Source organism: Lysinibacillus sp. FSL R7-0073 (assembly GCF_038009065.1).
GTDB lineage: Bacteria > Bacillota > Bacilli > Bacillales_A > Planococcaceae > Lysinibacillus > Lysinibacillus fusiformis.
The window spans coordinates 2,134,818-2,190,610 of sequence record NZ_JBBPAS010000001.1; the positions used below are offsets into that span (position 1 = coordinate 2,134,818).

Below are 55,793 nucleotides of genomic sequence, written 5' to 3' on the forward strand. Positions count from 1 at the left end.
CTTTAGAAGTGCGGTTAATGTCGTTACTGTTTTGGTTGTTTTGTTTTTGTTGTGTGAGACCATGTTTATAAGATCGACGAGTCATTAAATATTGCATAGTTGATGAGTTTCTTGATGTTATCATAAAAAGTTTCCACCTTCCTAATTTTTTAGTATTTACCATACATATCCTATTATCGTCCAAAACTCTCTTTACATTAGCTTCAAAATTAAATTATGGAGAAGATAAACATGAAAATTAACTTAGCACAGATGAATTTAAAAACTTTACCTGATTTTGAGGAATCCCAAATAAAGGGAATAAAGAATTTAAATCTATTTGATAACGATTTGAGGGAAATACCTACAGAAATCTTTGAAATGACGAATATAGAAATACTGAATATTTCAGTCAATAAAATTAACAAATTGCCAGCAGAAATCACGAACTTAAAAAAACTGAGAATGTTAGATGCAGGGCATAATAATATTGACCTCATTCCCCCTGAAATTGGTCATTTAGTGAATATGGAGGACTATTTATACTTTCATAATAATCAATTGCAATCGATTCCTCCAGAAATTGGTCAGCTTACAAAAGTAAGATATTTAAACTTAAGTGATAATCTGTTGAGTGAACTACCAGAGGAAATTGGGAATCTAAATAAACTGGTAGAACTGCGAATAATGAATAATCGTTTAACGGAGTTGCCAGAAAGTTTGAGTAGATTAACGAATTTAAGAGAATTACATTTGAAAAAAAATAGCATGACCTTTTTGCCTGAAAAAATCGGAGAACTAGCATTATTACGGGTATTGGAGTTAGAAGAAAATCAATTACAGGAAGTACCTGATTCAATACATAAATGTATAAAATTAAGACGCTTAAATGTAAGACAAAATAAATTGAAAACATTGCCAGCATCGATTGGTCATTTGAAAAATCTATTAGAATTAGATCTACGAAGTAATGATTTAACGGAATTACCTGAATCACTATTAGCAATGGAAAGCTTAGAACGACTAGATTTAAGGTGGAATCATGAATTAAAAATCCCGAACTGGTTAGACGAATTAGAGGCAAGAGGCTGTATCGTATATTTGTAGAATTAGAATAGTTGAACTTGCGTCTATCATATAAGTAAAATTCGAAAGCACAGCAAAGTCTATTGGTGAATAGTTCTAGCTAATCGTTTTTATCGTAAATAAAAAGGGTTTTATTTGCCTTCCACAATCAAAGGTGGAGGGCTATTATTGCTAGTTGGGCTAAGTTTCATAACCGATTGGAAAGGGATTATGCTTTCGGTAGTAGGATTATTTATCATGATGCAGCCTTTCCAAAAGTTGCTGCCGGAGTGTACCTTAAGTGCCAGAAGAGGTTTGCCTGCTACGATTGCCTCAAGAGCGAAAGAAAGTTATGTTGTATTGACTTTGACAGAAGTGAAAATGCTTCCTGCAGATTTGGCTGGATTAATTGTGGCCGCAGGTGCATTAAGTTGGTCAACTGCGGTTTGGCTACAGTCAAAACTTGATGCTAAAGACAATGGAAATGGGCGAAAGAAACGGGTATCGGTGGGACTAGGGATTATGATTACTGGAGTTATTATGGTAATACTGGCTGTTAATCTTTCACAGGGAGGAATCATTTTTGCAGTAATCTCACAGCTATTTACTGGATTTGGTATCAGTTTAGCACATCCTGCCACTGGAGCGATTGCGTTGCAACACGCTAAATCAGGTGAAGAGGGAGAAATATCCACCAGTCTCCTGTTTACTGATGCATTTATTCCGGGTTTGAGCATCGGGATTGGCGGAGCTCTCATCGGTGTTAGTCAATCGCTGAATTTGGGGTTGTTGACGGGGATTCTTTTGGCATTGTTTCTTCAATAACTTCTCATAAAGGGCCAAATTTTTGAATAACATTCTTTAACGAAAGGTTCTAAAACGATGATATGGAAATTTTTCATTGACAAAATTTTCAGTATTTAATATGATTTAAATCAATATATAAGTCAATGATTGGAAGTAGTAGGGAACAATTATTGTATAGAGAGCTGTTGGATGGTGCAAAACAGTCAATAAATTTCTGAACTCGTCCATGAGTATTTATGCTGAACTAAAGTAAGTATAAACGGCAGCTACCGTTATAGCTTAAGTGGATTAATGTTTAATTAATCAATTAGAGTGGTACCGCGAATGTAACTTCGTCTCTTTTTTGAGGCGGAGTTTTTTTATTTTTAGGTGGGTGAGCCATGAAACTATTGTGAGAGAAGTTAAAAAAAGTGACCGAAGATTTCGAATGTAATAGGTTATTACAATAATATTTACAGCTATAAATATTAACTTTCAATGTGTTAACCGAAAGGGGAGAAATTTTATGAATGATTGTTTTATTTGTAATAAACACGCTGGAAATATTCATACCGCAGGGGTAATGATTTACGAGGACGAATATGTTTTTGTTGGACATATTGATAGAAATGGTAATCCAAACTATCTTGGGCATATTATGATTGATTTAAAAAGACACGCTCCCACACTTGCCGATATGACAATGGAAGAAGCAAAAGCGTTTGGAGTTATTATGGCTCGAATTAGTAAAGCTCTAACAGAGTCAGAAAATGCTGAACACATTTACTCGTTTGTTTCAGGAAATTCAGTCCCACATCTTCATATGCATCTAGTAGCTCGTTATCCAAACACGCCAAAAGAATACTGGGGACCATCTGAAGTTTACGATTGGAAAGATGCTCCAATGGGCGATAATAATGCTATTATAGCGCTTTGTAATCGTCTTAAAACATATTTAGATGGTAATCCATATGAATAATAATAGTAACGATTTTAGTTGGATCGGTAGCCAAGAAAACTTCGTAGACAACCCAAATATTCTTCAACTAAATCATATTCTAGTTAGTCGTTACGGTGGTAATTCTAATGCAGGGCAATATAAGAATGAAGATGGTTGCTTAGTTTGGCATAACATTAAAGAAAATTGGGAGTTCGTGATTCTCCTTGATGCACATAATACAGCAGAGAGCGCTAAAATTATTTTAGAGCAGTTCAATAAAGAAAAATGTGCCATCAAAAATTTATTGTCCTCACCTGTAAATATACAATTTTTCAATATGATAGAAAGTAAGATTTTAAGTATGTTTCAATCGGCGTATTTCCTATCTAGTTGTCGAAAAATTAAGGGAGAAACAGCTTGCTTAATTGTAGTCAGGAAAGATAAATATGTATGGTGGTTTTCGGTTGGAGATTGTATTCTTTGTTTGTTTCATCCACAATTAGCTGCATTAGGCCAATATCAATTGAATCAAAGGCAATTTTATGAATGGATAGGACAGGTTAATACTTTTGAACAAGAAGTTCCTTGCTATACAGTTGGAAGAAGAGAATTAAGAAAAGGAGAAAATCATTTATTCCTTACAACCGATGGAATAATGGAATGCCCGAATGAACCCTATGCAAACGTGATAGATATTTATAATGCAGTTAATAACCTAGATGATGAGCGTAGTATTTGGAAAATGTTACGAGACATCCGAGAAAATAATGTTAGAGACAGTACCACAATTATTTCATGGAAGATAAGTATTTCGAAGACTGCCACAATCCCTAGTAATCAGTAAATATATTATTAGTATGCAAAATAAATCTAAATAACGTTCCCAAATCAAAGTTTGGAAAGAAACCGAAATCCAAGAAATGCTGTTAAACCAACATTTGTTGGAATTTCGTTTGAATATTGTATACAGCTTTTTATGTAAATATAGAAACATGTCTACTAAAGTACTTTTCAAAATTATTAAGAGTTAGCTGAATAAAAACCAGTAAATTTTACGCTTTAAACCTGTAATATTTAATCGTTTCTATACTTCAATTACAGGGGCTTTAGTTGAAAACAATCTTCAACAATCGGGCGCTTTTCTATAATGACGAGCGTCTTTCTTCATGAATAGGTCCATTTCATGGAATAATATCAGAATGAATTGGATATTTATGCTAAAATTTTAAAAGGGTTACCTGAGATATTATCTTGCAGCTTTCATGCTTTTAACCTCAGCAATCGGATGCTTTAGAAAAAATTAATAGGTGGTTAAAAATGATGAATGGAAAAGAGATTTTAACTATATTTGGATTTGAAGTTAGTGAAGAGCCTAAAAGCATTTATCCATATTCACCAGTATATCGAGTAAAATATGGTGATAAGGATGTTGTTGTAAAACGTACGCAAAGAAGAGCAAAGAATGTTATGTCTTATATTACTATGCTAAAAGATAAAGGGATAAATGTTGTAACACCAGTTAAGTTACAAGTAAATAACCCACAAAAGTATGAGGATACAAATTTTGTTGTTTATCCATTTATAGAAGGCAAGAAATACTCAGGCAAAGAAAAAGAAATCTATGAAGCTGGAAAGCTGTTAGGACAAATTCATAGTTTTTCACCTTCTTCAAATGCCTATAATCTACTTGACTACGATGTTTTTGATTTTAATGAACTAGAAGTAGAAGAGAGTATGGAAGCAATTATACAACATGCTGACAAGGCTGGAGTTGAAATTGATACAGGGTTAAAAACAAAATTACTAGAAAGTGTTGCAAGTCAACAGGAACTCTACCATGCAGGATTACCACATGTTTCTACGCCGCATGATTTTAAAGCGAATAATTTGGTTTTAATCCCTGAACCATATCTAATTGATCCGGATAACGCTGCTTGGATACCAAGGATCTTTGACCTAGCTTTGGCATTACTACTTTTTCATAATGAACATGAAGAAGCACCAGACCAGATTTTTACAATAGATGAATGGGCATTATTTTTAAAAGGCTATAAAGAATATATTGTTTTAACTGATCATGAAAAAGGTTATTGGGACAAGGCGAAACAGCACGTCTTTCTCGATGAAGTAATGTGGTTAATGGCTGAATATGAAGAGGATTGGCAAAATTCTTCTCAACAAAAATTGTTCAATAGTTTAATTCGTGTTGTGATGGATAGTGCTGCCTATAAACTAATATAAGAAGTGCGAAAAGAAACCTAACTATTTATCCCGTTTCTTCAACAATTGGGCGGGATTTTGAGCAACACAGATGGAAAATAATCCAACTTTTTTATAAAACCTAACTTAAAACTCTAGATAAGAATCCCTTTTGATCAATCTTTTTTCAAAAGGGATTCTTTTTATTTAACATAAAATAAGGGTTTGGAGCTTTTTGCTCTAACTTTATTTCAAAGCAACAATATTATTTAATTTAGCTTGTTATTGTAACAACAATAGTGTACGATACATAGTATAAATTGTACACTGTATGTCATATAGTATATAAAATTGAGGTGGGTGAATGAGTACACTACTGAATTCATTATCGACAGAACTTAGGAGAGGAACGCTGACATTAGCCGTTTTAAGTCAATTACGAACACCCCAGTATGGGTATTCCCTTGTTCAGTTATTGGAAGATTCGGGCATTAACATTGATCAAAGCACCCTATATCCATTGCTTCGCCGATTAGAAAAACAGGATTTAGTGACGAGCAGCTGGGATACATCTGAGAGTAGACCACGAAAGTACTATGTATTAAGTGAATATGGATTAGAAATCTTTTTGCAATTAAAAAGTGAATGGATTCATAATTCAAAACAACTCTATGAGTTATTAAAAGGGGATGAGGATAAAGATGAATCTGATTGATATTTATATTCAAGAGGTTACACGGAGGTTGCCCGAAAAAAATCGTGAGGATATCGCACTGGAGTTACGCTCAACAATTAGCGATATGTTGTCTGATGATTACAGGGATGATGATGTAAAGGATGTTCTTGAAAAATTAGGGAATCCAGCAGAATTAGCGAGTGGTTATCGAGATCAACCTATGCATTTAATTGGCCCACGCTACTTTGATGTATATTTATCATTATTAAAAATGATCTTACCAATTGCCGCTGTCATTGCGTTAATCTCGATGGTAGCTGAATATTTTATTGGTTTTGGTGGAGAAGAAGAGGTTATCAATGCTGTCCTCAAACTTTTAGGTGAAGGAATATTTAGAATCATCGAAGTAGGAATCCACGTCTTTTTTTGGCTAACGCTTGTATTTGTTATTGTTGAACGAACGGATAAAGAAAAAGACCAGCATCCATTGTCAACGAGTCTTAAAAAATGGACCCCTGAAGATTTGAAAAACGTCATTTATATTCCTAAGAAAAAGGCGATTACGAAGCTTGAAGTATTTGGCTATTTAATGTGGACGGCGATTTGGGCAACTCTTTATTTTAATGCCAATCACCTTTTAGGAATCTATGAAGGCGGGAGAAATGGACTTGAATTCGTAACCCCAGCATTTAATCAGGAGGTATTCCTTCGTTATTGGCCAATTATAGTAGTTGTGATCGCACTTGAAATTGGGTTAGCACTCTACAAATTATTCAAAAGACAATGGACGAAAAAAATAGCCATCTTTAATGCTATTCTTGAGCTTTTATCAACGGTTGTCTTTATTGTGATAATAAGTAATCCGAATGTCATGAACCAAGAATTTATAACTCACATGAGTAAATTATTTACCACAACAACGAAGCAATTTGAAATTTGGGTAGTTAGCGGAGGAATCATCATATTTATTTTATCTGTAGCCATCAATATATTCGATGGATTCCGTAAGGCTCGAATCCGTTAATTCTTTTTGTATCTTCCATTACTACATCTAACTTAAATGATTTTAGCTATTCCAAAAAAAGAACGCATTTCCGAATATGAACGTTGAATAAGATAGCTTCCATCTGTTTTTTTGTGTGCCAGCTCATGTTATAATGAGGAGCTTAAGTTAATTAAGACCTTGAACGGATGCCAAGAAAAGCCTCCGCAGAACGAGAAAGTATGGAGGTGTAAGAAAATGAATAAACGTTGGACGATTGGTAAAATTAAAGAATTTGTTGAGAACAATTCGGAAAGTAAGTTGCTATCGACGGAATATCACGGGTTTTCTCAAAAGTTACTCTTTAAATGTGCATGTGGTAGTAACTTTGAAAAAACATTTACTAAATTTAAAAATAAACATCAAAGAAAATGTGATGTATGCCAGCCACCAAAAGAGTCACGCTAAACGTAGTGCCGATATGTAATAAAGCTTTATGTGACCTATAGCATAATAATTTTATATGAGTTTGATGTAAATCACCTTCCTCCTATAGCTTCTTTATAGAGGAGGTGATTTTTTGTGTCTGCTGCTGAAGTTTTTCCAAGCAGGATGCGGGAGGGGAATAGTGTCATTTTTCCTTCAAGCTATGCCACTACAATAGTCAAATTGCGCTAGCCATTAAAAAGGCAGAAATGTTGCCTACACAACATTTCTGCCTTGTTTCGTTTATTTTTGGGTTATTCGTTGGAAAAATTCGCGTGTTCTATTCATATCTGATACATGCTCGTTACATGTTTGGCTATTTGCACAAATATAATTACTATGGTTGGTAAATGTACCAACTACTTGCCCTTTAATGGAAGTGGTAAATAAGCCAACATCTGAATGACGATTACAGATGGCGCAAATACCGCGAACAGTATTGTTGGAAAATACACCTTTAATCCCTTGTAGTTTATCGTCTTGTTCGAGGACAACGTATTTTCGATGTGTCCCAACATCATCCCATGCTAGGTAACAAATTTGTTGAAAATCAAGTTCATCTAAATTAGGTAGCTTCAGCTTTTTCTCCTTTTTAAACAATGATTTGAGCGTGCTAGCTGTTACTGGCTTAAACGGTATGACATAAGGCTTTAACTGCTCTAACAAGGCATCGCCCTGCGCACGATCTGTGACGGTGAAAAGCTGTTCAACAAGCTGTGTTTCCTCAGTGGATAACTCTAATTTGGAAGTAATTTCCGTTTCGACAAGACCTCTTACTGCAAGAATGACACTTTTGTCCTTTGTTGTGGTAAGGGCATGTAAAATTTTACTCAATTGCTGTTCCAGTAAGTGATAGTTTGCGACCGTTAAGAACGGCTGAATTGTTTGTTTTTCCATTTGAAATCTCTCCTGTTTTATAGGCTAATTTTAAAAGCATTTGGCCTAAGAGATCATTCAATTTCTGTTATGGTTATAACTTAATTTAGACCTCTTTGACCTCAGAAGCCGTTCTAGAGCATGCATTACAAGTGAATGCGGACATTTCGATCCCTCCCTTAAGGATTGTTGATTTATATAAGTTTTTTATTTTTAGTCTAAAAAGTGAATTATCTTGATTTTTTAATTTTATCAAATGTTACGCTTGATTTTCAATAGTCAAATGACCAGTGAAGTAGTGATAAGTATTTAAACATGCATATGACCCAATGCCTTTGAAACTTACTTCATTAACTATGGCATATGGAGCGAAGTTATGTCTAACATGTAAATTTATATAGTTGAGATCGTTTATACCTTAAATAATTGATAGTGCGCGATTTTTTATTTTTTGGAAGACTGAATGAAAATGTTTTAGTTTTCACATCAAAGTGCAATTGTTTATTAATGTAAATTTTATTATGCTCATAATCTATATAACAGCCCGTTGGTCTTGAAATCTAGAACTTCTTAAGAGAAATTTAGGATTGTTTACTTATTTTTAATAAACTAATTATTTTTCTACCATAAAAAAGAATATAGTAAATAAGAGTAACATCTATAAAGAAATAAAGTATATTAAATTGAATTGAAGTAATACCATTTTTGGTAAATAAAGAAAATACAGATGATAACTCATTCTCACATATGTAACTTATAAATTGAAAAGGGGCTCCAAATTTATTGGTACCATAAGATACAAAGAAAATGGACAATAAAGTCATGATAATGCTAATCCATAATAACCCCTTTTTATTTGTAACTTGCATTAAGCCATCTCCTTTTTATATTTTAACTACTCAATATAATTATTATTTCATAAAAAATGGAATATAGGAATATTTCGGTAATTAATATTTCAGTATTTAACTTTTGCATCCGCACAGAGTGTTAATGCGCATGAGCCAGTAGCACAGGAAGAAGTATCTACAGCTGAACAAGAGCTTAGAGAAATTCAACAAAAGTATAATATTTGCTAATTGCCCTATATATTTTCTGAATTGTTCGATAGATAAAAGATTGCTATAATTGAATGAATTGGTTAATAAAGGAGGAATTGTGATGATACAGAAAATGAATAGTCAACGAAACAATGCTTGGAGAATTTATTCAATTTAGGAGGTACTATGCTATTAAATCAACAAGGTTTTGATCTATGGGCGGATGGCTATGACCAAACCGTTCAACTTAGTGAAGAAAATCAGCAATACCCATTTGCGGGCTATAAAGACATTTTAAATAAAATTTTTAATGAGGTCATGCAAGTTCCGGCATCGACTGTATTAGATATTGGCTTTGGGACAGGTGTTTTAACAGCTAAACTTTATGAGCATGGGCACAAGATCGATGGCTTTGATTTTTCTTCGAAGATGATGGCTATTGCACAGGCAAAAATGCCACAGGCTAACTTACTCGAATGGGATTTATCGAATGGTCTACCTGCAACACTGATGAACAAACAATATGATGCGATTGTTAGTACGTATGCCCTACATCATTTTACTGATGAGCAGAAGGTTACGTATATCACGCAATTATTACAGCAACTAACACCCAATGGAAAAATTTTAATAGGCGATGTTGCCTTTCAAACAAGAGAGCAGCTAGAACAATGCCGTCAGGATAGCAAAGGCTATTGGGATGATGATGAGTTTTATTTTGTCCATGAGGAGCTAAAAACTAGCTTGCAGGATCGTTGTCAGCTACAATTTTATCCAATCTCGCATTGTGGTGGTGTTTTTGTCATATCGAACTATACAGAGGTAGAGAGATAAATGCTCATTAAAGACGCTTTATATGGAGAATTCGAAATAGATGGTGTGCTAGAGGAACTTATCCAGTCAGCGCCTGTTCAACGATTAAAAGGAATTCATCAAGCAGGAGCTGGCTATTTGGTGAATCGTCAATGGGACATTACGAGATATGAGCATTCATTAGGTGTTATGCTGCTGATTAGACGATATGGAGGATCATTGGAGGAACAAATTGCGGGGTTATTACATGATGTTTCTCATACCGCATTTTCGCATGTAGTAGATGTGGTCCTTAAAAATACAGAGGAAGATTATCATGATACGATATTGCTAGACGTTATCCATCCTTCTGCAATTCCTGGAATTCTTAGCAAATACGGTTATGACATGGAGAAAATTTTATTTGATATAACGAGATGGTCTTTGCTGGAGCAGCCAGCACCAGAACTATGTGCAGATCGAGTAGATTATACATTAAGAGATATGTTTCACTATGGAGAAGCCTCATTCGAAGAAATTCAACTATTTCTAGAGGATGTCTTCGTTTATCGAGGGAAGCTATGTGTGAAAACGATCGATAGTGCAGAATGGTTTGTGAAAACGTATTATCAAGAAGTGATAGATTTTTTCATGGAACCAATCAATATTTACGCAACGAATAAGCTAGCACATGTCCTACGGCTCGCCGTAGCAAAAGGAATTCTATCCATGGTCGATTTTCAGAAAGATGATGAAGCGGTATGGGAACAGATAAAAGCATCAAATGATGAGGAAATTCAACGTTTATTACAGCAGCTTCATGAAAAGGTAGAAGTGATTGAGGATGTAGAGAACTTTGATATTCATAGTCGACAAAAAGTACGTTTGATTGATCCGAGCGTGTATCATCACCGGCAATTGTATAAGGCGAGCGATTTATCAGACTATGTAAAAGAAATAAATACCCGTGCGATTAAAAAGTTTGAGAAGGGTGTTTATGTGAGAATCATCAAAAGCTAGTCTATGACAGATAGGGCTAAGGTAAATAATGCAAAATGGGCTGTCAAAAGATAGCCCTTTTGCTTGTTAGGCGAACATCGACAAAAAGTATTTGCCAGAAAACATAATAGCATAGACAACTAGCGCACTCATTAACGAAATTTTCATATTTTTCATTTGCATGCCCATGTTAATCAATGTCAAAATCAGCAGAGCTGTAATGATACCTGGTTGGATTGGCTTTGTCACAGTGCTAACACCATGATAGTGCCGTCTACTAAAATACAGAAAGTATAACATAGAATGCCCTCAGTTAAATTCAGAATAGAGTAATAATAATGTCGAACATCCATGTCAACAAGTAGCAATAGATGTGCAAAAAATTAGATTTTTATAAAATGAAATAGCGTATTTTTGTTAACTTGAATCATCATAAATTTCTAAGTTGGGTATTCTCAAAGACTTCATTTGTCATTTTTGCTCTAGTAAATTATCTGAAAATATAAACTTTATGGGGAGTACTTTTAATATATCGGCGTTTACGATATAATCGTATTCAACGACATATAGAAGGGATACCAACATGATTACAAATATAAATGAGTATTTTACTACGATCTTTTATCATCTACATACAACACATGAAGATGTGATTTCTCACCAAAGCGTGCGGATTTTACAGATGATCCAAAAGGAAGAAGAGGTAACAGTACGCGATATTGCAGGGTTACTAAATATCTCTCCTAATACAGCGTCAGAGCATGTGAAAAAATTAGAGCGACATGCCTGGGTGTCAAAAGAACGTGCGAGCGACGATCAACGTAAGGTTATTCTTCATTTGACAGTAGAAGGCTTACAAGTACTGAAGAAAAACTCAGAATTAGATGAAGAGAAGCTCGAGCATGCGCTTAATCAGCTAACAGAACAGGAACAACAGGCCATCCTACAGGCATTCCGACGTCTAAGTGAGGTGGCGAAATAGTGTATACATTGTTTAAAATTCTTAGCTCTGCAGCAATTATTGGTGTGGTCACAGAAGTGGCCCGAAGATTTCCTTCCTATGGCGGGGTCATTGCGGCATTACCTTTAGTGAGTATTTTAAGTATCATTTGGCTGACGGTTCAAAGTGAATCGAGTGAACATATTCAACGCTTTACAGTTGGTGTCATTGTTGGTTTACCGGCAACCATGTGCATGCTGTTGGTTATTTACATGGCTATGAAATCCTCTGTTCATATTGTCTTCGCTATTGGTCTAGGTATTCTTTCCTGGGCGGTTTTCTTAGGCATTCAAAAGGCCATTGCAGGTGTTTTTCATCTATCCATTTAACGAGGAGTTCAGACATGACGATCATTGAAATTCAACAATTACCGCAACAAAATGTGCTTTATTTTTTTAAGGAGCATTGGGGAACTACTGAAATGGTCATTTCAAGTGGGATCTATGACTGTAGTCAATTAGAGGGCTTTGCTTTTGTCAATGACCGTCAAGAGATGATAGGGCTTGTTACTTACATAATTCATAAGCAAGACTGTGAAATCATTTCTCTCGATAGTCTTGAAGAAGGTAAAGGTATCGGATCAGCGCTTGTACAAGCAGTAGAACAAATTGCTGTGGATCACGGTTGTACAAGCATTACACTTATTACAACGAACGATAATTTACATGCCTTAAAATTCTATCAAAAACGGGGGTATTACATCATCGAAATATTGACTAAAGCGGTGGAAAAGGCAAGAGCCTATAAGCCTTCCATCCCACTTATCGGCAATGATGGCATTGTGATACGAGATGAGTTACGACTACAAAAACAACTTGACTTCTAAAAAGTCAGGTTGTTTTTTGTTATACTGGGAAAGTGGAAAGAGAGGGAACATATGAAAAAAATAGTATTTACATTATTACTAAGTGTGCTTGTGGTGGGCGCCGCATTTATGATTTATCTTAAGAGTAATCCACCGCTTGTCATTCAAAGTTACACAAGTAAACAGGGCAATGAAGCGGTAAAGATCATTGCGATTGAAAATAAAGGATTACGTGAAATTAAGCTTAAGCAACTACTTGTCAATGAAAAACTTCCTGACAGTGCTGAGCTTGTCATTAGTAAGTCTGAACCATTTGAGGTCGAAACAAAACTAGAGGGAAATACCAATATGTCATTTCATAAATTAACGCAAGTTAAAGTTTTACCTCGTTCATACATAGATCAACAAGCAATTGGTAAACAGCCACAGCATTACGCGGTTCAAGTCAATGCAGCCGACATCAAAAAGGTGAAGATTCAATACGAATATTTACGAATACCTTTTACCCTAACGGCAGAACTTCAACAAGGTCAATAGACAGACGAGACGCTAATTTTGTCTTATCATTTATGCCTGTGTCATTTCCTAAGATTGTTTGCTGAAAAGCACTAATTCCTCCTAAATCATGGTAATATTATAGTAACAGCAATCGTGATACTAGGAGGGACCTAATGGCAATTATCATCATGGGTATAGTACTATTTATCTGTGTTATCACTGTGGCTTTAGTGTTAATGAAAAAATTTTCGAAGAATGAAATTATGCTTGAAGTAACAGCCACCTCAGAAGGAAAAAATGAATTAGATCAAGCCATAATGAAAATATATTTTACGTATTCTATCGGCAAACTTGCTAGTAGGAAACGTCAAATCCTTGGCAGTGTTGAATGGTCTGATGGGTGGATGCCTGTTAGCTATAATCTAAAGGAGAATGGTGTGTATCGTGAGGAGAGACTACTTTATGCAACAAAAAATCAGTCCTACTCAACCTTTGAGATTCATGCACCCAATGCAATTGATGATAAAGGGCGAGGTGAAGGCTATGCTGTTCTAGTATTGGAAAATCCTGATATTTCCCATAGATCATCTAGAGCAGGTGTCATCCTTGCCGTCACAGCCAATATGATTACATATCAATTATCAGATTCCACTAGCTGGCACAATGAGGTTGTCATTAATTAACTTGAAAAAAGCTATCCAAATTGGGTAGCTTTTTTTATTAGTGCTAAAAAGTAAAATTAGGCTGATTATGGAACTAAATGATGGGAATAACGTATAGAAAGAAGAGGGATTTGTAGGATGGAGGAGGATGTAGATGAACGAAATGCCAAGCACACACCAAAAACGATTGGCAATAGATGAGCAAATATGTGCGCTCTTATTTCAACGGAAAGAGCTCTCTGCTCATACAAAAGATAGCCCAACAGATGAAATGATGAAGGAATGGGCGCAAAAATATGGCCTCGATGACACATATTTAGCCATGATTTTCAGTGTGATCAAATCAGAAAAACACTATCAATCACGTGTCGAGCCAGTCGGATTTCGTCAATATATTCCGGTATTACAATCACAGGAAGTGGGAGATCGAATCTATACGATTTCCTATGTTCGCCAATACGAAAATGCAAGTGTCTTACAGCTTTTGATTGACTGGGATTATGAGGAAGATTCCTATCAAGATATTCGTCAAAGATTAAACCGTAATTATTTAGGGTTATTTATAGACCATCATTACAAATGCCAACATGAGGGAGCAAGTGGCTCAGATGGGCATGTAAGTAATAGATATGTAGTGACACCGCCATTACCGAATGACATACAAGGATTCAGCTTTATCTTTACAGAATACAAAGATGTGTTTGAAGAAAAACCAACAGGATTGACTGTCACCATGCATTGTTAGGGGGAATAAAGAATGAAGAAATGGATAGTGCCAATGATTTTACTACTTCTGTTAACAGCTTGTCAGAGCGATGAGCAGGAAGTGCATTATATCGCCAAAAGTGAACATTGGAAAGCAATCTACCATAGTAATTCTGATCAAGGATTACGCTTATATTATCTTGATGAGAAGGGTGATTTAGGACCATTACAAATCACCATTGAAGGGGAAAAGGAATCTCACAATATAATGGATGTGCAATTAAATAAAGAGGGGTATTATTCCTTTACGAAAAAAGAAAGTGAGAAGTTTTTTAAACGGAATGCTAAGCCAATTATTCATATGCAATGGCTATCCGAAAATGAGACTTTAGAAATAAAAAATAATTAACGAATGATAATAATTCGATATTGGATTTTTGGTCTCATTGTTCCATTTGTTATAGGGATATCGTGTATGAGGCGCTGTAATGTAAGTTGAAAAAATGTAAGCGTTATGAAACTCGGCCAGAACAACTGTGGTCATTTAAATGGACCATTTTTTTATTTCAATGTTTGACAAAAAAAACAGGATTCGTTATAGTAATTAACAATTTCATACAAAAATGAAATGAGCAATGATAAGGACAAGAGATTCGATCAACCATTTTCAGAGAGGGAGGCATTCGCTGCAAGCTTCCTAATGTTGTGATCCCTTCTTACTACCTTGGAGCTGTGCTTGGAAACTTGCACCGTCTTTTGCAACGTTACAGCAAAATCAATGAGCCACTAGTCAATTTACTAGTGGGAATTTGGGTGGAACCACGGGTAATGAACACATACTCGTCCCTATGTAGGGGCGGAGATGTGTTTTTTTATTTTGATCCCCATTCTAAAGCTGAATGAGGTTCATGTCTCTGACAGGGCCATAGATTTTCGAATTGTATGCATAATCAGGATTTCTATGACACCAGAGCAAAATTGAAAAAAATTAAAGGAGTCGAGAACATGTCAAATCAAGTTATTCACATTCAATTTCCAGATGGTCAACAGCAAGCATTTACAAAAGGCGTGACACTAACCGAAATTGCCCAAGCGATTCGTCCTGAACTTCGCAAAAAGGCAGTAGCGGGGAGTGTCAATGGAACCATCTTTGATTTGACGCGCCCGATTATGGAAGATGCTCAAATTACATTGTATGATGCAAGCTCTAAGGAAGGGATTGAGGTTATTCGTCATTCAACGGCCCATTTGTTAGCACAGGCTGTCAAACGGCTATACCCCCATGCACAGTTTGGGGTAGGACCCGTGATTGAAAACGGCTTTTATTATGATATAGACATTGCTGATACACTGACACCAAGTGATTTACAACAAATTGAAAAAACGATGAAACAAATTGTGCGGGAAAATGTACAGATTAAGCGACGAGAGGTTTCACGGAATGAAGCCAAGGAGCTTTTTGCTCATGATGCGTTAAAGCTGGAACTGTTGGAGTCTATTCCCGCTGATGAAACCGTGACGATTTATAAGCAGGGGGAATTTTATGATTTATGTCGAGGTTCCCATGTTCCGTCTACGGGGAAATTACAACATTTCCGATTAATGCATGTATCGGGTGCGTATTGGAGAGGCGATAGCGACAATCAGATGCTACAACGTATTTATGGGGTTGCCTTCGCAACAAAAGAAGAACTTCACCAATACTTCGTGTTTTTAGACGAAGCAGAAAAGCGAAATCATCGTAAACTAGGCAAAGAACTGTCGTTGTTTATGTTTTCAGAGGAAGCGCCGGGAATGCCCTTTTATTTAGCAAATGGTCAAATTTTACGGAATGAGCTGGAATCCTATTTGCGAAATTTACAAGCAAAATATGACTATCGAGAAGTACGGACACCTCTAATGATGAATCAGCGTTTATGGGAACAGTCAGGTCATTGGGATCACTATAAAGACAATATGTACTTTACGCAGGTGGATGATCAAAGCTTTGCCTTAAAGCCGATGAACTGTCCAGGACATATGCTCATCTTCAAAAATAACCTACATTCTTACAGAGATTTACCGATACGAATGGCGGAATTCGGGCAAGTGCATCGCCATGAATTTAGCGGTGCGTTGAATGGGTTGTTACGGGTTAGGTCATTTTGTCAGGATGATGCACATATTTTTGCGACACCGCAGCAAATTGAGGATGAAATTGCTTTGGCTCTAAAAATAATAGATGAGGTGTACAACGTATTTGGTTTCCGATATACGGTAGAATTATCGACACGTCCAGATGACTATATGGGAGAATTATCGTTATGGGATCAGGCAGAAGAGGCGCTTGAAAATGTTCTGACTAATTTAGGCATCGACTATACGATTAATGAGGGGGATGGGGCTTTTTACGGACCGAAAATCGACATTCATATTAAAGATGCCATTCAACGAAGTCATCAGTGTGCCACAGTACAACTCGATTTCCAGCTACCTGAGAAATTCGATTTAACATATATTAATGAACACAATGAAAAAGTTCGACCGGTTGTCATCCATCGGGCGGTGTTTGGTTCCATTGATCGTTTCCTAGGTATTCTCATTGAGCATTTTGGAGGGGTGTTCCCCATTTGGCTTGCACCACAACAAGTGCAAGTCATAGCAGTAGCTGATGCACATCGAGACTATGCCAAGCAAGTAGTAAAAGCCCTACAACATGAACAAATTCGGGTGCAAATTGATGATCGTCAGGAAAAGCTCGGTAAAAAGATTCGGGAGGCACAATTGCATAAAATACCGTATATCCTTGTTATCGGTGATCGTGAGGCTACCAATCAAAATGTATCTGTCCGTAGACATGGACAACAAGCCACTGTTGAATATTCAGTGCCCCAATTAATAGAGGAAATGACAGAAGCCATCAAACAAAAGAGCATATAAAAGAAAGCTTGCTTTGAATAGATCTACTATTCAAGGCAAGCTTTTAAAAAAATTTTTCTATTTTTTTGAAATGACTACTAGAATCTAGATGCGATGCATACAATGAATTAAAGGTCCTTGGTCTTCTCTTGAAATTGGGATTGACCAAGTAATACTGTTTGTGTTTCAGCGTCGATGACTAGAAATTTTCGATAGGTCTCATCGGTATTGTGCTGAAAGGATGCTAAAAAATAAACTTGTCGATTGGGATGAACAAAAGTATGTTGAGAGAGGTCTATTGTTTCTTGTTTACTATTGGTTTGTAAAAAAAAATTTTCTGTTGCCTCTGCTATATCTCTAAAGGCCATTTTCTGCCGAATATTCCATGAAGCATGGGGATATTCCTCGTAAATTGTACGATTAAGTTGCTGATAAAATTCGTCCTCATCACGAAACGATTGAAATTGGTTGTTTGGATATTGATATAGTGTATTTATTTCAGTTGGTGTGCAAAGTGTGGGTGCCGTATGGTCTACTGAATGTTGGGGTGGCAATAATATTTTGGAAACAACCATAAAAGTTAAGATGAATACATGCATTATTCAACCTCCAGATGTCTTCTTATCAAAAACATCGCCTACTTTTTTGGGATCTATACATGTAGAGGTTGGCTAGCCGAATGCAAAGATAAAACCAGCCAGAATTCAGGTCTGGCTTTACCCATATCTATACTTTCTTCTATTATATGCCTCGTTATGATTAGGAAGCTTGTGCTTGTTTTAAATATCTATTTAGTAGGACGTCCAATTCTTGACTGTAATCTACCACAGCAGGATGAGTGAAACCAAGATCCTTTGCTTTTTTATACATAATTCTACGTTTGATCTCAATTTCCGCCTTCAAGAATTGTTTAAGCAATAAGTTTACCAAGATATTTTCCTCCTAATTTTTTATCCTTATTCATAAAATTAATTTCTAATGACCTCGATTCAACTTTTTCATTGTATATCACTTATATTAAAAAAAATGTCATATTGTGTATCGTAAATCAAATTCGTAATTTAGTCACAGATAGGGACCTTCATCCTGTTATGTGAAAAACAAACTATTTTTTCTTAGTGGTTATAAAGTCATAGTTAAAATACCAATTAATGATTAAAAAATAAGTAAAATAACCCTTACAATTGAGTTGTTGGGGTTGTTTTTGTGTTTGGATTTAGAAAAAATTAAGTGAGAAAAAGAAATTGCATAAACCATTTATACTATGAAAAAAGTTGTTGTTTGAAATTGAATTTTCTAACAATTCATGGCGCTATACGTATCTTGTCACATTTTATCAAATTAGCTTTGATGTTGTTTAGAAATGGGGACATTTCATTGAGTGTGGAGAATTATTGAGAATTTTTGAAATTAATGGAATAATGGAAGGGGGATGAAAAGGTAACTTTGTGTCATTCGTTAGTTTTCCAAAAAACTAGCAGGAGGTGACCTCGCCTCACAGGAGCCATCTATTGGAATTACCTTTATTAAAATAAGAAACGTATCATCTTTTCTTAAATTGGTAATATGGCTTAGTTGGCAAATACTTGAGCATATGCTGTCTCGTTTGGATGCATTATATGCAATTACATATAGCAATCATGAATACAATAAAAGAATTGTTTGAGCAGCAACAACTTGAAGTGGATTGGCTTGTTGGATGTAATGACGAATAGCAATGAAACGTGCACATCTGAAATGTATGTTTATTTGGAAATTTCTGTGGATAGCTAAGGATCTTATTTCATTTATCCTGATTCAGCAAGTGATGAGTAGAGGAGACAAGAATGACAGAATTATATTTTGTGAGACATGCACATGCCGATTATTCAGAGGATGAATATCATCGTCCGCTCTCATTAAAAGGGGTGAGGGATGTAGAGCGAGTGACATCTTTTTTCAACGATCACCGCATTGATGCAATATATTCGAGTCCTTATAAAAGAGCCATTCAAACAGTACAGGGTATTGCTAGGTATCATGATGTACCAATCCAAACAATGGATGCACTAAAAGAACGACAGCTTGCCAATGGAGCGATGGGAAATTTTCAGGAAGCGCTACAACGAGTTTGGCAAGAGCCGAGTTTTGCGTGGTCTGGTGGGGAATCCAATCAGCAGGCAATGACACGGGCTGTACAGAGCTTACAATCTATCATTCTTTCTCACCCCCATGACAGCATTGTTATTGGCACACATGGCAATATTATGGTGCTTATGATGCAATCCTTTGATTCACAATATGATTATGCTTTTTGGCAAAAGCTGTCTATGCCTGATGTCTACCGATTATCTTTCCAAGAGCTGACTTTAGTAGAGGTAGAACGAGTATGGCAATCGGGCTGACAGATAACTAGTGACGGTCTTATGGGAGGGTCTATGTAAATGGGCTATTATTGAGGCAGTTGGATAGAGCAACGTGGATGGATTCGTTAAATCCAGTCTGAGTTGATGTAAAGAAAGAAACCCCAAAGAAGACACGATTTATGTATCTCCCTTGGGGACATCTATTATTTGACTAGGGTCCATTCCGAACGTAATAAGCCAAATACTATTATGTCATGGAAGGTGCCGAAGCGGAATATTTCATTTCGTAAATGGCCTTCCTTCGTGAAGCCGCATTTTTCATAGGAGCGAATAGCTGCCGTATTAAAGCTGAATACTTGCAGTTTGATTTTTTGAATAGCCATGTATTGGAAAATGAATTCAATGAGTGTTTTCATAGCATCCGTGCCAAAGCCCTTTCCTTGCCATTGCTGTCCAATTGAAATGCCCACAGAGCAAGTGCTATTTTGCCAGTTAACGGCAAAAACACCACAGGAACCAATCAGTTGCTGAGTCGCTTTTTCATAGATACCAAAGAAGAATTCATCTTTTTTTCCACTGATAGAACGAAAGAACGTGGAATGGTCCTCCATAGTTTGGGGGAAGGGAATTTCATCATTAGCTAGGAGTAAGGTTTTTGTCTCACTTTCAATGGCTACAAATGATTCTAAGTCAGCGGGGGCCATTTGCTGTAAAGTAATGGATTGACCCGCTAAAAATGTTTTTAAATAATTATCCATGTATTATTCTCCCTTTAATAAGGGCTGCAAGTATCGTTACAACCCCTAGATTGATAGCAAAACCTTAACGTCTACTACAATTTTCGCACTCATAGGCACAACTCCTTTAGTTTGAATGCTTAAATTGTACCATGACTACCAATTTCGGGGAATATTTTTCAGAGAGGAAGGAATGGCCGTGCATACAGCCTATTTTAAAAAGTTACTACAATATTTACCGCAAGAGGAGCAACAACAATTACAGAAAGCACATGGTGCCACAGACGCACAAATTGAAAGCTTACTAGATATATTTCCAAATAGTCCGCAATCCTTAATAGAACTATTAAAGGATGTCAATGGCACTTATCATTGTAAGCATGGACAAGAAACTATTAGTGTGCTTGTACTAGGTTCTGATTTGGGAGAATATCCGTATTATTTAAAGTCAGTTGAGCAAATCCTAGCAGATGTTCAAAATCAGCGTGAAACGATTTTTGAGCGTTATCAGGACTTTTTAGAGTATGTGGACATAGATAAAAAGATAAATATCCATGTACCGTTAAATGAACGACTATGCTTTGCAGATTGCATGAATAATGGAGGAACATCTAGTTTGTATCTTGATTTTTCGCCAACTGAAGAGGGCCAAATGGGGCAGGTGATTCGATATGTCCATGATCCCGATAGCTTTGAGGTCATTGCCTCTTCGTTTGATGAATATTTACAACAGCTTGTTGAGGGGGATTATGAGTTTACACCTCTTTACGAGGAGGAGTTTTGATGGCTTTGACATTGAAGTTTTATGAGGACATGGCTCATTCATTAGTAGAGCAATATACCATTACAGAAGAGCAGCTTCGCTATACAAAGTCACCAAAGGATAGCATTGAGCTTGCTAAGGAAGATGACAGTAGACATGCTGTTCTAGCTTTAGATGGGGACAAGCTAGTAACCTTTTTTGTGTTACATGAAAAAGAAGGCGTGAAACCTTATTCATCGAATGAACAGGCATTACTAATTCGCTCATTTTCCACCGATTATCATGAGCAGGGCAAAGGCTATGCAAAAGCAGTTCTTCAATTGTTACCAGACTTTGTTCGTCAGCATTTTCCATTGATTAATGAGCTAGTACTTGGCGTAAATATCCCAAATGTAACGGCACAGGCACTCTATATAAAATGTGGGTTTGTAGATAAGGGTAAACAGGCGACTGGCTTTGGCGAAGAGCTCAAGATAATGAGTTATTATATGAAGGATGTGGAGATTTGAGCGATATAAAAGTGGCAGGGTTGGAGCATTTGCAGGCACTATGTGCAATCGATCAAGAGGTGATTGGGAACTCATCCAGAAGTGATGAAATTCAGCAAGCTATCGAGGAGAAACGTTGTCTGCTTCACCATTTTGCTGATGATATTACAGGATTCTTAATTTCTACTGGGGACTTTTTTGGCTATGACTTCATTTCCTTAGTCATTGTTAAGCCATCAGCGCGAAGAAAGGGTATCGCCTCTGCCTTAATAAATGCATATGTAAAAACAACTAAATCGTTGAAGGTTTTTTCCTCTACGAATCAATCTAACACAAATATGCAACATGTATTTCATGCCTTAGGGTTTGTTAAAAGCGGCGTTATTGATAATCTTGATGACGGTGACCCAGAAATTATTTATGTAAAAATAGCCTCACCACAGCAATAGGGTGAGGCTTGCCTTTATTTTTTGGCTTTTACAAATAAAAAGGATGGTCGGCGAAGTTCCTTTTCAATAGAAGGAAGCTGTTGAATAGCTTCCTCGCTTGGATGAGGTTCAACAATTTTGTCAATCGATAAGCCATGGTCGATTAATGTATTGATGATCGTAGCGATAGTGCGATGATATTTGACCACTCCGTCCACCAGCCATGTTTGCTGTCGTATGCCTTCCGCTTGGTAATCATCCATTGCATAATGTAGCTGTTTACCTTGTTCATCATAAATCCAATTATCCTCCGTCGTGCGGCGAGCAGTAGCAATCGGATGCTCCACGGAGAAAATAAAAACGCCGTCTGGACGTAGCATTTGGGCTATTTGTCCAATGACTGCCTCAAAATTTTTAACATAATGAAGCGAAAGTGAGCTTGTTATACAATCAAAACGATTGGCGGATGCTTCATAATCCTCAATGGCTTGTAGCTGATAATCAATTTGTGGATGCGCATTTTCAGACTGAGCAATGGACAGCATATTACTTGAAACGTCCAAAGCAGTCACATGCTTGGCGTGGTGTTGGATACAGTATTGGGCGAAGTCTCCCATGCCACAGCCAATATCGAGTATTTCTAAATTCGTTAAAGATGGCAGTAATGATTTCATGGTAGGCTGCTCTAATAAGCGGTTATAATTAGTTGGTCTTTGACGTAATGCCTTGTATTGATGGAAAAATTCAGGGTTGTCATAAATATTTTGTTTCATTTTAACCTCCAGCTTGTGAAACATAACGTTATGTCAATTGTGCGCACTATTATTTTCCCATGCGAGATGAAAAAGAAATAGACTTATAATACAATTTTTTGTAAGATGTAGATAGAGGCATGCCATCATTCAATAGCGATGAAATTCCATATATTAACAAATGTGTGGTTTGTTTTTTGAGGAGGAAACTAATGAAAAATTATGTTCTACTCATGACGATGTTTTGTATATATAGCCTCACATTTTTGACGCATTATTTTCTGGATTTCCTAGAAAATGGTAGAGCATTTCTTGGCGTTAGCATGATTATCCCATTGCTATCGGTGATTATTGTTCAAAAGATTTTCACCCAGCTACCCATTTTATCAACGTTTTCCTTCACAAAGCCTAAATGGTCATGGCTCCTAGCCAGTATTTTCATACCTTTTTCGTTAGCTCTCCTAGTACATAGCTATTTTTACTTGGCGTATCATCAATCCTTTCTCATCATCACCCCATCTCAATTGAGTATGTTATTACTAATTGGGCTCACCATTAGTACAGGCTCGGCTTTACTAGAAGAAATCATCTGGCGAGGCTATTTCCATGTTTATTTGCGGCAAAGCTATAGCTTTTGGTCGACCGCTAGCCTTATCGGAGTAGGGTGGTCCTTATGGCATTTACCTATAGCTGTACTATATAAGCCCTATATTATGCCGGCTGTTGGAATACCTGCGTATTTGTTGCTCCTTTTTGGGTTATCCATCGTGCTTTCAATCATTCGAGAATTAGGTCAATCCATTGTGCCTGTTGCTATTTTCCATGGAATGATGAATGTCTTTTACTTAGGGGATGGACAGAGTATGACCGTTTCTCCAGATAATCAAGAGATCGTCAAATGTCTTGCGATCATCGTATTCCTCTTCCTTTTTTGCCATAAAAATGTAACAATTTTAAAAAATTAAAAAATTTAAAAGGAAAATATGGCACTTCTTGTCATCTTTAGCGTTCTTATTATTTGGAAGCAAATTCCGTATTAAAAGACGTTGGAGGGATTTAGTTGAATCAAGAAACCTTATTATCCATTAGTAGCAATGCCTTATTCATGGCCTTCATTCTACTACTGATTGCGATTGTGCCATTAGGGCTTGCTGTCAAATCGAAAGGGAAGATGTTTGGCAAGCTGGGTATACTCCTTACTTATGCTGCCTTTGTCCTACAACTCGTTTATTTTGTAGTTAGGTGGGTAGCCGTGGATCATGCACCCGTCAGCAATATGTATGAATTTATGACGTTCTTTGGCATCATGCTTACAGGGAGTTATCTCATCATCCATTTTTTATACAAGCAACTTGTTGTGGGCTTATTTACGATTCCTGTGTCCTTAATCATTCTTGGCTATGGAAGCGTTTTCGCAAAAGAAGTGTCACCACTTGTACCTTCCTTGCAGAGTCACTGGTTAACGATACATGTGATGACCGTCGCTTTTTCCAGTGCGATTTTATCAGTGTCCTTTGCCACTGGATTAATATTTTTATTAAGAACATTGGATGTTTCTAAAAAATCCATCAGTACATATTCGTTAGAATTCGTCTTGTATTGCTTGGTTGTCGTAATTGGATTTATTGGCATTTCGACTTTTTTCAGCCTAACAGCGGATGACATACAAGTACAATTCGAGAATGCTCAAGGTCAATCAGAAAAAGCAGTCTATTCCATGAAACCATTAATCGTGAATAAAGGAGCGGTCACAGAAAATGGTGATGCAGTGGGATTATTCGAAATGACAAATAAAATAGATGCTAAAAAGTTAAATTCGATTGTCTGGGCATTTATGATTGGTACGGTCTTATATACTGCTATTCGTCTCGTTACAAGGAAATCGGTGAGTGTCATATTAAAGCCATGGACGAGTCGCGTTCAACCACTAATGGATGAAATCTCCTATCGAGCAGTTGTCATTGGCTTCCCATTATTTGCATTAGGTGGTCTATTGTTTGCCATGATTTGGGCGCAAATAGCTTGGAGTCGTTACTGGGGATGGGACCCTAAAGAAGTTTGGGCACTGATTACTTTTTTATTCTACGCAGCCTTTCTCCATTTCCGTTTATCCAAAGGCTGGGAAGGGGAGAAAACAGCCTGGCTTGCCATCATTGGCTTCGGTATCATCGTGTTTAACCAGGTGTTTGTTAATTTAGTGATTGCAGGCTTGCATTCTTATGCGTAGGGACCCTTTGCTCGTTTGCCATATGATGACGATCCTAAGTAAACATAGGAGCAGCTCATTTAGATAGAAAGTACGTTATTCGACCTATTCAAATCAAGCCATAACATGAAAGGAAAATATATTGACTATGTCCTTTTTTCTAAAATTGAATATTGCTAGTCTGCTGTATGGTTTGATTTTCTTTCTATCTATGGCATTACAACTCAACTATTATCGGCTACTACGACTTACTGGCTGGTCTGCGGACAATTTGGATCTTTTCTTGCTAATTGTTCAATTAGTGGGGTTTATTGTAGCGACGATATTTATGTATAAACTCGCAGGTACATGGCTAGGGCATCGCCGCTCGGTTTATGCAACAATGATTCTATGGTTACCATATACTGTGATCTTCACAATGGTCTTTGCCTATTTGTTTCCTATTTCCGATCAGGGAGATATGCCAGTACCTGTACAAGGGCTTATTTTGTTGGTCATGCTTGGTGGATATCCGTTGTATATTGCTATCATAAGTCTTGCTGCGAGGACATGAAAAAAGAGACATCCTTAAATGGGATGTCTCTTTTCATTTGCTCGTCTATGTTGGGTGAATATTATAGTTTCACTACATTCGTTGCTTGAGGTCCACGGTTGCCTTCTTCTACGCCGAATTCAACTTTTTGGCCCTCTTCTAAAGTTTTGAAGCCATCTGTTTGGATAGCTGAGAAATGTACGAATACATCATTGCCACCTTCAACTGCGATGAAGCCAAAACCTTTTTCTGCGTTAAACCATTTTACTGTCCCTTGTGTCATGTAAACACCCTCCCAAAAAAATTCAACAATCAATTTCTTCAATACATATAAAAAGCCGTATTCCCTTTGAATACCAGTTTTTAATCGTAGCAATGAAGTAATGTAATTATTAGCTTTATTATAGTACAGAATTGTTTGTATATCCAGTAAATTCCGTTTTTAGTAAGAAAAAATTTACAATTGTAATCTATTAGTAATGAAACGGTCTTCTAGCATTACTCAATCCATGCTTTTTCCTTTGCTACAATCACTGCCTCTGCACGAGATTCAACGTTTAATTTTACGAATAGTTTTGATAAATAATTTTCTACGGTTCTTTGGGTAACACCGATAGCAGACGCAATGGCTTTATTCGTACAGCCTTGAGCTACAAGCTGTAAAATTTCCTGTTCTTTATCACTGAGTAATACTTCCTGCTGGGTATTCGGCAAATTGGATCGTTGCTGGACAAAATCTAAGAAGTCAGCTGCAAGTAATATTTCGCCACGTAGGGCAGCTTGAATCGTTTGGATGACTTGCTCTTTTGTTGCTAGTTTTGATAATAAGCCATCGATCTTTTTCTCAATTAATAGCTCATAATAATCGGAAAGCTCGTAGCCTGTATATAGAATAATGAGGGCCTCTGGTTGTTTTTTCTTGATCATTTCTGCTAGTTGGATACCGTTGATCGGTTTCATATTAATATCAATGAGAAATAACTGAAAGGCTTCTGTATCCATTCTTAGTAAAACTGCTGCACTATCCTGCTCTGTTTCAATCTGGACATTGACTAAATCCTGTAACAATGTTTTTGTACCATCTAAAACGACAGGATGGTCATCTATAATAAGTATGTTCATCATATGAATCCCCGTCCTCTTGTATTTGAATATAAATATGCATGCCTTTATTGTGGCTAGATTGGATGGTGATGTCTCCATTAAAGGCACGGACACGCTCACGAATTCCATTAATGCCCATGGAAGCTGAGGACTGAATTAAATCCTCAATATCACAGCCTACCCCATTATCATCATATTGTAGAATAAAGCCTTTAGGTATCGCTTGTAGAGTTAGTGAAACTTCTGTAGCATTAGCGTGTTTAATCGCATTATTTAACAGCTCCTGTACTAGGCGATAGACGACTAGGTGGAGTGTGACATCCTGAAATTCTACTCGTTCAATTTGCGAGCTTACTAAAAAGTCAGCCCGGATTTTTACCTTTTGAATTAATTTTTTTAAGGCTATTTGTAAGCCAAAGGTATCCAGTAATGGTGGGCTTAAATTCTCACAATACTCTCGTAGATCCTTTGTGGCATTCAGTAGCTGTTCACGAATATCCAAGATGGTGTCCTTTTGAATAATAGGGGTGCCAGCGAGGACATCGAGTTCTCTTGCTAAATGTAGCTGCTCCTGCAAAATCGTATCGTGTAGTTCCTGTGCTAAAATACTCTTTTCCTTCTCAATAATATTCCATAATAGTTTATCAAGCCAAGGAAGCGGCGTATCACTGGTATTTTTCATATGTTGAACTTCGAGTACTAAATCTTCAATTTGCTGTAAATTATTAATAGACATTGAAACATATAGTGCAAGTAGCTCTAGCCACAGTAGTTCTTCCTTTTGTAAAGTATGCTTTATTTCTAGCATTATTTTTTCATCACCTGCATCATGTAGTAGCAATTTTGTGTAGTGGCTTCCAAGCAGGGGAGCTGGTGTATCTTCTGTGACCGTACTTATAAGAAAGGCTGTCGTTCCTAACTTTTCAGTGATTTCATACTTAAAGCGTTCCAATAATTCTTGTTGATTTTTAGCCTTACCCATACGTTGAACGGCGGCATATAAATTATGTACATAATTCCCAGTAGAGGAAAAAATAATTTTTCGATACTTAAAATCAATACGTTCTTTAATATAAAAACTAGCCATCATCACCATGAAAACTAGTAAAAAAATACTTGTAACATGGACAATAGATAATTGAACCATAATCAAAAGGGCGATGCCAGTTGTCAGTAGAAGCGCACTGAAAAATGCTAGAGTCGAATAATAACGTAATCTTGATAACTGGTATTCAATATCAAATAATCGTTCATTCACTTGGATGAACAGAAATGAAAAAGGGATAAATAATAAAAATAACGAGGCAATATCAGCATGTAATAATGGCTTATGGTCTAAAATTTCAGGTATCACGAAAAAGATCAGGAATGGTAAAAATGGAATGATAAAGGCAATGGCAATCAACCGAATTTTAGCTAGTTTTGTCCGTAAATAACTGGTTAATAAAATGTAAATAGCATAAAGCACGAGTATTGCGAATATACCTAAGTTCAGGAGAGGGGTAATCTCTCTGAATGATGGTTTAAAACCTTCCAGTAAGTAACAAAATGGGATGATTAATGATGATAAATAAAGCCATTTGCTGTCAATATAAGCCCATTGGATTTGAAGGTAACGGAAAAAGTGCTGTAAAAAATGAATGAAAAGTACCATGCACAAAATAATACATATGCCAATAACAATCTGGCCAATAAGATTGCCCCTTGCCGATGCCCCAGTACTAATATAGGCCAACGAACAGGTTAACAAAAATAAAGTCAATAAAAATGTCGGAGGGTTATCCTTATTGCGTCGCCATAAATAAATGGCCACACCGAAAGCTAAAAGAAAATAGAAGATCGGGAATAGAATTTGCAAATATAATTCTTCTGGCATATCTATATGCTTCACATCAATTGTTTGAATTGTCCCATCAGACTTTTGGATAGTTAATTGTTTAGCACTTCTAATCAATGAGAACAGTCGCACAGAGCGATTTTCCCAGGCTGGTTGCCCATCAATAGCCAGAACAATATCACCCTGTTCAATATTTTTTTGATGAGCCCATGAAGTGTAGTAGCTATCCATAATAGCTGCTTGCCCATTTGTTGTATCAAGGGTAAGACTAATAAACGGTGTTTTTATGGCAATCGCTAATACGTAAATGCCGAGAATTAAATAGGTAAGAAAAATACAATATGTCCATTTTTTCATTTTGAAACCTCTGTTTGCTAGATGATAATAAACTCCTATATATTATCGCTAATTATTGATAAATTTGGAATACCGAAATATAGGCTTTCGGAAAACCACTATTGCGTTTTCGGAATGACGAAATAGTTTTTTCGGACATGGCTATGATAGTGTAAGTTTAATAATCATGACGAAAAGGGGGACTATGACGTGAAAAAAGGCGTTTTAACACTAATTCTTTTTTTCTTAATCGCTTTGATTACGATCCCGTTGACCACGAAGGCAAAGATGGTTAATGAAGATAAAGTCGAGGTTGAAATTTGTCTAATCGGTAGTGATAACCATTTTGTTTATAAAATTCCAAAGAGATTACATAAAGATATACCATATTCGGAGATGAGAAATGGCATTCAAGCATCTTTAGCCAGTCATTGGGAAATTGAAGAAGCACGTTACGATACGAATAAATCGGATGTTTCCTATACTTTTTACATTCAGGATTTATTCCAAGAAAAGCAAGATGGGCAGCTAAAAGTAGCAATTCCATATAGTATCTTGGTAGGGATGTTTGGAGAGCAAGATCCGATTCAATTGAAAATTTTAGCGAGTAAGTTATCGAATTGGACGGTCAATACGAAGGATTGGACAGCGCTCGGTTTCATGGAGCCTTTTACTTTTTTAAGTGAACGTCAATATGTTTATGAAGGAGCCGTTAATGATTTATTGAACCAAAGAGTAGGTCATTTTGATGGTACGATTCAGAAACGTCCATTTATCCTTTACGCGGTCATCTATTTTAGTTTTATGGTGGTCCAATTGCTTGCTTGTTTTATTTTATCGAGACGATTAAAAAAGAAAGTCATCAACAATCCAGCCAATTTACATCAGTTCCGTAAACTAAATTACATGTACCAATCATTGCCAATCATGATTATTGTTGCGCAAATTATTTTCCTTGTACTTTCGGGGTTGATTACGGCATTCGGTCTTTATTTCAGTCCAGGCATCGATTTATTAGTTATTGTTGGACCTGTTTTATTAAATATCATCTTGCTTCCTACCTTTTTTGTCACAACAGAGAGTGAAATTTCGAGAGAGCTGAAGAACACCTCCTCTCATTCTGGCTTATAATGAAATAATTTCTTCATACGAAAATACGTGATGAAATGGTATAATGGTCAACAGCAAACTGGAAGGAGCTGTTGAAGAAAAATGACGCATCCAGAAATGGCGTACTTAAATTTACTACAACATATATTAGAAAATGGCACGAAAAAAGAGGATCGAACTGGGACGGGTACATATAGCGTCTTTGGTTATCAAATGCGTTTTGATTTAAGTAAAGGATTTCCTCTTTTAACGACAAAGCGCGTACCTTTTAAGCTTGTCGCGAGCGAATTATTATGGTTCATCAAAGGGGATACGAATATTCGTTATCTATTGCAACATAATAATCATATTTGGGATGAATGGGCATTTAAAAAATGGGTTGAATCAGATGACTATAAAGGACCAGATATGACGGATTTTGGTCGACGTTGTTTAGTCGATGACGCATTTAATACATTGTACCAGCAAGAGTTAACATCATTTTGTGAGCGTGTCTTAGCAGATGATGACTTTGCTCAAAAATACGGAGAGCTTGGCAATGTCTATGGTAAACAATGGCGTCATTGGACAGCATCTACTGGTGAAAGTATCGACCAGTTGCAGGATGTCATTCATCAAATAAAGCATAATCCAGATTCACGCCGTATTATTGTCAATGCGTGGAACCCGGAGGATGTTATCAATGCAGGTGCGAAGGGCAGTAAAGCCGCATTGCCACCATGTCACGTCATGTTTCAATTTTATGTATCTAATGGTAAATTAAGCTGTCAGCTTATGCAAAGAAGCTTGGACACTTTATTAGGCTGTCCTTTTAATATAGCTTCTTACGCATTGTTAACACATTTGATTGCACATGAGTGTGGATTAGAGGTGGGCGAATTTATTCATAGCATTGGGGATGCTCATATTTATGCGAACCATGTGGAACAAGTAAAAGAACAGCTAGCTCGGGAGCCAAAGGAACTACCGACGCTACACATCAATCCAAATAAAACATCGATTTTTGATATCGAGCTTGAGGATTTATCAATTGAGGGGTATGATCCACATCCGGCTATTAAAGCGCCGATTGCCGTCTAACAAAAGCAGCAGCCATTTTGGTTGCTGTTTTTTTGCCACTATAAGTGGGTCAAAATATATGTTTTGCTAAATAGGCTAGTAGTTGGATGACTGATAGCTAGGAAGTTGATTATAGTAATTGTGGGATTGTTAGCATTATTTGGTATGGAAGGTCGGTCAAATTTATGGTAGAGGTGAAAGTTGTGAAGAAAACAATGGTCCAAGTAGAAGAAAATGAGCAACAGTCCGATCATCTAAAACGAAAAAAGGTTTCCGAGCAACAAGTGCAGGACGCTAACACCTCCAATTTATCCCGGCAACAACTTTTCGACATGATGCAAGTGATTGAAGAAATCCGTATTAAAGGCTATAAAGAAAGACTATAAATGTAAGCGCCTTCTAAGCTATAATGGCTGAGGAGGTGTTTTTTATGAACGTAATCTTTGTAGATTCAATCACGGGCGATGAATTATTACACATGGTATCACACGATGTGGCAGGTATACTTGCGGCAGCACAGGGGGAAAGTGTGACTTTTCCAGTGGGTCATTTTAAATATGAATTTCATAATTTAGATTTTTATGAGGACAATGGGCAAATACGACAGGAACTATTGATTTATGTAAATAAAATCTAAATGTATGTATAGATAAGTAAAGAAACGGAAAAATAAAGACAGGTAGCAAAAGCAAAGTGCTTGCTTTTTTATCTACCTGTAACTATAATAGTTACAACAGGTGGTGATACATATGGTGAACAGTCGATTTTCGGTGGCGATCCATATTCTTTCGCTAATTGCTACAACATCTGATAAAAGCTTACTTACGTCCGATTTTATCGCTGGAAGTGTAAATACAAATCCAGTGGTTGTAAGACGTATGATTGGTGTTCTGAAAAAGGCAGGCTTACTTTTATCACATTCAGGGGTTGCGGGGTATGAGCTTTTAGTGGAGCCAAAGAATTTAACACTTTTAGCAATTTATCAAGCAATCGATGGGCCAGAACAGCTTTTTGCGATTCATGATGAGCCAAATCCAGCGTGTGCAGTGGGGCGAGAAATCCAACATACTTTGGAAGATGTGTACACATCTATTTGGCAGGCAATGGAAGCGCAGCTACAGGCACAGACTTTGCAGGATGTGCTAGATCAGCTTCGTACTTAAGCGAAGATGGTCTTTCTGTATCTAACCTGTAACTAAAATGGTTACAACTATAAATAAGGAGGAACATACAATGAAAATTGCTGTCATTGGTGCAACAGGTAAAGCAGGACAAAAAATAGTAGAGGAAGCGGTGCAACGTGGTCATGAAGTAACAGCTATCGTTCGTTCTGCAGCAAAAGTAACAACAGCTATCCCCGTAATAGAAAAAGACGTGTTTCATTTAACACAAGACGAAATGAAAGACTTCGATGTTGTAGTGAATGCGTTTGGCGCACCAGCTGGTCAGGAAGATTTACATGTGAAAGCGGGTCGTCATTTAATCGGAATTTTCGAAGGCATTGATACAAAATTATTTGTTGTAGGAGGGGCAGGTAGTCTTTTTGTAGACCCAGAAAAACAAATCCGTGTAATGGAAACACCTGATTTCCCAGCTATGTTCCTAGCAACTGCGCAAAATCAAGGACAAAATCTACAGGACCTACAACAATCGGCTATCCAATGGACATTTTTAAGTCCGTCTGCATTTTTTGATCCAGAAGGTCCACGTACTGGTCACTATACAACAGGGGTAGATCATTTATTAGTAAATGAAGCTGGTGATAGTTATGTAAGTTACGCAGATTATGCAGTGGCAGTATTGGATGAGCTTGAAAATCCTCAACATCAAAATAGCCGTTTTACTGTAACATCGAATAAATAATAGAAGAATGAACAAACCAATAGAATGAACCTTGTCGGTTATTCTATTGGTTTTTTTTGAATAATTGCTTAACGAGGACAGTATCTGTTTTAACGCTATTTCAAACAGTTGCCTAATTAATTTGTATCTAACCTTTATCGGCTAATAATGCTAGGGCATTATTAAAATGTGCTCGGTTTTTAGCGATTTCTTTGCTTTTTTGAAGGATTTTTTTCGTTTGCAGAAAAATGACTGTTTACAATACGACTTTTATTAGCTACTATCAAGTGTGAGTATTACATAAAAGGAGACGACAATGATGTCAACACAACGTATAGAAAAAGATTTTTTAGGTGAGCGCGTATTACCAGCAGAGGCTTATTACGGAATTCAAACACTACGTGCAACGGAAAACTTCCCAATTACAGGCTACACAATTCACTCTTCACTTATTAAGGCGATGGGGATTGTGAAGAAAGCAGCTGCTTTAAGTAATATGGAAGTACACCTATTATCAAAAGAAATTGGTGAGGCAATTGTCGAAGCAGCACAAGAAGTAATTGATGGCAAATGGGATGCAGAATTCCTTGTAGACCCAATCCAAGGTGGAGCAGGTACATCCATCAATATGAATGCAAACGAAGTCATCGCCAACCGTGCCCTAGAAATTTTAGGGAAAGAAAAGGGTGACTATCATACAGTTAGTCCAAACAGTCATGTCAATATGTCACAATCAACAAATGATGCTTTCCCAACAGCCATTCATATCGCTGTGTTAAATTTAATAGATGAATTATTAGAAACAATGGATTATATGCAATCCGTTTTCCATCAAAAAGCAGAGCAATTTGCACATGTCATTAAAATGGGACGTACGCATTTACAGGACGCTGTGCCAATTCGCTTAGGACAAGAGTTCGAAGCTTATTGCCGTGTCATCAACCGTGATATTGTACGTATTCGTCAAACACGTCCAAACTTATATGATGTAAATATGGGTGCAACTGCAGTAGGTACAGGCTTAAATGCTTTCCCAGATTATATTAAATCTGTCGATGAGCATCTTGCAGAAATCTCTGGTTTACCATTAAAGGGTGCGACACATTTAGTTGATGCTACACAAAATACAGATGCTTATACAGAAGTATCTGGTGCGTTAAAAATTTGTATGATTAATATGTCGAAAATTGCTAATGACTTACGCTTAATGGCTTCTGGTCCACGTGCCGGTTTAGGGGAAATCCTTTTACCAGCTCGTCAACCAGGTTCTTCAATCATGCCAGGTAAAGTGAACCCTGTTATGCCAGAAGTACTGAACCAAGTGGCGTTCCAAGTAATTGGTAACGACCATACAATTTCATTAGCTTCTGAAGCTGGTCAATTAGAGTTAAATGTGATGGAGCCTGTATTAGTATTTAACCTTATCCAATCTATCAGCATTATGAATAATGTTTTCCGTGCGTTTACAGAAAACTGCTTAAAAGATATCGAAGCAAATGAAGAACGTATGAAAGAATATGTAGAGAAAAGTGTAGGGGTATTAACTGCTGTGAACCCTCATATTGGCTATGAAGTTGCTGCTCGTCTTGCACGTGAAGCGATTCTAACAGGTCGTTCAATCCGTGAGCTTTGTATTGAAGCGGGTGTTTTAACAAAAGAACAACTAGACCTAATTTTAGATCCATATGAAATGACACATCCAGGTATCGCTGGCTCAAGCATCATGAACTTAAAATAATAGTATGGACTGTAGATATGCCTTTGTGGCTGTCTACAGTCTTTTTTTATGAGTTTTCAGAACTTTACTCATGTAAAAAGGGGCTTTTTCTTATGTTTTTTAGGAATATTCAACTATAATACTGGTATGGAAGTAATATTTTAGTTGGAGGAATTTGTTATGAGTTTACGAAATAAGAGTTTACTTGGCTTTTCAGCTTTAAATGTATTAATGATTATTATTTTATTTTTAGATTTAGCCAATGTAACAACATTAGAATGGCTTGCAACCGTTTTAACTATCTTGGGAATTGCCATTACACTTTCGTATACGGTCTATGTTCATTTTAAAGTGATACAGCCCATCAAACAGTTAACGGAGGCTGCACAAGGGATTACCACAGGCAAATTGGATACAGTTGTCATCGAGGTACATGATAATGGGGAAATCTCTCAGCTAGCACAATCTTTTTTAGATATGAAAAATCAATTACGAACAATGACACAAAAAATTGCGAATAGCTCTACGGATTTATCGACAAGTATTGAAGAACTATCAGCAAGTACAAGTGAAATTACGCTTGCTGTGGAAGAAGTAGATCAGCAGATAGAGAAAACATCAGATGGCTTGAAGCAAGCTGCACAATCCGCTAGTGATAGTGCCCATGCCATGCAAGAAACTGTCGATGGAATTGAACGTATTACCGTTGCCACACAGGATGTTTTTAGTCATGCCAAAGAGGCCAATGAAATTGCCGGGAACGGGGTAGCCATTTTACATGTAGCAAAAGAACAGATGCAATTTATTTCATCGTCTACTGACAAAACAAGTGGACTTATGCAGCAACTATCGACTAAAATGTCAGATATTAAATCGATGACAGATATGATTACAACAATTACCGATCAAACAAACCTATTAGCTTTAAATGCTGCCATTGAAGCTGCACGTGCGGGAGAACATGGTAAAGGATTTGCAGTAGTAGCAGAAGAAGTCCGCCAATTAGCTGAGCAATCGAAGCATTCTGCTACGCAAATTGTTGACTTAGTAGTAGGCATTGAACATGATACAAAACAAGTCGCTTCATCGGTGGAGGAGGATTTGAAAAATGTTCAGCAAGGTGTTTATGTCATTGATGAGGCGACAAAATCATTTGGGACGATCACACAGCATGTAAGTCGCATGAATAACCAGCTTGAAGACATTTCCGCAACAGCCGAACAGCTTTCCAGTAGCGCTAATGAAGTGGCATCAACGGTCATAACTATTGCGGATGGAATGGGCCGATTATCGAATTACACAGAGGCTGTTTTGCAGTCAATGGATGAGCAAACTGCCTCCATGCAAGCTGTCAATCACGTCACACAGAATTTAAGTGTGCAAGCTGATAGTTTACAAAAGTTAACAAATCAATTCGGGGTTTAAGAGGTAGGTGGGAAATTTCAAGGGTTTATAGCCCTGAAATAATGATCCTAAACAAATAAATTTACAAGTTTTTTAGTATAATTTTATTTTCACTTTACTCAACTTGATAAGAGGCTTTTTTACAGTTGATCAATTTCCTGTAAAATAAGCCTCTTTTTTTATGAATTATTAATAAAACTTGTAAATTCACAGATAAATAAAAATGTTGAATTTTTTAATTTAGTTTCTTATAATGGACTAGCTGTTACCTCTATTACTCACTTCAACTATTGCAACCCGCGTTCGCCGGGTCAACAAGTCATTTCTATTTCTCTTCGCATATCCCTTGCGAAATCATAATTTGTAAGACAACAATTAAATGCAAAAAAACTAAATGGTATTAAAAAGCTCATGTAATTGAAAGGAAGTATGCTTCGAAAAACATTATTGAAAGATAATTCTGAATATAGGAAGAGAGAGATTCATTTGAAGCTATCACCAGTAGAACAAGAAAAACTACTCCTCCATGTGGCAGGAGAACTTGCGCTGAAAAGAAAAGCTCGCGGCTTAAAGCTAAATTATCCAGAAGCTGTTGCCCTTATTAGTAGTTTCATCATGGAGGGTGCTAGAGATGGAAAAACTGTTGCACAGCTAATGAGTGAAGCTAAGCATGTTCTGACAGCAGAGGACGTAATGGAAGGTGTCGGTGACATGATTTCAGATGTACAGGTAGAATGTACCTTCCCAGATGGGACAAAACTTGTCACAGTTCACCGTCCAATTCAGTAAAGGAGTGTTGGCAGATGATTCCTGGAGAAATCCGACCAAAAAATGGTGTGATTGAAATCAATGTTGGCAGGGCAACAAAAAAGGTTCTAGTAGCCAATACAGGTGACCGCCCGATTCAAGTAGGTTCACATTTCCATTTTATCGAAGTGAATAGATTTCTAGAATTTAATCGTGAAGATGCAATCGGTATGCATTTAAATATTCCATCAGGGACGGCAGTTCGCTTTGAACCCGGAGAAGAAAAAGAAGTAGAGCTTGTCGAATTTGGTGGGAAACAGCATGTCTTTGGCTTAAATAAACTAACAGAAGGGTCAACTCACCATAAAGATGAAATTTTAGACAAGGCAATTGAAGGTGGCTTTAAAGGAGCGGAAGAAAAATGAAGGTAACATATGAAGCTTACGCGAAAATGTTCGGTCCTACAGTCGGCGACAAAGTGCGTTTAGCCGATACGGATTTGTGGATCGAAATTGAGAAGGACTATACATCCTATGGAGATGAAGGTGTCTTTGGTGGTGGTAAATCATTGCGTGTTTCAATGGGGCAAAACGGTAAAAATACACGCAATGAAGGTGTGCTAGATACAGTCATTACTAACGTCATCATTATCGATTATACGGGTATTGTGAAAGCTGATATAGGTATTAAAGATGGCCGAATTATTGGCATCGGCAAAGCAGGCAATCCGAATAGTATGGATGGTGTCGATCAGGACATGATTATCGGCGTAGGGACAGAGGTTTATGCAGGGGAAGGGCTCATAGCAACAGCTGGCGCAATTGATACACATATCCACTTCATTAGTCCCGATCAAGTAGAAACGGCCCTATTAGCAGGGACAACAACTTTTATTGGTGGCGGAACAGGACCAGCGGCAGGTTCAAAGGCGACAAGCTTAACTGCTGGTGAATGGCATCTACATCGTATGTTACAGGCTGTGGAAGGCTTTCCAATCAATGTTGGATTACTTGGAAAAGGTAGTGCTTCAGACCCAGCACCAATTATCGAGCAAGTTCGTGCTGGTGCCATTGGATTGAAGATTCATGAGGACTGGGGGGCAACACCTTCTGCACTTGACCAAAGCTTAACCGTTGCAGACGAATACGATATTCAAGTAGCCCTGCACTCCGATACATTAAATGAAGCGGGATTTGTGGAAGATACAATCAATGCCATCGATGGCCGTGTTATTCATATTTTCCATACAGAAGGTGCTGGTGGTGGACACGCGCCAGACCAGTTAGTAATGGCATCTTTACCAAATATTTTGCCAGCCTCGACGAACCCTACGAAACCATTTACGACGAATACGATTGATGAGCATTTAGATATGCTGATGGTGTGCCATCACTTAAAGCACGATGTGCCTGAAGATGTCGCATTCGCAGATTCACGTATCCGACCTGAAACGATTGCAGCAGAAGATATTATGCAGGACTTAGGAATATTGAGCATCATGTCTTCGGATTCACAGGCGATGGGTCGTGTGGGAGAGGTGACAATACGGACGTTCCAAACAGCAGACAAAATGAAAAAGCAACGTGGACCTTTACCACAGGATGAGGACAAGGAACACGATAATTATCGCGTCAAGCGCTATATGGCGAAGCTAAATATTAACCCAGCGATCGCACATGGTATTAGCCATGAAGTTGGTTCACTGGAAGAAGGGAAATTAGCTGATATTGTCCTATGGGAACCAGCGTTCTTTGGCGTAAAGGCAGAAGTGGTCATCAAGGCTGGTATTGCCGTTTATGGCATTACAGGTGATCCAAATGCATCTATTCCAACACCACAGCCAATGAAAGGCCGTCAGACTTATGGCTTCTATGGGCAAGGTCCTCAAAATTGTGGCATGACATTTTTACCGAAAATTGCAGTCGAAGAAGGACTGCCAGAAAAATTAGGCTTAAAACGAATGATTGGGACGGTTTCGAATTGCCGAAATATTCGTAAATCTGATATGAAGCTAAATAACGAGACGCCAGAAATTGATGTGAACCCAGAAACATATGAAGTAAAAATTGATGGTGAATTAGCAACATGTGAGCCGGTAGATATACTACCAATGGCTCAACGATATTTCTTATTCTAAGCAATTAAAGTGAGAGTAACAGCCAATAAAAAAACAATGAGGTGCTAAACGTATGTTAATTGACAAAATCATTGGGAATATTGCCCATGAAGAGGAACATCAACAAAAGACAACAGAATGGATTGAGCTAGAGTGGGAGGAATTAAGCAAACGAATTCTTCGCACAGAAACAGATCAAGGTACAGACATTGCTTTACGTTTAGAAGGTGAGGAACCATTAAAATATGGCGATTTATTATTTGAGGATGATCACCGTCGTATAGCAATTCGTACAAAATTAGAGCCTGTCATTGTCATTACACCAAAAGACATGCTTGAAATGGGAAAATCAGCTTTCGAATTAGGGAATCGTCATACACCTTGCCTAATTGAAAACTATGAAATCATCGTACGAGCAGATCATACGATTAATCCATTATTAGATGAAATAGGGGTGCACTATGAAACAACAGAAAGACGTTTCAAGCAGCCATTCAAATACCGTGGACACTCTCACTAATTTATCGATACTGCAACTATTGCAAATTCATGATTCGGCATTTCCAATAGGTTCATATACACATTCCTATGGTATGGAAACGTATATTCAGGAAGATCTCATTCGCACAAAGGAACAATTAATCGAATTTTGTCAGGGCTATTTATTTCATAATTTAGTGCACGGTGATGCGATTCTTATTCAAGAAGCGTTCTATGCAGCAAAAGACAGAGATATTGCTCGTCTTACAGAGCTGGATGAACTTTGTGGAGCTATGAAGCTTGCCAAGGAATCTAAAGAGGCGAGTGTCAATGTAGGGAAGCAATTTGTGCGAACAGTGACACCGCTTATGGAATGCCCTTTTTTATCGCAATGGAAGGAAAAAATCGAGCGTGAAGAAGTGAAGGGACATTACGCCGTGCTTTATGGAATCTATTGCGAGGCGCTAGGTATCAATGTCTTTCACGCTGTGATGACCTTTATGTATGCTTCAATTAGCGGCTTAGTACAAAATGCTGTACGTGCAGTACCGTTTGGTCAAAATACAGGTGTCCAAGCTTTGAATGAGCTATTGATTTCGGTAGAAGAAGCAGCGCAAACAGTGATGTCATTAACGATGGATGATTTAACGAATAATGCGTTAGGGATTGAATTGGCTTCCATGAAACACGAGTTTTTATATTCCAGATTATTTATTTCATAGAAAGAGAGAGGATAAGAATGAAACCAATACGTATTGGTATCGGCGGCCCAGTTGGGTCAGGAAAAACATCATTAGTAGATCAATTAACGCGTGTGATGCATGAGCATTATCATGTAGCGGTTATTACAAATGATATTTATACAAGGGAAGATGCTCAATATTTAATAACGAATGGTGTTTTAGAGGAAGATCGTATTATTGGGGTGGAAACAGGTGGTTGTCCTCATACAGCTATTCGTGAGGATGCATCGATGAATTTTGCAGCGATTGATGATTTAAATAAACGCTTCAAAGATTTAGATATTATTTTCATTGAAAGTGGTGGCGATAATTTATCTGCAACATTTAGTCCTGAGCTAGTGCATGGCTATATTTATGTAATTGACGTGGCAGAAGGACAGGATATCCCACGTAAAGGTGGTCCAGCGCTAACACGTTCAGACTTACTGCTAATCAATAAAACATCATTGGCGCCTCATGTTGGGGTGGATCTAGAAATAATGGATCAGGATGTGAAAAAAATGCGTGGTGGTCGTCCATATATTTTTGCAGATGTTCGTTCACAAACGAATGTAGATAAGGTGGTTGAATGGATTCAGCACCATATGCTACTTGAAGGTGCCGAAGCCATTGACAACCATGCTTAATCAACAAAAAATAAATCATTTCGGCAAATTAGAAATGGCCTTTGAGCCTAGGAGGGGCTATACACGACTAGTTCATGTGTACCAGCAGCCTCCCTTAAAGGCTAGCCGCGAATTATATGAAGGTAGTGATCCAACTGCTACAGTATTTTTAATGGAATCCTCTGGTGGGATGGTAGCGGGAGACCGCAATGAAATCAACGTCAAACTGGCGCCAGAAAGCCGAGTAAGGCTGAAGCAACAATCGGCATTGAAAATCTATCCTTCGCATACAGGCGATCATTGTACCCAGGCTATTACAGTTGAGATTGCTGATGAGGCACGGTTAGAATGGCTTCCTGAAGTGACCATTCCATTTGAACGAGCCAAGTTTCAAGCGGATACAACCATTCGCATGAAGGAGAGCTCGACATTAATTTGGGGTGAAATTATTGCACCAGGTCGAGAAATGCGAGGGGAGGTCTTTGATTATCAAGCCTACCAATCTAAATATAAGGTGTATGTAGAGAATAAACTAATTGCGTTTGATTCTATCCATTTTAAGCCACAGGAAATGAATTTTGCAGCGCTTGGCTTGCTAGAAAAGGCCCTCTATATCGGTTCTCTATGGATTGTGTCACCACTAGTAAAAAATCTTAATATAAGAGATTTGCAGGATTTGATTCAACAGGAGCAGTCTCTACAGGCAAGCGTAACAAAGCTAACAGATCAGGCGATTCATTGTAGATGGCTCGCCAAAGAGCAACGAACACTTCACAAGGAAATAAACCGTATGTTTGAACAAATGACAGCATTACTGTAATTTCTGTTGTGATAAAGGAGATAGTGAATTGAAAAAGTTTACAGTATGGATACTTCTAATGATCCTTTGTCTTGCAGGCTGTACGAAAGAGTCCAGTCAAGGCGAAGAGAAACAGTCATCTGCTTCGTCATCTTCTCAGGCAAATGAGCTTGTTTTTGCTTCAGAGTCTGAGTTTGCAGGTTTAAATCCTCTTTTAGAGGAAACGAATTTGGATGCCTTTTTATTTAGAGGTTTGATGCGTTTCGATGAACAAAATGTACCTATATTTGACATTGCTAAAAGTATTAATATATCAGATGACCAGATGACATATACAATTGTGATTAATGATAATGTGACATTTCATGATGGACAGGCTTTAACAGTCGACGATATTATTTTCACCATTGATAGTATTCTTGACGATGCGAACGGCTCCTATTTAAAATCAGATTTTATCCATGTGACGAGCATGAAAAAAATCGACGACACGACAATGACCATCCAATTAGATGAACCATTTACGCCGATGCTAGACAAATTAACTGTACCTATTTTACCAAAGCATGCCTTCAAAGGACAGGATATGAGAACCGCGCCATTTAATCAACAACCAATCGGTGCCGGCCCTTATATGTTTGAACAATGGGATAAAGGGACAAGTCTGACACTCAAAGCATTTCCTACTTTTTATGGTACAAAAGCTTCAATTGAACAAGTTATTTTTAAATTTATCCCTGATAGCAATGTGCGTGCCTTACAGCTAAAATCTGGTGAGGTTGATATTGCGTTACTTGATCCCAATCAGGTAGAGGAACTGTCAAAAGTAGAACATTTAAAAATGTACGAGGTTGAATCCGCTGATTATCGCGGTGTTTTATTCAATATGAAGTATCCTATTTGGAAGGATGTTTCATTAAGAAAAGCGATTAGTTATGCAACGGATCGTGCTGGCATTGTAAAAGGTATTTTACATGGCTACGGCACAGAAGCTTATTCGCCTCTACAAAAACATAATTTTGTGAATGAAAATATCGAACATTATACTTACGATGTACAAAAAGCAAATGAGCTGCTCGAGCAGGCAGACTGGCAATTAGCCGATGATGGTTTCCGCTATAAGGATGGCCAAAAATTAACTTTTACCATTACCGCGCCAATTACTGATACTGTGCGTGTGAATATGGCCAATTATGTGGCAGAGGGCTATAAAGCTGTTGGGGCAGATGTGAAAGTTGCTGCACTAGATTGGAGCAATATTGTCATCGAAGAAACAGAAGCCTTTATGGTTGGATGGGGAAGTCCATATGATGCGGACCATCATACGTACAGCCTATTCCATTCGGGAGAATCCAGTCTCACAAGTGCTGGCTATAATTACGGCAGCTATGCCAATGCAAAAGTAGACGCATTGCTGGAGGAAGGTCGTACTACGGTCGATCCTGAGCAACGTAAGAAAGTCTATATGGCATTGCAGGAGGAGCTAGCTCAAGATCCACCGTTTGCCTACTTTGCTTATGTAGATGCTGTCTATGGTATCGATAAACAGATTAGTGGTGTTAAAGAGCGAATTTTAGGTCACCATGGAGCAGGCTTCTTATGGAATGTCGAGGAGTGGAAATGGAATGATCGCTAAATGGCTTGGGAAGCGAGTGATAATGGGGACAATTGTCCTCATTATCGTGAGCTTCCTCTCTTTTTTCATGATGCATGCCGCTCCTGGCAATCCCGCAGCAGCTTATTATGGAGGCAATGCCCAAACATTAACGACGGCTGAGAAAGAGCGTATTGAACAAGCCTTTGGACTCGATCAACCCGTTCTCTTACAGTATGGGACTTGGTTAGGTGAAGCATTACAAGGTAATTTAGGATACTCAGCTAAAGAGGGAAGGCCTGTTTTGACGATTTTACTTGAGCGGCTACCCAATACGCTACAGCTCGTTACTCTAACGTTAGTCCTAGTAACAATTGCCTCTATTTGGCTTGGCTTACAGGCTGGCCTGAAGGAGGGCTCATTACTCGACCGTGGACTTTCTATCTTTAGTATTGCTAGCTCCGCGATACCACCATTTTGGCTAGGCATATTATTCATCATGGTCTTTTCTATAACATTAGGTTGGTTTCCGTCTTCGGGAATGAATGATGTGCGAGGCGATGGAGGGTTCGGGGACCGTTTATATCATATGGCACTCCCACTAACAGTCCTCGTTATTTCCCATGTTGGCATCTTTGCCCGTTTTTTGCAGGATAGTGTGAAAGTAGAGAATCATAGCTACTATATACAAGTGGCACGTGCTAATGGAGTATCTGAACGTGAAATTCGAAGTATAATTTTACGAAATGCAGTCATTCCTTATATCAATTATGTCGGTGTGACCATCCCATCATTTTTCGGAGGCTCCATTGTGGTCGAAACATTATTTAGTTGGTCAGGCTTAGGTCAGCTTTTGGTAAAATCCGTCATGATCAGGGATTTCCCCGTTTTGATGGGGGCTATATTGATCATAGGCGTGGTTGTGGTCATCTGTTTATTCGTCATTGATATACTGATGATTGGTTTGAACCCTCGATTAAGAAGAGGGGGATTTGTGTGAGAAAACAGCGGAAGTACCCGATCTTTTGGTTTGTGCTTTTAGCTCTCATTTTTACAACGACCATTTTTTCTTCATTATTAGTGCCTTTTGAGCCTAATGTAATGGATATGAATCAAATTTATCAAGCACCCAATGCCACACATTTATTAGGGACTGACCAGCTGGGTAGAGATGTTCTTTCGCGCTTATTAGTCGGGGGAAAGGTGACGCTACTCATTGCCACTGTGTCGGTTGTGCTATCTAGCATAATTGGCATCATCTATGGGGGCATAAGCGGTTATTTCGGCGGTGTCATTGATGCTGTAATGATGCGTATTCTCGAAGCCTTTTTAACAATTCCTTCATTAGTCATCGTCCTAGCTCTACAGGCTATTATGCAGGGCAGTGTGTGGCGAATGGCGATGATTATGGGGATCACTGGATGGTTTGTTACGGCTCGTATCGTCCGCTCTGAGTTTATCCGATTAAAGGAACAAGAATTTGTGCAGATGGCGAAAATGTTCCGCACGCCGTTATGGAAAATTCTCTTGGGGCATTTATTGCGTAATAGTATCCCTGCGATATTTGTGGTGACCATCTTTAATTTTGCTGGGGCTATTTTTACTGAAGTTTCCTTAAGCTTTTTAGGAATTGGTGTCCCACCAGCTACTCCATCATGGGGAACAATGCTGTACACAGCACAAAATGATTTACTTGTAGGGGCTTGGTGGATGGGACTTTTCCCTGGGCTGTTAATCTTTATAACGATTTTATGTGTGCAAGTTATTGGAGGTACTTTCAAACAAGGAGGGAGCCGATCGCATGTTTAAGGTTGACAATTTGGTTGTTCGATTATCCGGCAAATCCCTTATTCAAGGTTTGACTTTTACTGTGCCTAAAGGGCATATTACCGCTATTATTGGCGAGAGTGGTAGTGGCAAAAGTACGACTCTTTCAGCTCTGCTTGGGATGCTGCCAGCAAGAGCAAGTATGGAAGGTTCGATTTTATTTAATGAAAAAAACATCATGGCAATGTCAGAACAGGAGCGTGTGGAGCTACGCAAAAAGCATTTCTTTACCATTTTCCAGGATGCCACGAATAGTTTTTCACCAACCCAAAAAATGAAGCAACAACTCTATAGGTTGACGGCTTCGAGGCTAGGGCAAAAGGAAGAGGAATTTTTAAGTAAAATCACTGCCATTTTAAAGGATTTAAACTTACCAGAGGATGTGTTAAATCGCTATCCATTTGAGCTTTCAGGAGGCATGCTACAACGCTGCATGCTTGCCTGCGCCTTCTATAATGAACCAGATGTTTTGATGGCAGATGAACCGACCTCTGCTCTAGATATGCTCCATCAACAAGAATTTATCAAATTGCTAAAAAATCTCCATGCCCGCCTTGGGACGACCATTCTACTAATTACGCATGATTTAGGAGTTGCTAAAATTGCTGATTCTATTCTGGTGATGAAAAATGGCGAAATTGTAGAAAGCGGGCAAATGTCGGAAATTTTTAGGGAGCCCAAGCATCCATACACGAAGCGGCTTGTCGCTCATCATTTTTAGGAGGCGTTGTTATTGTTGCTTCACGTTAATCATGTGAATAAAAGCTATCGAGCAGGACAGCAAGTATTAAAAAATATAAACCTAACAGTGGGAAAAGGTGAAATCGTAGGGCTTGTGGGAGAAAGCGGTAGTGGCAAAAGTACTTTGGCCAAAGTGATTATGCAGCTAGAAAAGCCTGAAAAAGGGGCTGTGTTTTTTGAAGATCAATTAATGACAAAGCAAAATCGCTCATATTTTTATAAAAATTGCCAAATCATTTTTCAAAATGCTACGGCTGCCTTAAACCCCGTGTGGACAGTCAGGGAATTGTTACGCGAGCCCATACAGGTGGCATACAAGTCTTTCACTGACTGTGAACTACAGACAATGCTTGAAATGGTGATGCTCTCAACAGATATTTTAAAAGCCCTGCCTTCTGAGCTAAGTGGAGGGGAGCGACAACGGGTTAATTTACTAAGATCGATTTTAGTCGAACCCCAACTATTAGTATGTGATGAAATCGTTTCGAGCTTAGACCGCTTGATTCAAAGAGAGATGATCGATTTATTAATGACTTTAAATAAAGAAAAAAACATGGCGATTTTTTTTATCTCGCACGATTTAAAGGCCGTTTCGTATTTGTGCAATCGCATTTATGTGATGAAATCGGGTGAAATTGTTGATGAGAGCCGTAAATGTGAAGGTGGCTTTGCTTTTACAGACAAGTATGCGCAAATGCTCTTTCAAGCCGTAGAAAACGAATAAAATATCCATGTTATAAATTGAAGATAAACCGAAAAACACTTTCCTTTCTTGAATGGAGAGTGTTTTTTATTCTTGTACCAATGATCTTAGTGGGGCGGTCAAATCCTCAGAGATGCTATAAATTGTATGGGTATCCTTTACGTTCATCAACGTACTTTTTTGACCTATTTCCCCTAACCAAAGATGAAAGCCATATTGGTTTCCAGCCGTATCCACTACTTCTACATCCAATTGTGGGGCAGCCATATTGACAATCCCCTCATTTCTCACAGCTGTCGTCATTCCTTCATGGAATATGTTGAGAGAATCCTCATATCCTTTCATACAATCAGTATGCACAGAGCCAAATTCAACGCTGTTAGAAATGCTGACCTTAGCCAATTTGCCAATTGCTAGCTCTTCATCCGTACAGCCTTAAACAACTGTAGCTAATAGGGACATGACAATGAATAGGTATGTTCGCAATAAACCTCCTCCTTACACGATAATAATACAAAAATTTGGAGTCGTAGCTCGGTCCTCTTCATAATATAGTAAACAAATAAAAGCTGAAAGGAGATAAATCATGGGGTTATTTGATGGATTAATCGGCAATGCAAGCGAGGTGAATTTTGAAAAATTACAGGAGGAGGTCAATGATTTATTAATTCCAAACGAAACCATCAAAAATGCCTATAAAATTATTAGAGACATATTTATTTTTACGAATAAACGATTAATCCTCATTGATAAGCAAGGAGTGACTGGCAAGAAAACGGAATACCATTCGATTCCCTATAAAAATATTGTCCATTTTTCAGTAGAAACGGCAGGTACATTTGATTTAGATGCTGAGCTAAAAATATGGGTATCAGGCAGTTCATTACCCATCCAAAAAAACTTCAATAAGGCGACCAATATTTATAAAGTGCAAAGTGTTTTAGCACAGTATGTTTTAGGCTCGAATTGATGGAATAATAGTAGTAACAATAGTAAAACACATCCAAAGCCCGCATGTATGCGAGGCTTTTTTTGTTGTGCTTTGAAAGGGGTAGTAAGGATGGGGAAAAACCTTCGCGTAACTGATACTAGTCCTTCTCTATTCTTTGGAAATCGAACATCAATTAAGCGCTAAATAAATTCACCTCTCATCCTGTCATGACTTGGATGCCCTCTTAAAATGAAAGCTTTAACAGGGAGCTAATTAGTCAAAATCCTTCCAGAAGGAGGCTGGGCTCACAAGTGCGTCTCACTGTGCCGATGTTTTTATACGAAGATGATGCTATTTTGTATATCGGTGATAATGAGATTTTATTCAAGTGGGATGATGAAACAAGCTCTATCTTCTCCGAATTGGATACAGCAGATCTTATCGAATTGCTAGCGATCCTTGCGCAATCACAGAAAGAATTAGCTTAAATTGAATCATACTCACGCCAACTGGCTTTAGCGATGAATACGAAGAATCGTTGCGCCAACAGTGGTCATTGAAAACTAGGTGCCCCAATGCCTAGTTTTTCTATTCTAATAAGCAGAATATCCGTTAATGGAATAGAAAAATCCATCATAAATATTGAAGAATTAAATTATATAATGCTATGGAAAGCCCTAAAATACTAGCTTTCATTTTAGCTGGATGATTTTTTTTACTTCGAAACAAGTAAAAGAATACTACTATAAATCCTAAAGGAATCCAAAGCTGAAAGATACCATCTTTTGTGCTGCGAGAAAAGATTGGAGCAATGTAAGTACTAATTAGAAAGTAAAAGTAAATACTAAAACGTCTTGTTTCTAATTGCTTGCTCCACTTTACTAAAAGGAAAATAACGATTATTGCGATAATCGTAATATGTAAGGGTGGTAGAAAAATAGAACCGCCACCAAATTTAAATTCCACTATGTATTCCCTCCTTTATTACAGTATATCACCATTTATAGTAAAAATTGTGTTTTTCAAGGGAATCTCATCCAGAAAGGTGTTTGAGTTCGGGTATATATAGTAGGGAGTTTATCGCCTTCATTTCGCCTTTATAAACGTGGCTAAGAACAGCTTTATTTCGCAAGTAGACGTATTTATCATACGAAGGCTAGAACGCTTAAAACAAAGGAGAATTTACGAACTAGTTTTAAAATAGTGCAAAAAACTCCTTATTACGTTATTGGCTGTAGCTGAAATGTAACGCAATTTATTCATAGAGCGAACGCAAGAAGGTAAAGCAATCGCAAAACAACGCGATGATTTCCACGAAGGTAGACCGAAGAAATTTACGAAGGAGAAACTCAAACACGCAATGAAGTTATTAGAAAGCAATAGCTACAAAGAAGTAGCAGCAATAACTGAAATCTCTGTCACAACTTTAGCGAGAGAAAGAAGAAAACGAAAAGCTAACGAATTGATTAACGATTGAGCAAACGTGTTTGATCGATTTTTTGCTTGAAAGTTCGTGACCCCAAAGTCCTTTATTCTGAATGTGCTTTCTAGTCTTCTTACTTTGCGCATCAATTTTAACTATATTGTAAAATAATAGATTTTTTTCAAAAAGATTGATAAAATTTACATAACGGAACTGGTTTGTTGAAGAAATGTGAATAGTAAAACCTTATAGTGAAGGGTGAGAAAAATCGTTGAAAAAATTGAAACGAATAGTAAATCTATAATTTCATTAACGCTTGGTATTCTTTCTATTATAGTACCACTTATTGGATTAGTTCTTGGGATTCTCGGAGTAGTTTTTTCAAGAATAGCAACAAAGGAAATTTCTAAAAGAAATGAAAATGGTAGAGGATTAGCAATTTCTGGTTTGATTTGTAACGTGATTGGGATTATCATTCAAACCTTTGCAGTATTGTCTATTATCGCTTTTTATTCATTAACAAGTTAGTATTGCAGGTTCTTATTTACTAACGGGTGCTTTAGCTTACTAGTTGACCTCAGAAAATTTCACTTTAACTGAGGCGGTCAATCGCAAACTACAGTATTGGCAATGATGAACGTCACAATATTTATAAAGTAAGTGTAGTAGAGTTTGTGTGTACGCTAATGAATGGAAAATATTTAATTGAGGATGCATGTGATTTAGCAGAATTAACGAATTATAGGGAAAGAGAATAATAAATAAAATAAGTGTCACTTCAATCCGAGATAAACAAACTACAAGATAAAGTTTTAAAAATTGGAATATTTTATGTTATTTGACATTCCTTATAGACTACCTTACAATTGATTTTAATAGTCTATAAGGAATGTATAGAACATTTCATTCCTTCACAACTGAATAGCGTGTAGTAATAGGTGTAAATTGCGTGCAATTTACTTAAAAGGGAAGTCGGTGTGAATCCGACACTGTCCCGCAACTGTAAATGTGAGCGACTTTTCAGCAACCACTGTCAAATGATGGGAAGGGGAAAAGTGGCGATGACCATGAGTCAGGATACCTGCCTAGTTACGAGTACACACCATAAACCTACGAGGAATAGCTTTTTACTATGGGATGGTGATACGCTACAAACATTGTCATATCAATATTTTCGAGTCTACATAATGAGATTTAGGATAGTGGGGTTACGCAGCCACTTTTCTAATTAACGAAGACACTTTCTTTAGATTAATGAATCTAAACGGGGGGTGTCTTTTTTGTGTTATTAAAATTTGCTATACAGGATTTTTTGGATGAAAAGGAACTGCAAAATCTAAGTAAACATACTTTGCATAGTTACAGGGCTTTCTTTAGGGAATTTAAAAGATGGCTATATGAAAAAGAGATAGTTGATGTAGATGATATTACACCTAAAATTATCAAAAATTATCTCGTTTATTGTAAAAACGAACGTGGAAACACAGCACCTACTATAAATACGAAACTGAAACATTTGAAAGCATTTTTCAATCATTTACAAGACAATGAGTTTTTGTTGAAGAATCCAATGATCAAAATAAGCAAGATGAAAGAAGATACACAAATTGAAGTCTTTACGGATATCCATATAAGAAAAATGTTGGCATATTACAGGAGAACAAAAGGGAAGGATAAGCAATTTATAGCTTTTAGGAATAGTTGCATTATTACCACATTACTTGGCACAGGAATACGTATTGGAGAGTTGTTAAATTTGCAATGGTCGGATATTGATACAGAAAACTACTTAATGACTATTTACGGAAAAAATCGTAGACAAGAAACTGTACCGCTAACATCAAAGGTACTACAAGAATTGTTGGAATATAAGCTGTTCTGTGAACGGCACTTTGGTAAATTGTCAAATTTTGTATTTGTAAAGTACAACAATACACAATTGACCTACGATTCGATTAAAAACATGTTTATGAAGTTACAAGAAGTCATGAACTTTACTGATGTTCGACTTTCAGCACATACGTTTAGACATACTTTTAGTCACCGATTTTTGATGTCGGGCGGAGACGTATTCACACTTCAAAAAATTTTAAGACATAAAAATCTCAGTATGACAGAAAAGTATCTTGCACTATGGGGAACGGCTCTACACGAACAGAATGAGAAATACAATCCATTGAACGATTTTGATTTATAGATAAAAGAAAAAGCCTAGCGCTCGCAACGCTAGACCTTTCTTATTCCGATTTAACACAAATATGCCCGCCAGCATAAGTGTTTCACCCATAATTGAATATGAGCGATGATATGCCTTCATTTTACTTGAAAAAAAGATAAAATGCAAAGGTCTAGTTTCCTATTGTCATTTTAGGAACGCTCACTGACGAGAAGCCGTTAAGCGTCATTAAAAAACACGTCAGGTTACGCCGAGCCTCCGCAATAAATTCGGCTATATCGCATGTCAAGCCGTTTCCTGTTACGGTTGCGACGAATAGGTGAGCGCCACCATTAAGGGCGCGGCATGGTTTATCGGCTAGTTACGGCTAGGGTAAGCATGTACAAGCGGACAATCAGCGTACAAATACGCTCAATTAAGGACTACCGCACGTCTAGGACGATAAATAGACGAGTACATACGGATAGAAATATCCCAATCTAACAGGAGCATACGAGCCACCCAGGACGTCACTATGACGCTGAAATATGCGGTTGTTACTTATTGTTGCTATTCACGTATTTCTACGAGTCTAGCGATAATAGGTAACCACTTTGCGCCGATTTCCCGGAGCGAGCAGCTATTCTGCTGAAAATGGGTGCGATTGTCAAATATAATATCTAACTTTCTTTTAATGATATTTTGTTATAAAGTAAAATTAAGGTAATATTAGTTACATTAAGTAGGTGCTTTTAATGAAAAAGAATGAAAGTGTAAAGACTGCACTTGGCTGTATGATAGGATACTTTATGATGGTTACTGTCGTACTAGTAGTGTTGAAGAGTATTGCTATTTATAATGATAATAAATCGCCTTCTAATAATGATGGGAATTATTTTAATTATGAAAATATATATTCACCATCTGATCGTAATTGTGATGATTTTTCAAGTTCTTACGAAGCGCAAAAATTCTATGAAGCAAACGGTCCATCTGATCCACATGATTTAGACAGAGACGGGGATGGTAAAGCCTGTGATTGGGGAACAAATTAAAATTTTATGACAAATCATAATCCAGCGTAACTATCAGGGGTCAGAAGTAGAAACTACGTGTATTGATTCGAAAGGATCACGATTAAACAAGGGCATACAATACGGATACCTTAATTGAGGATTCATGGAATCGGCTGTCTATGTTAGTTGATTCTTTTTGAATTGCTAACGTAGGCAACCGAAATCTGCGCCAAGCCGTTCTCCTTATTTCGGCTTCATGATAAAGGAGCATCAATCTCAAGTAAAGATATAAAAGATGACATTAACCATTTATTATAGTTTTCTTTTAACTAAAAACAAATCTGATGTACATAGTGTGTTTTTAATATCCATAATGGATAATTGGAGTTGATAATTTTTTAAACCATGGCGGTAGAGATAAAAGAAATTAGATTTTTCTTCAGGAATAGAAAATCCAACACTGAAATTTCTGATCTCATTTGGTTGAAGTATAATGTATTCCTGTTTTTTCATATCTCTCCAATCACTAGATTGGTCAGTTTTACAAAGAGATTGCACCACAACTGAGGTTCATCATCTAAAAATAGTGTTATTTCTCCAGAAGTAACAATATTCGTTCTTTGACCAGAGTTTAGTATACTTAAATTTATTGCGAAACCCCTGTTTGTAGAGTAATTTTGCTCAAATGTCATGGTTACTTTAGGAATAAATAAATCCAATTTATAGTTGGGTATACTTATGTTTCTGTTAGAATACATTAAATCTAAATCAAATTTATCGGCTGGATATGTTCCTGTGGACTTTCTAATAGGTATATAATTTTGTATTTCTTTTTTACTAGTTTTATGATTTTTGATAACATGTGGTTTATTAAAAGATTCTCTAATTTCCACAACAATCAAGTTTTTATTTTCAATGGTATATGGATAGAATTCTACTGTGAAAGGTTCTTGTACTTTACTATATATTAAATTTCCGAGTTTAGTTGGATCATTAATTTTTTTATTTGCTGGAAAAGGTGCATCAAATACTTCTCCAGTTTTTTCGTCTATACCAATAATAATATATCCATTTTCTCCAAAGGTATTTGCTAGTGCAGTAGTATCCTTAATGAATTCCGAGATACCTATTTCTTCGTTTAAATTCCACCATTCTTTTTTTAAATCTAGTTTAGGTTTTTCTATGATTCCGCCATTTCGAATTGTACGGAGATATTCTTGGATTTTTGATTCTGTAATCATAAATGAAACTCCTTCAAAATTTTATTTAATTTGATTTGATTATACCTGTTATTTACATAATATTGTAATGTTATAAATCTTAATTTTCAGGATAAATTTAGAAGTGACTGTAATAGGGAGAACAGATAATTTAAAGTGAAACAAGAAAACATCTTAAGGATGTTAATTATTGTTGAATAATCATGAAAGAAATAAAAGATATGTGGAGTAGCTTTCGTAAGCATATGGAGAAGTATGGGGCTATTTACTGTCAAGAATACTAGAATGGGGAATAAGACGATAGCCGTTATTGGCCGTCGTCTTTTTTGTTTGGTTCTAATTCAATTAAATCGTTTATGCTTTCCAATTGTAATGCATGACATAACTTTTCTAAATGTTCAATTGATAATCGATCTACATAGCCTCTACATAAATTTGAAATTGCATTAGGTCTAATTTCAGCCATTTCAGCAATCTGTGCTTGTGTCATGTTTCTTTCTTTTAGTATCTCAGCAAGTTTAATATGTATTTTTCTCATTACATCCAGTCCCTTCACGACTATTATATCCATTATTGTATCGGTTTATTACCTATTCGTAAATAAGTGTTGACGTTATATCGTGTATGCGATATTATAATATTAACAAATGAAACAGGAGGTTGTTTTATGAATACACAAATGCAAATTTTCGAAATTGAGCCAGGTTATTCGTATGTTGTAGAAAGAACTCAGCTATTTGACGGGGTCTATTTAGAGGTATTCAAGCAGCCAGGATACGAAGATGATGCAATCCTTTACATCGGTGATAATGAAATTTTATTCAAATGGGATGAGGAGGCACGTTCAATCTTCTCCGAATTGGATACAGCAGAAGTGGTTGAACTCTTAGCTATTTTGGCTAAATCACCAAAATTATTAGCTTAATACGTAATTTAAGCATAAAAACTACGGTATCGGACGCTGATACAGGAATTTAATACGGTGAATTATACGTAGTTTGTACCGGAGTGGCAGTTTCCAGACGTAAAGGCACGTCTTACTCCACCTTTTAGCGTGATTGGCGCACGACTAACATTAATGGTGAAGGCAACTTGAAACGTGATTGGGCGGATCCTGACACGTTTACATACATTCGAGAATATACAGCATAGTTGCGGATTGGCGACGGACGATCGAGAGAGAAGGATAACGGAACGTTTTGGCGGACGTTCTTAGCGTGATTTATATAGATGGGAAACGGTCTTTGCTGCAACATCGACCAACGAGGCTAGAGGCGGCTGCAAACGTTTCTAGCCTTTTGTTTTCCTTTGCTAGACCCGTTGATTTAGGCGTGTTAGCATCGCAAGTCGACGTATTTATCACCTAAAGTGTTTCGACGCTAAATCAAAGGAGGAATGAACGGTATGAGTGCCGCAACAGGTATCATAAATATCCAACGAAAACTATTCGAAAAGACTGGACGTAAAACTGACGCGTACTACAGCGAAGGTCAAGGCGCTCTTTACGTATTCATGGGTGAACCTTTAACGGTCGCTAACGTAATTTACGCAGCGTCTGAAACGGAACTTATGATACACGCAATTTAATTTTTCCGCAAAGTTGTCCCAAAAACAGAGGTTTTAGTGTGCAGTATATAGTAGAATGAAAATTTTATAAAAAGTGATATCAAATTAAGATTTTACCGGGCAGTAAGAAGTAGGAAGAAAATTATCAGAAACATGTCCTAAACTGAATTTTCATTCGGGTATACAAGGAAGGAGGCAATTTTTTATCGGAAGTGTTAACGAAAATAAATTTTACTCGTGAATATATAGTAAGAATTATTTTTGAAATTTTGTCCCAAAAAGAATCATTTTACGGGGTGTATATAGTAGGAGGCAATTCCGTCGATCAATCGGCGTTCACTAACAACCAAATAAAAAACAAACAAAAAGGGAGAGATAGATAATGCAATTTCCACCAGTTGTATACGATTTAGTCAAAGAAGTAATGGGGGCAGATCATAAATATGATGTAGTAGATTGGGATTTGGATAGAGTTTATTTAGAAAACAATGAGACAGAGATGATAATACGTACATGGAACATCACAGAAGCTTATGTTGATTGGACGTTATTTGAAATTGTAAACGATAGAGGTAAGGAAATCTCTGCAGGAACTTATTTCTATAAAAGTGAGGTACACGCATGAAAACGAAAGCTATCCGATCACTACGGCTTGCCAACGAGCTTGCCGCAAGTGGTCATCGCATATTAAAAGTAGAGCCTAGTCGAGAGTCACCTGCCTATCAGGTATTCATTTTCGAAGATTCACCCGCATTACAAACGATATTGACACACGCACGCAGACGATAATTGTCCGCAGCCAATCTACTAAACTGCTAAAGGAGACGATATTGTGACGGATACTATAAAAGATGTACAAAAGGCTTTGCCTTACGACTACGACGGCGGTTGGGTAGCTGTTCAAAATGCTGTTTTAACCGTTTACACATTACACCCGGATTTTAAAGCAACGACTTTGTTAGTTTACGCGTATTTGTTAAAGAACTATAACATCGGGCGGCGATACAGTTGGCCATCGTTTGACGCGATGGAAATCGATTTAAATATAAGTCGTGGTACTATATCTGCAGCCATTCAAA

General features: G+C 37.3%; 69 protein-coding genes, 1 pseudogene, 1 riboswitch and 1 other annotated feature (2 of these 72 cut by a window edge). Of the genes and pseudogenes, 55 read left to right on the top strand and 15 right to left on the bottom strand.

Annotated features, from left to right (window positions below):
- On the bottom strand, window positions 1–124 hold the start of the coding sequence (locus MKY88_RS10405) for a hypothetical protein (RefSeq protein WP_328203430.1). 221 nt of this gene lie to the left of the window's left edge; 124 of the gene's 345 nt are visible here — the first part of the coding sequence; the start codon lies at window positions 122–124; the stop codon falls past the left edge of the window.
- Between the two features lie 107 nt (window positions 125–231).
- Here MKY88_RS10405 and MKY88_RS10410 point away from each other — a divergent pair, with 107 nt between their 5' ends.
- The 8 genes and pseudogenes from MKY88_RS10410 to MKY88_RS10445 all read left to right on the top strand — a co-directional run bounded on the left by MKY88_RS10410 (window position 232) and on the right by MKY88_RS10445 (window position 7,095).
- Window positions 232–1,086 (top strand): leucine-rich repeat domain-containing protein, encoded by an 855-nt coding sequence (locus MKY88_RS10410; protein ID WP_340813568.1) that lies wholly within the window; start codon window positions 232–234, stop codon window positions 1,084–1,086.
- A gap of 144 nt (window positions 1,087–1,230) precedes the next feature.
- Window positions 1,231–1,869 (top strand): annotated as a pseudogene (locus MKY88_RS10415) (MFS transporter); the annotation flags it as partial.
- 116 nt (window positions 1,870–1,985) lie between these two features.
- Window positions 1,986–2,194: a binding site (T-box leader), on the top strand.
- Window positions 2,195–2,356: 162 nt separating this feature from the next.
- Window positions 2,357–2,809 (top strand): HIT family protein, encoded by a 453-nt coding sequence (locus MKY88_RS10420; RefSeq protein ID WP_328203432.1) that lies wholly within the window; start codon window positions 2,357–2,359, stop codon window positions 2,807–2,809.
- The gene (locus MKY88_RS10425) at window positions 2,802–3,614 is read left to right on the top strand and encodes a protein phosphatase 2C domain-containing protein (RefSeq protein WP_328203435.1); all 813 of its coding nucleotides are present in this window, start codon (window positions 2,802–2,804) and stop codon (window positions 3,612–3,614) included. The genes MKY88_RS10420 and MKY88_RS10425 overlap by 8 nt, the downstream gene beginning before the upstream one ends.
- Window positions 3,615–4,087: 473 nt before the next feature.
- Window positions 4,088–5,011 carry a phosphotransferase gene (locus MKY88_RS10430; protein WP_340813569.1) on the top strand — a complete coding sequence of 308 codons (924 nt, stop codon included), beginning with the start codon at window positions 4,088–4,090 and terminating at the stop codon, window positions 5,009–5,011.
- Window positions 5,012–5,333: 322 nt separating this feature from the next.
- Complete coding sequence (locus MKY88_RS10435; RefSeq protein WP_069481161.1) at window positions 5,334–5,684, top strand: PadR family transcriptional regulator; 351 nt, start codon at window positions 5,334–5,336, stop codon at window positions 5,682–5,684.
- Complete coding sequence (locus MKY88_RS10440) at window positions 5,671–6,669, top strand: HAAS signaling domain-containing protein (protein ID WP_340813570.1); 999 nt, start codon at window positions 5,671–5,673, stop codon at window positions 6,667–6,669. Before MKY88_RS10435 ends, MKY88_RS10440 begins: the two co-directional genes overlap by 14 nt.
- A 216-nt stretch (window positions 6,670–6,885) precedes the next feature.
- Complete coding sequence (locus MKY88_RS10445; RefSeq protein ID WP_025117169.1) at window positions 6,886–7,095, top strand: hypothetical protein; 210 nt, start codon at window positions 6,886–6,888, stop codon at window positions 7,093–7,095.
- Window positions 7,096–7,356: 261 nt separating this feature from the next.
- On the opposite strand, the gene MKY88_RS10450 is transcribed toward MKY88_RS10445, so the two are convergent.
- Both MKY88_RS10450 and MKY88_RS10455 read right to left on the bottom strand, forming a co-directional pair.
- Window positions 7,357–8,010 (bottom strand): FusB/FusC family EF-G-binding protein, encoded by a 654-nt coding sequence (locus MKY88_RS10450; protein ID WP_340813571.1) that lies wholly within the window; start codon window positions 8,008–8,010, stop codon window positions 7,357–7,359.
- Between the two features lie 560 nt (window positions 8,011–8,570).
- Window positions 8,571–8,858 (bottom strand): hypothetical protein, encoded by a 288-nt coding sequence (locus MKY88_RS10455; protein ID WP_340813572.1) that lies wholly within the window; start codon window positions 8,856–8,858, stop codon window positions 8,571–8,573.
- A gap of 357 nt (window positions 8,859–9,215) precedes the next feature.
- Here MKY88_RS10455 and MKY88_RS10460 point away from each other — a divergent pair, with 357 nt between their 5' ends.
- Window positions 9,216–9,863: a class I SAM-dependent methyltransferase gene (locus MKY88_RS10460; RefSeq protein WP_258268581.1), complete on the top strand. Its 648-nt coding sequence runs from the start codon at window positions 9,216–9,218 to the stop codon at window positions 9,861–9,863.
- Window positions 9,864–10,841: an HD domain-containing protein gene (locus tag MKY88_RS10465; protein WP_340813573.1), complete on the top strand. Its 978-nt coding sequence runs from the start codon at window positions 9,864–9,866 to the stop codon at window positions 10,839–10,841.
- Window positions 10,842–10,907: 66 nt separating this feature from the next.
- Here the strand turns inward: MKY88_RS10465 and MKY88_RS10470 are convergent, their stop codons facing one another.
- On the bottom strand, window positions 10,908–11,069 hold the full coding sequence (locus MKY88_RS10470; protein ID WP_340813574.1) for a hypothetical protein: 162 nt from the start codon (window positions 11,067–11,069) through the stop codon (window positions 10,908–10,910).
- Between the two features lie 334 nt (window positions 11,070–11,403).
- Here MKY88_RS10470 and MKY88_RS10475 point away from each other — a divergent pair, with 334 nt between their 5' ends.
- The 8 genes from MKY88_RS10475 (at window position 11,404) to thrS (ending at window position 17,409) form a co-directional block, all read left to right on the top strand.
- Window positions 11,404–11,802, top strand: a complete 399-nt coding sequence (locus tag MKY88_RS10475; protein ID WP_069481167.1) for a MarR family winged helix-turn-helix transcriptional regulator — start codon at window positions 11,404–11,406, stop codon at window positions 11,800–11,802.
- Complete coding sequence (locus MKY88_RS10480; RefSeq protein ID WP_258268584.1) at window positions 11,802–12,149, top strand: DUF3147 family protein; 348 nt, start codon at window positions 11,802–11,804, stop codon at window positions 12,147–12,149. The genes MKY88_RS10475 and MKY88_RS10480 overlap by 1 nt, the downstream gene beginning before the upstream one ends.
- 14 nt (window positions 12,150–12,163) lie before the next feature.
- Complete coding sequence (locus tag MKY88_RS10485; protein ID WP_328203450.1) at window positions 12,164–12,646, top strand: GNAT family N-acetyltransferase; 483 nt, start codon at window positions 12,164–12,166, stop codon at window positions 12,644–12,646.
- A gap of 51 nt (window positions 12,647–12,697) precedes the next feature.
- Window positions 12,698–13,162 carry a hypothetical protein gene (locus tag MKY88_RS10490; protein WP_328203453.1) on the top strand — a complete coding sequence of 155 codons (465 nt, stop codon included), beginning with the start codon at window positions 12,698–12,700 and terminating at the stop codon, window positions 13,160–13,162.
- Between the two features lie 134 nt (window positions 13,163–13,296).
- A complete protein-coding gene (locus MKY88_RS10495; RefSeq protein WP_340813575.1) occupies window positions 13,297–13,806 on the top strand; it encodes a hypothetical protein in 510 nt (169 codons plus the stop codon).
- 133 nt (window positions 13,807–13,939) lie between these two features.
- A complete protein-coding gene (locus MKY88_RS10500) occupies window positions 13,940–14,530 on the top strand; it encodes a hypothetical protein (RefSeq protein WP_328203455.1) in 591 nt (196 codons plus the stop codon).
- A 12-nt stretch (window positions 14,531–14,542) separates the two neighbouring features.
- Entirely contained in the window at window positions 14,543–14,899 is a 357-nt protein-coding gene (locus MKY88_RS10505) for a hypothetical protein (RefSeq protein WP_328203458.1), read from the top strand.
- 596 nt (window positions 14,900–15,495) lie between these two features.
- On the top strand, window positions 15,496–17,409 hold the full coding sequence (gene thrS / locus MKY88_RS10510; protein ID WP_328203460.1) for a threonine--tRNA ligase: 1,914 nt from the start codon (window positions 15,496–15,498) through the stop codon (window positions 17,407–17,409).
- Window positions 17,410–17,516: 107 nt separating this feature from the next.
- Here the strand turns inward: thrS and MKY88_RS10515 are convergent, their stop codons facing one another.
- Window positions 17,517–17,987, bottom strand: a complete 471-nt coding sequence (locus MKY88_RS10515; RefSeq protein ID WP_328203463.1) for a hypothetical protein — start codon at window positions 17,985–17,987, stop codon at window positions 17,517–17,519.
- Between the two features lie 160 nt (window positions 17,988–18,147).
- A complete protein-coding gene (locus MKY88_RS10520) occupies window positions 18,148–18,318 on the bottom strand; it encodes an aspartyl-phosphate phosphatase Spo0E family protein (protein ID WP_025117185.1) in 171 nt (56 codons plus the stop codon).
- Between the two features lie 896 nt (window positions 18,319–19,214).
- Between MKY88_RS10520 and MKY88_RS10525 the strand changes: the two genes are divergently transcribed.
- The gene (locus tag MKY88_RS10525) at window positions 19,215–19,772 is read left to right on the top strand and encodes a histidine phosphatase family protein (RefSeq protein ID WP_328203466.1); all 558 of its coding nucleotides are present in this window, start codon (window positions 19,215–19,217) and stop codon (window positions 19,770–19,772) included.
- A gap of 164 nt (window positions 19,773–19,936) precedes the next feature.
- On the opposite strand, the gene MKY88_RS10530 is transcribed toward MKY88_RS10525, so the two are convergent.
- A complete protein-coding gene (locus MKY88_RS10530) occupies window positions 19,937–20,491 on the bottom strand; it encodes a GNAT family N-acetyltransferase (RefSeq protein ID WP_328203469.1) in 555 nt (184 codons plus the stop codon).
- A 172-nt stretch (window positions 20,492–20,663) separates the two neighbouring features.
- Here MKY88_RS10530 and MKY88_RS10535 point away from each other — a divergent pair, with 172 nt between their 5' ends.
- From MKY88_RS10535 to MKY88_RS10545, 3 genes are read left to right on the top strand one after another with little or no spacing between them, the layout of a single operon-like run.
- Entirely contained in the window at window positions 20,664–21,254 is a 591-nt protein-coding gene (locus MKY88_RS10535) for an SMI1/KNR4 family protein (RefSeq protein WP_340813576.1), read from the top strand.
- Window positions 21,254–21,742, top strand: coding sequence for a GNAT family N-acetyltransferase (locus MKY88_RS10540; RefSeq protein WP_328203473.1), 489 nt, complete (start codon window positions 21,254–21,256; stop codon window positions 21,740–21,742). The genes MKY88_RS10535 and MKY88_RS10540 overlap by 1 nt, the downstream gene beginning before the upstream one ends.
- Complete coding sequence (locus MKY88_RS10545; protein WP_328203475.1) at window positions 21,739–22,170, top strand: GNAT family N-acetyltransferase; 432 nt, start codon at window positions 21,739–21,741, stop codon at window positions 22,168–22,170. Before MKY88_RS10540 ends, MKY88_RS10545 begins: the two co-directional genes overlap by 4 nt.
- Before the next feature lie 14 nt (window positions 22,171–22,184).
- Here the strand turns inward: MKY88_RS10545 and MKY88_RS10550 are convergent, their stop codons facing one another.
- Window positions 22,185–22,922, bottom strand: coding sequence for a class I SAM-dependent methyltransferase (locus tag MKY88_RS10550; protein WP_193831819.1), 738 nt, complete (start codon window positions 22,920–22,922; stop codon window positions 22,185–22,187).
- A 191-nt stretch (window positions 22,923–23,113) separates the two neighbouring features.
- On the opposite strand from MKY88_RS10550, the gene MKY88_RS10555 reads away from it, so the two are divergent.
- The 3 genes from MKY88_RS10555 to MKY88_RS10565 all read left to right on the top strand — a co-directional run bounded on the left by MKY88_RS10555 (window position 23,114) and on the right by MKY88_RS10565 (window position 25,660).
- Entirely contained in the window at window positions 23,114–23,866 is a 753-nt protein-coding gene (locus tag MKY88_RS10555) for a CPBP family intramembrane glutamic endopeptidase (RefSeq protein WP_328203479.1), read from the top strand.
- Between the two features lie 140 nt (window positions 23,867–24,006).
- Complete coding sequence (gene ccsB / locus MKY88_RS10560; protein WP_340814819.1) at window positions 24,007–25,128, top strand: c-type cytochrome biogenesis protein CcsB; 1,122 nt, start codon at window positions 24,007–24,009, stop codon at window positions 25,126–25,128.
- A 127-nt stretch (window positions 25,129–25,255) separates the two neighbouring features.
- Window positions 25,256–25,660 (top strand): hypothetical protein, encoded by a 405-nt coding sequence (locus MKY88_RS10565; RefSeq protein ID WP_340813578.1) that lies wholly within the window; start codon window positions 25,256–25,258, stop codon window positions 25,658–25,660.
- 61 nt (window positions 25,661–25,721) lie between these two features.
- Here MKY88_RS10565 and MKY88_RS10570 read toward each other — a convergent pair whose 3' ends face one another.
- The 3 genes from MKY88_RS10570 to MKY88_RS10580 all read right to left on the bottom strand — a co-directional run bounded on the left by MKY88_RS10570 (window position 25,722) and on the right by MKY88_RS10580 (window position 28,937).
- On the bottom strand, window positions 25,722–25,922 hold the full coding sequence (locus tag MKY88_RS10570; protein WP_012294314.1) for a cold-shock protein: 201 nt from the start codon (window positions 25,920–25,922) through the stop codon (window positions 25,722–25,724).
- Between the two features lie 215 nt (window positions 25,923–26,137).
- Entirely contained in the window at window positions 26,138–26,764 is a 627-nt protein-coding gene (locus tag MKY88_RS10575; protein ID WP_069481181.1) for a response regulator transcription factor, read from the bottom strand.
- Complete coding sequence (locus MKY88_RS10580; RefSeq protein ID WP_328203485.1) at window positions 26,739–28,937, bottom strand: sensor histidine kinase; 2,199 nt, start codon at window positions 28,935–28,937, stop codon at window positions 26,739–26,741. The genes MKY88_RS10575 and MKY88_RS10580 overlap by 26 nt, the downstream gene beginning before the upstream one ends.
- A gap of 189 nt (window positions 28,938–29,126) precedes the next feature.
- Here MKY88_RS10580 and MKY88_RS10585 point away from each other — a divergent pair, with 189 nt between their 5' ends.
- From MKY88_RS10585 to MKY88_RS10680, 20 genes are all read left to right on the top strand, one after another.
- Window positions 29,127–30,047 carry a hypothetical protein gene (locus MKY88_RS10585; RefSeq protein ID WP_193831823.1) on the top strand — a complete coding sequence of 307 codons (921 nt, stop codon included), beginning with the start codon at window positions 29,127–29,129 and terminating at the stop codon, window positions 30,045–30,047.
- 81 nt (window positions 30,048–30,128) lie between these two features.
- Window positions 30,129–31,106, top strand: a complete 978-nt coding sequence (locus MKY88_RS10590; protein ID WP_193831824.1) for a thymidylate synthase — start codon at window positions 30,129–30,131, stop codon at window positions 31,104–31,106.
- A 182-nt stretch (window positions 31,107–31,288) separates the two neighbouring features.
- Entirely contained in the window at window positions 31,289–31,471 is a 183-nt protein-coding gene (locus tag MKY88_RS10595; protein ID WP_069483334.1) for a hypothetical protein, read from the top strand.
- 44 nt (window positions 31,472–31,515) lie between these two features.
- Entirely contained in the window at window positions 31,516–31,722 is a 207-nt protein-coding gene (locus MKY88_RS10600) for a thymidylate synthase (protein ID WP_069481185.1), read from the top strand.
- 112 nt (window positions 31,723–31,834) lie between these two features.
- On the top strand, window positions 31,835–32,248 hold the full coding sequence (locus MKY88_RS10605; RefSeq protein ID WP_025117200.1) for an Rrf2 family transcriptional regulator: 414 nt from the start codon (window positions 31,835–31,837) through the stop codon (window positions 32,246–32,248).
- 70 nt (window positions 32,249–32,318) lie between these two features.
- Window positions 32,319–32,948 (top strand): NAD(P)-dependent oxidoreductase, encoded by a 630-nt coding sequence (locus tag MKY88_RS10610; protein ID WP_193831825.1) that lies wholly within the window; start codon window positions 32,319–32,321, stop codon window positions 32,946–32,948.
- Between the two features lie 295 nt (window positions 32,949–33,243).
- Window positions 33,244–34,665 (top strand): aspartate ammonia-lyase, encoded by a 1,422-nt coding sequence (gene aspA, locus MKY88_RS10615; protein WP_008174855.1) that lies wholly within the window; start codon window positions 33,244–33,246, stop codon window positions 34,663–34,665.
- A gap of 159 nt (window positions 34,666–34,824) precedes the next feature.
- On the top strand, window positions 34,825–36,069 hold the full coding sequence (locus MKY88_RS10620; RefSeq protein ID WP_340813579.1) for a methyl-accepting chemotaxis protein: 1,245 nt from the start codon (window positions 34,825–34,827) through the stop codon (window positions 36,067–36,069).
- A 465-nt stretch (window positions 36,070–36,534) separates the two neighbouring features.
- Window positions 36,535–36,837 carry an urease subunit gamma gene (gene ureA / locus MKY88_RS10625; RefSeq protein WP_012294325.1) on the top strand — a complete coding sequence of 101 codons (303 nt, stop codon included), beginning with the start codon at window positions 36,535–36,537 and terminating at the stop codon, window positions 36,835–36,837.
- A gap of 14 nt (window positions 36,838–36,851) precedes the next feature.
- Complete coding sequence (locus MKY88_RS10630) at window positions 36,852–37,220, top strand: urease subunit beta (protein ID WP_008174848.1); 369 nt, start codon at window positions 36,852–36,854, stop codon at window positions 37,218–37,220.
- Window positions 37,217–38,932, top strand: a complete 1,716-nt coding sequence (gene ureC, locus MKY88_RS10635) for an urease subunit alpha (protein ID WP_340813580.1) — start codon at window positions 37,217–37,219, stop codon at window positions 38,930–38,932. Before MKY88_RS10630 ends, ureC begins: the two co-directional genes overlap by 4 nt.
- A 52-nt stretch (window positions 38,933–38,984) precedes the next feature.
- Window positions 38,985–39,431, top strand: a complete 447-nt coding sequence (locus tag MKY88_RS10640; RefSeq protein ID WP_328203495.1) for an urease accessory protein UreE — start codon at window positions 38,985–38,987, stop codon at window positions 39,429–39,431.
- Window positions 39,373–40,113: an urease accessory protein UreF gene (locus MKY88_RS10645; protein ID WP_340813581.1), complete on the top strand. Its 741-nt coding sequence runs from the start codon at window positions 39,373–39,375 to the stop codon at window positions 40,111–40,113. Before MKY88_RS10640 ends, MKY88_RS10645 begins: the two co-directional genes overlap by 59 nt.
- Window positions 40,114–40,130: 17 nt before the next feature.
- On the top strand, window positions 40,131–40,760 hold the full coding sequence (gene ureG, locus MKY88_RS10650; protein ID WP_069481191.1) for an urease accessory protein UreG: 630 nt from the start codon (window positions 40,131–40,133) through the stop codon (window positions 40,758–40,760).
- Entirely contained in the window at window positions 40,753–41,559 is an 807-nt protein-coding gene (locus MKY88_RS10655; protein ID WP_340814820.1) for an urease accessory protein UreD, read from the top strand. Before ureG ends, MKY88_RS10655 begins: the two co-directional genes overlap by 8 nt.
- 28 nt (window positions 41,560–41,587) lie before the next feature.
- Complete coding sequence (locus MKY88_RS10660; protein ID WP_340813582.1) at window positions 41,588–43,174, top strand: ABC transporter substrate-binding protein; 1,587 nt, start codon at window positions 41,588–41,590, stop codon at window positions 43,172–43,174.
- Window positions 43,164–44,132, top strand: coding sequence for an ABC transporter permease (locus tag MKY88_RS10665; RefSeq protein ID WP_340813583.1), 969 nt, complete (start codon window positions 43,164–43,166; stop codon window positions 44,130–44,132). The genes MKY88_RS10660 and MKY88_RS10665 overlap by 11 nt, the downstream gene beginning before the upstream one ends.
- Window positions 44,129–44,941: an ABC transporter permease gene (locus MKY88_RS10670; protein WP_340813584.1), complete on the top strand. Its 813-nt coding sequence runs from the start codon at window positions 44,129–44,131 to the stop codon at window positions 44,939–44,941. Before MKY88_RS10665 ends, MKY88_RS10670 begins: the two co-directional genes overlap by 4 nt.
- Complete coding sequence (locus MKY88_RS10675; RefSeq protein ID WP_340813585.1) at window positions 44,934–45,680, top strand: ABC transporter ATP-binding protein; 747 nt, start codon at window positions 44,934–44,936, stop codon at window positions 45,678–45,680. The genes MKY88_RS10670 and MKY88_RS10675 overlap by 8 nt, the downstream gene beginning before the upstream one ends.
- A 12-nt stretch (window positions 45,681–45,692) precedes the next feature.
- A complete protein-coding gene (locus MKY88_RS10680) occupies window positions 45,693–46,424 on the top strand; it encodes an ABC transporter ATP-binding protein (RefSeq protein WP_340813586.1) in 732 nt (243 codons plus the stop codon).
- A gap of 66 nt (window positions 46,425–46,490) precedes the next feature.
- On the opposite strand, the gene MKY88_RS10685 is transcribed toward MKY88_RS10680, so the two are convergent.
- A complete protein-coding gene (locus MKY88_RS10685) occupies window positions 46,491–46,805 on the bottom strand; it encodes a hypothetical protein (protein ID WP_340813587.1) in 315 nt (104 codons plus the stop codon).
- A 184-nt stretch (window positions 46,806–46,989) separates the two neighbouring features.
- Between MKY88_RS10685 and MKY88_RS10690 the strand changes: the two genes are divergently transcribed.
- Both MKY88_RS10690 and MKY88_RS10695 read left to right on the top strand, forming a co-directional pair.
- Window positions 46,990–47,373 (top strand): PH domain-containing protein, encoded by a 384-nt coding sequence (locus MKY88_RS10690; protein ID WP_008174827.1) that lies wholly within the window; start codon window positions 46,990–46,992, stop codon window positions 47,371–47,373.
- 272 nt (window positions 47,374–47,645) lie between these two features.
- Window positions 47,646–47,822, top strand: a complete 177-nt coding sequence (locus MKY88_RS10695) for a hypothetical protein (protein WP_340813588.1) — start codon at window positions 47,646–47,648, stop codon at window positions 47,820–47,822.
- 145 nt (window positions 47,823–47,967) lie between these two features.
- Here the strand turns inward: MKY88_RS10695 and MKY88_RS10700 are convergent, their stop codons facing one another.
- Complete coding sequence (locus MKY88_RS10700; protein WP_328203511.1) at window positions 47,968–48,300, bottom strand: hypothetical protein; 333 nt, start codon at window positions 48,298–48,300, stop codon at window positions 47,968–47,970.
- A 715-nt stretch (window positions 48,301–49,015) separates the two neighbouring features.
- Between MKY88_RS10700 and MKY88_RS10705 the strand changes: the two genes are divergently transcribed.
- The 3 genes from MKY88_RS10705 to MKY88_RS10715 all read left to right on the top strand — a co-directional run bounded on the left by MKY88_RS10705 (window position 49,016) and on the right by MKY88_RS10715 (window position 51,967).
- Window positions 49,016–49,285, top strand: coding sequence for a DUF4190 domain-containing protein (locus tag MKY88_RS10705; RefSeq protein WP_445669166.1), 270 nt, complete (start codon window positions 49,016–49,018; stop codon window positions 49,283–49,285).
- A gap of 391 nt (window positions 49,286–49,676) precedes the next feature.
- Window positions 49,677–49,860: riboswitch (cobalamin riboswitch) on the top strand.
- 179 nt (window positions 49,861–50,039) lie between these two features.
- Window positions 50,040–50,954: a tyrosine-type recombinase/integrase gene (locus MKY88_RS10710; protein WP_340813589.1), complete on the top strand. Its 915-nt coding sequence runs from the start codon at window positions 50,040–50,042 to the stop codon at window positions 50,952–50,954.
- Between the two features lie 713 nt (window positions 50,955–51,667).
- The gene (locus MKY88_RS10715; RefSeq protein ID WP_340813590.1) at window positions 51,668–51,967 is read left to right on the top strand and encodes an excalibur calcium-binding domain-containing protein; all 300 of its coding nucleotides are present in this window, start codon (window positions 51,668–51,670) and stop codon (window positions 51,965–51,967) included.
- A 470-nt stretch (window positions 51,968–52,437) separates the two neighbouring features.
- On the opposite strand, the gene MKY88_RS10720 is transcribed toward MKY88_RS10715, so the two are convergent.
- Both MKY88_RS10720 and MKY88_RS10725 read right to left on the bottom strand, forming a co-directional pair.
- On the bottom strand, window positions 52,438–53,169 hold the full coding sequence (locus MKY88_RS10720; RefSeq protein WP_340813591.1) for an AlbA family DNA-binding domain-containing protein: 732 nt from the start codon (window positions 53,167–53,169) through the stop codon (window positions 52,438–52,440).
- A 286-nt stretch (window positions 53,170–53,455) separates the two neighbouring features.
- A complete protein-coding gene (locus tag MKY88_RS10725; RefSeq protein WP_340813592.1) occupies window positions 53,456–53,686 on the bottom strand; it encodes a helix-turn-helix domain-containing protein in 231 nt (76 codons plus the stop codon).
- A 129-nt stretch (window positions 53,687–53,815) separates the two neighbouring features.
- On the opposite strand from MKY88_RS10725, the gene MKY88_RS10730 reads away from it, so the two are divergent.
- From MKY88_RS10730 to MKY88_RS10750, 5 genes are all read left to right on the top strand, one after another.
- On the top strand, window positions 53,816–54,073 hold the full coding sequence (locus MKY88_RS10730; protein WP_340813593.1) for a hypothetical protein: 258 nt from the start codon (window positions 53,816–53,818) through the stop codon (window positions 54,071–54,073).
- Window positions 54,074–54,552: 479 nt separating this feature from the next.
- Complete coding sequence (locus MKY88_RS10735) at window positions 54,553–54,735, top strand: hypothetical protein (protein WP_069481203.1); 183 nt, start codon at window positions 54,553–54,555, stop codon at window positions 54,733–54,735.
- A gap of 361 nt (window positions 54,736–55,096) precedes the next feature.
- Window positions 55,097–55,339 carry a hypothetical protein gene (locus MKY88_RS10740; RefSeq protein WP_340813594.1) on the top strand — a complete coding sequence of 81 codons (243 nt, stop codon included), beginning with the start codon at window positions 55,097–55,099 and terminating at the stop codon, window positions 55,337–55,339.
- Complete coding sequence (locus MKY88_RS10745; RefSeq protein WP_175423018.1) at window positions 55,336–55,503, top strand: hypothetical protein; 168 nt, start codon at window positions 55,336–55,338, stop codon at window positions 55,501–55,503. The genes MKY88_RS10740 and MKY88_RS10745 overlap by 4 nt, the downstream gene beginning before the upstream one ends.
- 43 nt (window positions 55,504–55,546) lie before the next feature.
- Window positions 55,547–55,793, top strand: the 5' portion of a protein-coding gene (locus MKY88_RS10750) for a helix-turn-helix domain-containing protein (protein ID WP_069481205.1). The gene runs 239 nt beyond the window's last position; 247 of the gene's 486 nt are visible here — the first part of the coding sequence; its start codon is at window positions 55,547–55,549; the stop codon falls past the right edge of the window.

Excerpts from the sequence above, each read along its gene's own strand:
- MKY88_RS10435 (WP_069481161.1), top strand. The coding sequence starts at position 5,334 with ATGAGTACACTACTGAATTCATTATCGACAGAACTTAGGAGAGGAACG.
- MKY88_RS10640 (WP_328203495.1), top strand. The coding sequence starts at position 38,985 with ATGTTAATTGACAAAATCATTGGGAATATTGCCCATGAAGAGGAACAT.
- MKY88_RS10730 (WP_340813593.1), top strand. The coding sequence starts at position 53,816 with ATGAATACACAAATGCAAATTTTCGAAATTGAGCCAGGTTATTCGTAT.
- MKY88_RS10535 (WP_340813576.1), top strand. The coding sequence starts at position 20,664 with ATGGCCGTGCATACAGCCTATTTTAAAAAGTTACTACAATATTTACCG.
- MKY88_RS10555 (WP_328203479.1), top strand. The coding sequence starts at position 23,114 with ATGAAAAATTATGTTCTACTCATGACGATGTTTTGTATATATAGCCTC.
- MKY88_RS10600 (WP_069481185.1), top strand. The coding sequence starts at position 31,516 with ATGAACGTAATCTTTGTAGATTCAATCACGGGCGATGAATTATTACAC.
- MKY88_RS10420 (WP_328203432.1), top strand. The coding sequence starts at position 2,357 with ATGAATGATTGTTTTATTTGTAATAAACACGCTGGAAATATTCATACC.
- MKY88_RS10590 (WP_193831824.1), top strand. The coding sequence starts at position 30,129 with ATGACGCATCCAGAAATGGCGTACTTAAATTTACTACAACATATATTA.
- MKY88_RS10410 (WP_340813568.1), top strand. The coding sequence starts at position 232 with ATGAAAATTAACTTAGCACAGATGAATTTAAAAACTTTACCTGATTTT.
- MKY88_RS10645 (WP_340813581.1), top strand. The coding sequence starts at position 39,373 with ATGAAACAACAGAAAGACGTTTCAAGCAGCCATTCAAATACCGTGGAC.
- aspA (WP_008174855.1), top strand. The coding sequence starts at position 33,244 with ATGATGTCAACACAACGTATAGAAAAAGATTTTTTAGGTGAGCGCGTA.
- MKY88_RS10475 (WP_069481167.1), top strand. The coding sequence starts at position 11,404 with ATGATTACAAATATAAATGAGTATTTTACTACGATCTTTTATCATCTA.
- MKY88_RS10720 (WP_340813591.1), bottom strand. The coding sequence starts at position 53,169 with ATGATTACAGAATCAAAAATCCAAGAATATCTCCGTACAATTCGAAAT.
- MKY88_RS10565 (WP_340813578.1), top strand. The coding sequence starts at position 25,256 with ATGTCCTTTTTTCTAAAATTGAATATTGCTAGTCTGCTGTATGGTTTG.
- MKY88_RS10690 (WP_008174827.1), top strand. The coding sequence starts at position 46,990 with ATGGGGTTATTTGATGGATTAATCGGCAATGCAAGCGAGGTGAATTTT.
- MKY88_RS10665 (WP_340813583.1), top strand. The coding sequence starts at position 43,164 with ATGATCGCTAAATGGCTTGGGAAGCGAGTGATAATGGGGACAATTGTC.
- MKY88_RS10725 (WP_340813592.1), bottom strand. The coding sequence starts at position 53,686 with ATGAGAAAAATACATATTAAACTTGCTGAGATACTAAAAGAAAGAAAC.
- MKY88_RS10485 (WP_328203450.1), top strand. The coding sequence starts at position 12,164 with ATGACGATCATTGAAATTCAACAATTACCGCAACAAAATGTGCTTTAT.
- MKY88_RS10575 (WP_069481181.1), bottom strand. The coding sequence starts at position 26,764 with ATGATGAACATACTTATTATAGATGACCATCCTGTCGTTTTAGATGGT.
- MKY88_RS10735 (WP_069481203.1), top strand. The coding sequence starts at position 54,553 with ATGAGTGCCGCAACAGGTATCATAAATATCCAACGAAAACTATTCGAA.
- MKY88_RS10445 (WP_025117169.1), top strand. The coding sequence starts at position 6,886 with ATGAATAAACGTTGGACGATTGGTAAAATTAAAGAATTTGTTGAGAAC.
- MKY88_RS10515 (WP_328203463.1), bottom strand. The coding sequence starts at position 17,987 with ATGCATGTATTCATCTTAACTTTTATGGTTGTTTCCAAAATATTATTG.
- MKY88_RS10450 (WP_340813571.1), bottom strand. The coding sequence starts at position 8,010 with ATGGAAAAACAAACAATTCAGCCGTTCTTAACGGTCGCAAACTATCAC.
- ureG (WP_069481191.1), top strand. The coding sequence starts at position 40,131 with ATGAAACCAATACGTATTGGTATCGGCGGCCCAGTTGGGTCAGGAAAA.
- MKY88_RS10630 (WP_008174848.1), top strand. The coding sequence starts at position 36,852 with ATGATTCCTGGAGAAATCCGACCAAAAAATGGTGTGATTGAAATCAAT.
- MKY88_RS10495 (WP_340813575.1), top strand. The coding sequence starts at position 13,297 with ATGGCAATTATCATCATGGGTATAGTACTATTTATCTGTGTTATCACT.
- MKY88_RS10540 (WP_328203473.1), top strand. The coding sequence starts at position 21,254 with ATGGCTTTGACATTGAAGTTTTATGAGGACATGGCTCATTCATTAGTA.
- MKY88_RS10655 (WP_340814820.1), top strand. The coding sequence starts at position 40,753 with ATGCTTAATCAACAAAAAATAAATCATTTCGGCAAATTAGAAATGGCC.
- MKY88_RS10490 (WP_328203453.1), top strand. The coding sequence starts at position 12,698 with ATGAAAAAAATAGTATTTACATTATTACTAAGTGTGCTTGTGGTGGGC.
- MKY88_RS10530 (WP_328203469.1), bottom strand. The coding sequence starts at position 20,491 with ATGGATAATTATTTAAAAACATTTTTAGCGGGTCAATCCATTACTTTA.
- MKY88_RS10605 (WP_025117200.1), top strand. The coding sequence starts at position 31,835 with ATGGTGAACAGTCGATTTTCGGTGGCGATCCATATTCTTTCGCTAATT.
- MKY88_RS10550 (WP_193831819.1), bottom strand. The coding sequence starts at position 22,922 with ATGAAACAAAATATTTATGACAACCCTGAATTTTTCCATCAATACAAG.
- MKY88_RS10580 (WP_328203485.1), bottom strand. The coding sequence starts at position 28,937 with ATGAAAAAATGGACATATTGTATTTTTCTTACCTATTTAATTCTCGGC.
- ureC (WP_340813580.1), top strand. The coding sequence starts at position 37,217 with ATGAAGGTAACATATGAAGCTTACGCGAAAATGTTCGGTCCTACAGTC.
- ccsB (WP_340814819.1), top strand. The coding sequence starts at position 24,007 with ATGGCCTTCATTCTACTACTGATTGCGATTGTGCCATTAGGGCTTGCT.
- MKY88_RS10460 (WP_258268581.1), top strand. The coding sequence starts at position 9,216 with ATGCTATTAAATCAACAAGGTTTTGATCTATGGGCGGATGGCTATGAC.
- MKY88_RS10740 (WP_340813594.1), top strand. The coding sequence starts at position 55,097 with ATGCAATTTCCACCAGTTGTATACGATTTAGTCAAAGAAGTAATGGGG.
- MKY88_RS10465 (WP_340813573.1), top strand. The coding sequence starts at position 9,864 with ATGCTCATTAAAGACGCTTTATATGGAGAATTCGAAATAGATGGTGTG.
- MKY88_RS10570 (WP_012294314.1), bottom strand. The coding sequence starts at position 25,922 with ATGACACAAGGGACAGTAAAATGGTTTAACGCAGAAAAAGGTTTTGGC.
- MKY88_RS10500 (WP_328203455.1), top strand. The coding sequence starts at position 13,940 with ATGAACGAAATGCCAAGCACACACCAAAAACGATTGGCAATAGATGAG.
- MKY88_RS10430 (WP_340813569.1), top strand. The coding sequence starts at position 4,088 with ATGATGAATGGAAAAGAGATTTTAACTATATTTGGATTTGAAGTTAGT.
- thrS (WP_328203460.1), top strand. The coding sequence starts at position 15,496 with ATGTCAAATCAAGTTATTCACATTCAATTTCCAGATGGTCAACAGCAA.
- MKY88_RS10440 (WP_340813570.1), top strand. The coding sequence starts at position 5,671 with ATGAATCTGATTGATATTTATATTCAAGAGGTTACACGGAGGTTGCCC.
- MKY88_RS10425 (WP_328203435.1), top strand. The coding sequence starts at position 2,802 with ATGAATAATAATAGTAACGATTTTAGTTGGATCGGTAGCCAAGAAAAC.
- MKY88_RS10455 (WP_340813572.1), bottom strand. The coding sequence starts at position 8,858 with ATGCAAGTTACAAATAAAAAGGGGTTATTATGGATTAGCATTATCATG.
- MKY88_RS10525 (WP_328203466.1), top strand. The coding sequence starts at position 19,215 with ATGACAGAATTATATTTTGTGAGACATGCACATGCCGATTATTCAGAG.
- MKY88_RS10745 (WP_175423018.1), top strand. The coding sequence starts at position 55,336 with ATGAAAACGAAAGCTATCCGATCACTACGGCTTGCCAACGAGCTTGCC.
- MKY88_RS10675 (WP_340813585.1), top strand. The coding sequence starts at position 44,934 with ATGTTTAAGGTTGACAATTTGGTTGTTCGATTATCCGGCAAATCCCTT.
- MKY88_RS10620 (WP_340813579.1), top strand. The coding sequence starts at position 34,825 with ATGAGTTTACGAAATAAGAGTTTACTTGGCTTTTCAGCTTTAAATGTA.
- MKY88_RS10610 (WP_193831825.1), top strand. The coding sequence starts at position 32,319 with ATGAAAATTGCTGTCATTGGTGCAACAGGTAAAGCAGGACAAAAAATA.
- MKY88_RS10715 (WP_340813590.1), top strand. The coding sequence starts at position 51,668 with ATGAAAAAGAATGAAAGTGTAAAGACTGCACTTGGCTGTATGATAGGA.
- MKY88_RS10505 (WP_328203458.1), top strand. The coding sequence starts at position 14,543 with ATGAAGAAATGGATAGTGCCAATGATTTTACTACTTCTGTTAACAGCT.